The organism is Roseateles sp. (assembly GCF_019237615.1).
Classification (GTDB): domain Bacteria; phylum Pseudomonadota; class Gammaproteobacteria; order Burkholderiales; family Burkholderiaceae_C; genus Pelomonas.
Genome location: NZ_JAFAGT010000103.1, coordinates 1 through 41,532, shown reverse-complemented (window position 1 = coordinate 41,532; position 41,532 = coordinate 1). Strand labels below are relative to the sequence as shown.

44 protein-coding genes, 1 tRNA gene and 2 pseudogenes are annotated in these 41,532 nt (G+C 67.5%); 13 read left to right on the top strand and 34 right to left on the bottom strand.

Annotation, left to right across the window (positions count from 1 at the left end; all coding sequences use genetic code 11):
* Positions 1 to 276 precede the first annotated feature (276 nt).
* From JOY88_RS22255 to cysS, 9 genes are all read right to left on the bottom strand, one after another.
* Entirely contained in the window at positions 277 to 501 is a 225-nt protein-coding gene (locus tag JOY88_RS22255; protein ID WP_293504835.1) for a hypothetical protein, read from the bottom strand.
* 94 nt (positions 502 to 595) lie between these two features.
* Complete coding sequence (locus JOY88_RS22250) at positions 596 to 781, bottom strand: helix-turn-helix transcriptional regulator (RefSeq protein ID WP_293504834.1); 186 nt, start codon at positions 779 to 781, stop codon at positions 596 to 598.
* A gap of 38 nt (positions 782 to 819) precedes the next feature.
* Positions 820 to 1,275, bottom strand: coding sequence for a hypothetical protein (locus JOY88_RS22245; RefSeq protein ID WP_293504833.1), 456 nt, complete (start codon positions 1,273 to 1,275; stop codon positions 820 to 822).
* Positions 1,276 to 1,421: 146 nt separating this feature from the next.
* Positions 1,422 to 1,514, bottom strand: a tRNA-Ser gene (locus tag JOY88_RS22240).
* 50 nt (positions 1,515 to 1,564) lie between these two features.
* A complete protein-coding gene (locus tag JOY88_RS22235) occupies positions 1,565 to 2,839 on the bottom strand; it encodes an aspartate kinase (protein ID WP_293504832.1) in 1,275 nt (424 codons plus the stop codon).
* 59 nt (positions 2,840 to 2,898) lie between these two features.
* Positions 2,899 to 4,224: a tRNA lysidine(34) synthetase TilS gene (tilS, locus tag JOY88_RS22230; RefSeq protein ID WP_293504831.1), complete on the bottom strand. Its 1,326-nt coding sequence runs from the start codon at positions 4,222 to 4,224 to the stop codon at positions 2,899 to 2,901.
* Positions 4,193 to 5,164: an acetyl-CoA carboxylase carboxyltransferase subunit alpha gene (locus JOY88_RS22225; protein WP_293504830.1), complete on the bottom strand. Its 972-nt coding sequence runs from the start codon at positions 5,162 to 5,164 to the stop codon at positions 4,193 to 4,195. The genes tilS and JOY88_RS22225 overlap by 32 nt, the downstream gene beginning before the upstream one ends.
* A complete protein-coding gene (locus tag JOY88_RS22220; RefSeq protein WP_293504829.1) occupies positions 5,164 to 5,817 on the bottom strand; it encodes a DNA-3-methyladenine glycosylase family protein in 654 nt (217 codons plus the stop codon). Before JOY88_RS22220 ends, JOY88_RS22225 begins: the two co-directional genes overlap by 1 nt.
* A complete protein-coding gene (gene cysS / locus JOY88_RS22215) occupies positions 5,817 to 7,187 on the bottom strand; it encodes a cysteine--tRNA ligase (protein WP_293504828.1) in 1,371 nt (456 codons plus the stop codon). Before cysS ends, JOY88_RS22220 begins: the two co-directional genes overlap by 1 nt.
* A 123-nt stretch (positions 7,188 to 7,310) precedes the next feature.
* Between cysS and JOY88_RS22210 the strand changes: the two genes are divergently transcribed.
* Genes JOY88_RS22210 through JOY88_RS22190 form a run of 5 tightly spaced genes read left to right on the top strand, consistent with a single transcriptional unit; the run spans position 7,311 to position 10,409 of the window.
* Entirely contained in the window at positions 7,311 to 7,829 is a 519-nt protein-coding gene (locus JOY88_RS22210) for a tetratricopeptide repeat protein (RefSeq protein ID WP_293504827.1), read from the top strand.
* Positions 7,830 to 7,835: 6 nt separating this feature from the next.
* Positions 7,836 to 8,396, top strand: a complete 561-nt coding sequence (locus JOY88_RS22205) for a peptidylprolyl isomerase (RefSeq protein WP_293504826.1) — start codon at positions 7,836 to 7,838, stop codon at positions 8,394 to 8,396.
* Positions 8,393 to 8,890, top strand: a complete 498-nt coding sequence (locus JOY88_RS22200; protein ID WP_293504825.1) for a peptidylprolyl isomerase — start codon at positions 8,393 to 8,395, stop codon at positions 8,888 to 8,890. Before JOY88_RS22205 ends, JOY88_RS22200 begins: the two co-directional genes overlap by 4 nt.
* The gene (locus tag JOY88_RS22195) at positions 8,887 to 9,633 is read left to right on the top strand and encodes a UDP-2,3-diacylglucosamine diphosphatase (RefSeq protein ID WP_293504824.1); all 747 of its coding nucleotides are present in this window, start codon (positions 8,887 to 8,889) and stop codon (positions 9,631 to 9,633) included. The genes JOY88_RS22200 and JOY88_RS22195 overlap by 4 nt, the downstream gene beginning before the upstream one ends.
* A complete protein-coding gene (locus JOY88_RS22190; RefSeq protein WP_524539249.1) occupies positions 9,633 to 10,409 on the top strand; it encodes a M90 family metallopeptidase in 777 nt (258 codons plus the stop codon). The genes JOY88_RS22195 and JOY88_RS22190 overlap by 1 nt, the downstream gene beginning before the upstream one ends.
* Positions 10,410 to 10,458: 49 nt before the next feature.
* On the opposite strand, the gene clpA is transcribed toward JOY88_RS22190, so the two are convergent.
* Complete coding sequence (gene clpA / locus JOY88_RS22185) at positions 10,459 to 12,783, bottom strand: ATP-dependent Clp protease ATP-binding subunit ClpA (RefSeq protein WP_293504822.1); 2,325 nt, start codon at positions 12,781 to 12,783, stop codon at positions 10,459 to 10,461.
* A complete protein-coding gene (gene clpS / locus JOY88_RS22180) occupies positions 12,780 to 13,160 on the bottom strand; it encodes an ATP-dependent Clp protease adapter ClpS (RefSeq protein WP_293504821.1) in 381 nt (126 codons plus the stop codon). The genes clpA and clpS overlap by 4 nt, the downstream gene beginning before the upstream one ends.
* A 184-nt stretch (positions 13,161 to 13,344) precedes the next feature.
* On the opposite strand from clpS, the gene JOY88_RS22175 reads away from it, so the two are divergent.
* From JOY88_RS22175 to JOY88_RS22165, 3 genes and pseudogenes are all read left to right on the top strand, one after another.
* Positions 13,345 to 13,587, top strand: a complete 243-nt coding sequence (locus tag JOY88_RS22175) for a cold shock domain-containing protein (RefSeq protein WP_293504820.1) — start codon at positions 13,345 to 13,347, stop codon at positions 13,585 to 13,587.
* A gap of 197 nt (positions 13,588 to 13,784) precedes the next feature.
* The gene (locus JOY88_RS22170) at positions 13,785 to 16,022 is read left to right on the top strand and encodes an NADP-dependent isocitrate dehydrogenase (RefSeq protein WP_293504819.1); all 2,238 of its coding nucleotides are present in this window, start codon (positions 13,785 to 13,787) and stop codon (positions 16,020 to 16,022) included.
* Positions 16,023 to 16,168: 146 nt separating this feature from the next.
* Positions 16,169 to 17,005, top strand: a pseudogene (locus JOY88_RS22165) (APH(3') family aminoglycoside O-phosphotransferase); the annotation flags it as partial.
* A 27-nt stretch (positions 17,006 to 17,032) separates the two neighbouring features.
* Here the strand turns inward: JOY88_RS22165 and icd are convergent.
* From icd to hemN, 3 genes are read right to left on the bottom strand one after another with little or no spacing between them, the layout of a single operon-like run.
* Entirely contained in the window at positions 17,033 to 18,286 is a 1,254-nt protein-coding gene (gene icd, locus JOY88_RS22160) for an NADP-dependent isocitrate dehydrogenase (RefSeq protein ID WP_293504818.1), read from the bottom strand.
* A gap of 56 nt (positions 18,287 to 18,342) precedes the next feature.
* Complete coding sequence (locus tag JOY88_RS22155) at positions 18,343 to 18,963, bottom strand: urease accessory protein UreH domain-containing protein (protein ID WP_293504817.1); 621 nt, start codon at positions 18,961 to 18,963, stop codon at positions 18,343 to 18,345.
* A gap of 11 nt (positions 18,964 to 18,974) precedes the next feature.
* Positions 18,975 to 20,357 carry an oxygen-independent coproporphyrinogen III oxidase gene (gene hemN / locus JOY88_RS22150; RefSeq protein WP_293504816.1) on the bottom strand — a complete coding sequence of 461 codons (1,383 nt, stop codon included), beginning with the start codon at positions 20,355 to 20,357 and terminating at the stop codon, positions 18,975 to 18,977.
* A 107-nt stretch (positions 20,358 to 20,464) separates the two neighbouring features.
* Here hemN and JOY88_RS22145 point away from each other — a divergent pair, with 107 nt between their 5' ends.
* Positions 20,465 to 21,226, top strand: a complete 762-nt coding sequence (locus JOY88_RS22145; RefSeq protein WP_293504839.1) for a fumarate/nitrate reduction transcriptional regulator Fnr — start codon at positions 20,465 to 20,467, stop codon at positions 21,224 to 21,226.
* Positions 21,227 to 21,500: 274 nt separating this feature from the next.
* On the opposite strand, the gene JOY88_RS22140 is transcribed toward JOY88_RS22145, so the two are convergent.
* From JOY88_RS22140 to JOY88_RS22120, 5 genes are all read right to left on the bottom strand, one after another.
* Positions 21,501 to 21,902 (bottom strand): DUF6088 family protein, encoded by a 402-nt coding sequence (locus JOY88_RS22140; protein WP_293504815.1) that lies wholly within the window; start codon positions 21,900 to 21,902, stop codon positions 21,501 to 21,503.
* A 302-nt stretch (positions 21,903 to 22,204) separates the two neighbouring features.
* Positions 22,205 to 22,534: a BON domain-containing protein gene (locus tag JOY88_RS22135; protein WP_293504814.1), complete on the bottom strand. Its 330-nt coding sequence runs from the start codon at positions 22,532 to 22,534 to the stop codon at positions 22,205 to 22,207.
* A gap of 199 nt (positions 22,535 to 22,733) precedes the next feature.
* The gene (locus tag JOY88_RS22130) at positions 22,734 to 24,140 is read right to left on the bottom strand and encodes a sigma 54-interacting transcriptional regulator (RefSeq protein ID WP_293504813.1); all 1,407 of its coding nucleotides are present in this window, start codon (positions 24,138 to 24,140) and stop codon (positions 22,734 to 22,736) included.
* A gap of 10 nt (positions 24,141 to 24,150) precedes the next feature.
* Positions 24,151 to 24,603, bottom strand: coding sequence for a hypothetical protein (locus JOY88_RS22125; protein ID WP_293504812.1), 453 nt, complete (start codon positions 24,601 to 24,603; stop codon positions 24,151 to 24,153).
* Positions 24,593 to 26,113: a sensor histidine kinase gene (locus JOY88_RS22120; RefSeq protein WP_293504811.1), complete on the bottom strand. Its 1,521-nt coding sequence runs from the start codon at positions 26,111 to 26,113 to the stop codon at positions 24,593 to 24,595. The genes JOY88_RS22125 and JOY88_RS22120 overlap by 11 nt, the downstream gene beginning before the upstream one ends.
* A gap of 154 nt (positions 26,114 to 26,267) precedes the next feature.
* On the opposite strand from JOY88_RS22120, the gene JOY88_RS22115 reads away from it, so the two are divergent.
* The gene (locus JOY88_RS22115) at positions 26,268 to 27,599 is read left to right on the top strand and encodes an NAD(P)/FAD-dependent oxidoreductase (RefSeq protein WP_293504810.1); all 1,332 of its coding nucleotides are present in this window, start codon (positions 26,268 to 26,270) and stop codon (positions 27,597 to 27,599) included.
* On the opposite strand, the gene JOY88_RS22110 is transcribed toward JOY88_RS22115, so the two are convergent.
* The 10 genes from JOY88_RS22110 to JOY88_RS22065 all read right to left on the bottom strand — a co-directional run bounded on the left by JOY88_RS22110 (position 27,562) and on the right by JOY88_RS22065 (position 35,532).
* On the bottom strand, positions 27,562 to 27,855 hold the full coding sequence (locus JOY88_RS22110; protein WP_293504809.1) for a hypothetical protein: 294 nt from the start codon (positions 27,853 to 27,855) through the stop codon (positions 27,562 to 27,564). The genes JOY88_RS22115 and JOY88_RS22110 overlap by 38 nt on opposite strands.
* Positions 27,852 to 28,118 carry a hypothetical protein gene (locus JOY88_RS22105; RefSeq protein ID WP_293504808.1) on the bottom strand — a complete coding sequence of 89 codons (267 nt, stop codon included), beginning with the start codon at positions 28,116 to 28,118 and terminating at the stop codon, positions 27,852 to 27,854. Before JOY88_RS22105 ends, JOY88_RS22110 begins: the two co-directional genes overlap by 4 nt.
* Positions 28,119 to 28,134: 16 nt before the next feature.
* Positions 28,135 to 29,571 (bottom strand): cytochrome c oxidase accessory protein CcoG, encoded by a 1,437-nt coding sequence (gene ccoG, locus JOY88_RS22100; protein WP_293504807.1) that lies wholly within the window; start codon positions 29,569 to 29,571, stop codon positions 28,135 to 28,137.
* Between the two features lie 5 nt (positions 29,572 to 29,576).
* Positions 29,577 to 30,494, bottom strand: a complete 918-nt coding sequence (ccoP, locus tag JOY88_RS22095) for a cytochrome-c oxidase, cbb3-type subunit III (protein WP_293504806.1) — start codon at positions 30,492 to 30,494, stop codon at positions 29,577 to 29,579.
* Positions 30,491 to 30,622, bottom strand: coding sequence for a cbb3-type cytochrome oxidase subunit 3 (locus JOY88_RS22090; protein WP_293504805.1), 132 nt, complete (start codon positions 30,620 to 30,622; stop codon positions 30,491 to 30,493). Before JOY88_RS22090 ends, ccoP begins: the two co-directional genes overlap by 4 nt.
* Before the next feature lie 12 nt (positions 30,623 to 30,634).
* Complete coding sequence (gene ccoO, locus JOY88_RS22085; RefSeq protein ID WP_293504804.1) at positions 30,635 to 31,258, bottom strand: cytochrome-c oxidase, cbb3-type subunit II; 624 nt, start codon at positions 31,256 to 31,258, stop codon at positions 30,635 to 30,637.
* 10 nt (positions 31,259 to 31,268) lie between these two features.
* Positions 31,269 to 32,714 carry a cytochrome-c oxidase, cbb3-type subunit I gene (ccoN, locus tag JOY88_RS22080; protein ID WP_293504803.1) on the bottom strand — a complete coding sequence of 482 codons (1,446 nt, stop codon included), beginning with the start codon at positions 32,712 to 32,714 and terminating at the stop codon, positions 31,269 to 31,271.
* Between the two features lie 46 nt (positions 32,715 to 32,760).
* Positions 32,761 to 32,910, bottom strand: coding sequence for a cbb3-type cytochrome oxidase assembly protein CcoS (gene ccoS / locus JOY88_RS22075; protein ID WP_293504802.1), 150 nt, complete (start codon positions 32,908 to 32,910; stop codon positions 32,761 to 32,763).
* Positions 32,910 to 35,120, bottom strand: coding sequence for a heavy metal translocating P-type ATPase (locus JOY88_RS22070; protein ID WP_293504801.1), 2,211 nt, complete (start codon positions 35,118 to 35,120; stop codon positions 32,910 to 32,912). The genes ccoS and JOY88_RS22070 overlap by 1 nt, the downstream gene beginning before the upstream one ends.
* A 181-nt stretch (positions 35,121 to 35,301) precedes the next feature.
* A complete protein-coding gene (locus JOY88_RS22065; protein ID WP_367269830.1) occupies positions 35,302 to 35,532 on the bottom strand; it encodes a type II toxin-antitoxin system VapC family toxin in 231 nt (76 codons plus the stop codon).
* Positions 35,533 to 36,080: 548 nt separating this feature from the next.
* Between JOY88_RS22065 and JOY88_RS22060 the strand changes: the two genes are divergently transcribed.
* The 3 genes from JOY88_RS22060 to JOY88_RS22050 all read left to right on the top strand — a co-directional run bounded on the left by JOY88_RS22060 (position 36,081) and on the right by JOY88_RS22050 (position 37,595).
* Positions 36,081 to 37,010, top strand: a complete 930-nt coding sequence (locus JOY88_RS22060) for a type IV toxin-antitoxin system AbiEi family antitoxin domain-containing protein (RefSeq protein WP_293504800.1) — start codon at positions 36,081 to 36,083, stop codon at positions 37,008 to 37,010.
* Positions 37,007 to 37,402 (top strand): nucleotidyl transferase AbiEii/AbiGii toxin family protein, encoded by a 396-nt coding sequence (locus tag JOY88_RS22055; protein ID WP_293504799.1) that lies wholly within the window; start codon positions 37,007 to 37,009, stop codon positions 37,400 to 37,402. The genes JOY88_RS22060 and JOY88_RS22055 overlap by 4 nt, the downstream gene beginning before the upstream one ends.
* Before the next feature lie 61 nt (positions 37,403 to 37,463).
* A complete protein-coding gene (locus JOY88_RS22050; protein ID WP_293504798.1) occupies positions 37,464 to 37,595 on the top strand; it encodes a hypothetical protein in 132 nt (43 codons plus the stop codon).
* 387 nt (positions 37,596 to 37,982) lie between these two features.
* Here the strand turns inward: JOY88_RS22050 and JOY88_RS22045 are convergent, their stop codons facing one another.
* The 5 genes and pseudogenes from JOY88_RS22045 to JOY88_RS22020 all read right to left on the bottom strand — a co-directional run bounded on the left by JOY88_RS22045 (position 37,983) and on the right by JOY88_RS22020 (position 41,385).
* On the bottom strand, positions 37,983 to 38,546 hold the full coding sequence (locus JOY88_RS22045) for a plasmid pRiA4b ORF-3 family protein (protein ID WP_293504797.1): 564 nt from the start codon (positions 38,544 to 38,546) through the stop codon (positions 37,983 to 37,985).
* A gap of 34 nt (positions 38,547 to 38,580) precedes the next feature.
* Positions 38,581 to 40,181 (bottom strand): annotated as a pseudogene (tnpC, locus tag JOY88_RS22040) (IS66 family transposase).
* A gap of 83 nt (positions 40,182 to 40,264) precedes the next feature.
* Positions 40,265 to 40,612 carry an IS66 family insertion sequence element accessory protein TnpB gene (tnpB, locus tag JOY88_RS22030; RefSeq protein ID WP_293504795.1) on the bottom strand — a complete coding sequence of 116 codons (348 nt, stop codon included), beginning with the start codon at positions 40,610 to 40,612 and terminating at the stop codon, positions 40,265 to 40,267.
* Positions 40,609 to 40,995, bottom strand: coding sequence for an IS66-like element accessory protein TnpA (gene tnpA / locus JOY88_RS22025; RefSeq protein ID WP_293504794.1), 387 nt, complete (start codon positions 40,993 to 40,995; stop codon positions 40,609 to 40,611). Before tnpA ends, tnpB begins: the two co-directional genes overlap by 4 nt.
* Before the next feature lie 78 nt (positions 40,996 to 41,073).
* Entirely contained in the window at positions 41,074 to 41,385 is a 312-nt protein-coding gene (locus JOY88_RS22020) for a nucleotidyl transferase AbiEii/AbiGii toxin family protein (RefSeq protein ID WP_293504836.1), read from the bottom strand.
* Between the last annotated feature and the right edge of the window lie 147 nt (positions 41,386 to 41,532).

Genomic DNA, 41,532 nt, shown 5'->3' with positions numbered 1-41,532 from the left:
TCCCTCGGCTTCAGAGGGGGCGCAAAGTAACGTCCTGCCGGGTCAGCCCGGCGCCGCGTGCGGCGACCTCAGCTCGTCATCGCGACGGCGCCGGGGTGGGGGAATTTGGGGTGGCCATCAGTGGGGGAGTTTGGGTGGCCGCCGGGGGCCAATCAAGTGCCTGCCCGCTTAGAAACTCGTCTAAGTGCTGCTTGCCGCAGTGAAATCCAATGAGCAAGTCTTCGCCCGTAACCTCGTCAATCGGCAGCAGGCCGTAGCCGTCGGCCGCGAGAGGCATCAGCCTACGAGACGGTATTGCTGGAGAAAAGGCGCGGCCTTGGCGGCCCGGACGCGGTCAACCAAGCGACTAGCTTGCTCCCGTGTCTCCTCAGTCGGCGCCGTAGCCTTAACCTGAGCCAAGAATACAGCTCGCTTTGCCTTCGCGGCGCGAGCCCGCTTGGCGGCAACCTTCTGCAGGCGCTGCTGAGCTGGCTTCTCAAGCAATGGCGGCTTCTTGAACATGAGTGCAATTTTAGCAACAGCTAAAGCCGATGCATCAAGCCGCATCACGCCATCTCGCGGTTCTTTGCTTCGCCCAGCCATTTTTCGTTGTTCTCTACGCCGAGTCCAACGCCGCAGTTCTCCGAGAGCGTCGCTTCGCCGCTGGTTGACTCTGGACTGCCATCCACGCTTCGACTTCCTCACGCCGCCAAGCCGTCACTGCAGCCGAGAGCTTCACCGGCGCTGGGAACTCGCCTGCCTTGACCTTCCGCCAGAGCGTGGCAGCCGAGAACGGCAGCATGGCCGGGATCAGGTCCGACTGACGGAGGAATTCTGAATCTACGGCCGCACGTCGGCCCTTTTTCTGACCGCTGGCACGGGGGAACTCTGCCGGCAATGGCAGGCCGATGCGATGCGCCCAGTCAGTGAACTCTCCCAGAGCGACCAAGCTGCGACCCGGGCTATCTGCGTCCGGACCACTGCCACGGCTGCGCGCTCCAAGCTGCTCAGCAGCGCCACCCGGTTCTGAAACAGCCTGACCGCGGATCGCGGCCGCACCTGCTTGGCCAGCGCCGCCTCAAGCGGGATGGTGGACGGGTCCAGGAACGTCATCAAAGCCAGCCATTGCCACAGCTCAGCGACGGGCACTTGGTGCCACGCCTTGAACGTCTCCGGACCGTCGAAGCGAACACCAAGGCTGTCCGCGCCAGTGGGGCCGCCTCGGCGGTGGCTCAGGTCTCCAGGGGCCGGTGCGGCGAACACGCCGGCGGCAAGTTGGTCGAAATCGGCAAGCATCGCTGTCGTCTCGGCGGCCGGCGCGTGAGACAACCGGCTTGCGTTGCCTGTCTCACAGAGAGTCACCCAGTTTCAAACGGATTGATGGGCGGAATGATGGGTGAAAAGCAAAAACGGGCCGCTAGGGCCCGTATTTACTAGTGCTTTGGCGGAGTCGGAGGGATTCGAACCCTCGATGCAGGTTTTGCCCACATACTCCCTTAGCAGGGGAGCACCTTCGGCCACTCGGTCACGACTCCAGCACAGCCATGCATTCTATACCAGGAATACACGGGCTTCCGCGAGAAAGTCAGGCGACTTGCTGTTCCTGGTCCAGGTCGAAGGCCTTGTGCAGCGCGCGCACGGCCAGTTCCATGTACTTCTCGTCGATGACGACGCTGGTCTTGATCTCGCTGGTGGAGATCATCTGGATGTTGATGCCCTCCTCGCTCAGCGCGCGGAACATCTTGCTGGCCACGCCCACATGCGAGCGCATGCCGATACCGACGATAGAGACCTTGCAGATCTTGGGGTCGCCGACGACCTTGGCCGCGTTGGTGGCCGGACCCACCGTGTTCTGCAGCAGGTCCATCGTGCGCGCGTAGTCGTTGCGGTGCACGGTGAAGGAGAAGTCGGTCTTGCCGTCCTGCGAGACGTTCTGGATGATGACGTCGATGTCGATATTGGCCTCGGCGACCGGCCCCAGGATCTGAAAGGCGATGCCGGGCTTGTCGGGCACGCCCAGCAGCGTCACCTTGGCCTCGTCACGGTTGAAGGCAATGCCCGAAACGACGGCTTGTTCCATTTTTTCGTCCTCTTCAAAACTGATCAGGGTGCCGGACTTGGCTTCCTCGTTGATGTCGATGTCCCAAGGCGTGAAGCTGGACAGCACGCGCAGCGGCACCTTGTACTTGCCGGCGAACTCCACAGAGCGGATCTGCAGGATCTTGGAGCCCAGCGAGGCCATCTCCAGCATCTCTTCAAAGCTGATGGTGTGCAGGCGGCGCGCCTCGGGGACGATGCGCGGGTCCGTCGTGTAGACGCCGTCCACGTCGGTGTAGATCAGGCATTCGTCGGCCTGCATCGCGGCGGCGATGGCCACGGCCGAGGTGTCGGAGCCCCCGCGACCCAGCGTCGTGATGTTGTTGTCGGCGTCTATGCCCTGGAAACCGGCGATGACGACGACTTTGCCGGCCGCGAGGTCCTCGCGCACGCGCTTGTCGTCGATGCTCTCGATGCGGGCCTTGGTGTAGGACGAGTCGGTCGCCACCGGCACCTGCCAGCCCGTGTAGCTGACCGAAGCCACGCCTTCGGCCTGCAGTGCGATGGCCAACAGGCCCACCGAGACCTGCTCGCCGGTGGCGGCGATCATGTCCAGCTCTCGGTTGACTTCCGCGCTCATGCTGGCCGGCGACAACTCCTTGGCCAGGCCCAGCAGGCGGTTGGTTTCACCACTCATCGCAGACGGCACGACCACCATCTGGTGGCCGGCACGCGCCCATTTGGCGACGCGTTTGGCCACGTTGCGGATGCGATCGGTGGACCCCATCGAGGTGCCGCCGTACTTGTGGACGATCAGAGCCATGTGTTTGAGCGAAGGCTTAAGTTGAGCCGCCGGGACGGCATGCTCGCAAACCCCCGATTTTATGCGGCCGCCCCGCCCTCGCCTTCGCTCTGTGGCAAGGCTGAGTCCTCCAGCCAGCGCAAAGCAAGCCTGGGCTCCTCTTGATCGGCGAAGGCACGAGCGTCCATGCCAAGTCCGGCGACGGCGACCAGGCACTGCCGGGCATCGAACAACAGCGGCCCGCCGCGCCGCCAGGGCGGCAGCCCGGCCTCCTGGCAGGCTTTCTTCAGGCTGCGCGGGACGGAAGCCGGCGCACGCTGGAACTGCTCGGCGCCGCCCCGGCCGCGCTGGGTCAGGTGGGCGAGGCGAGCGGCGGCAACGCCCTGCCCCGCCGACTCGACGAGCCAGGTGCCGCCCCAGGCGGGCTGCGGATAGCGCCCGGGGCGGCTGAGGTCGAGCTGGGCCGTGGCGGCCGGCGCGGGGGACTGCGGCGCCCAGAACAGCCCGTCGCGCCAGGCATGCAGCTCGCCACCGGGTGCGGGCCAGGACATCGTGCCCCCCGGCCGCCATTCGGCCGGCAGGCGCTTGACCAGGCTGGCCGGCGCAGCCGTGTGCGCCGACAGCCAGGCTCGCAGCGCATTGCTGGCCCGCGCGGGCGACAGGGTCGACAGGGCTGCCAGGTCCAGGCGTTCCGCCGTCGCCAGCAGCGCCAGGTCTTGCGTCGCGACCTCGGCGGCCAACGCGTCGGCCTGCTGCGCCCAGCGGGCGGCCTGCGCCAGCCCCGCCTCCGCCGACGCGAAGTCCGGCCAGAGCAGCCGGCGCAGCCGGTTGCGGGCGTAGCGCGTGTCGTCGTTGCTGGGATCCTCGATCCAGTTCAGGCCATGCTGTTCGGCATAGGCCTGGATGGCCTCGCGCGGCCGGTCCAGCCAGGGCCGCGCCCAGCACACGCCGTCGCGCCATTGCGTCCTGGGCATGGCCGCAAGGCCGGCGCTGCCGGCGCCGCGCATGGCCTGCAGCAGAAAGGTCTCGGCCTGGTCGCGTCGGTGCTGGGCCAGCAGCAGGAGGTCCGCGCCGGCCGCGACGGCCATGTCATGCAGGGCGCGATGCCGGCCCGCGCGGGCCCAGGCCTCGACGCTGTCGCCCGCCGCGGGGCTGCCGCCCAGGCGGGTGCATGAGAACTCGGCACCCAGCTCTCTGGCTGTGCGCTCGCAATGCACGGCCCAGTCGTCGGCCTGGGCCTGCAGGCCATGGTGGACGTGAAGGGCCACGACCCGCTGCCCTGCAATCCTGCAGGCGACGCGGGTCGCGGCATGCAGCAGCGCCGTGGAATCCAGGCCACCGCTGAAGGCGACCGCTACGGCATCACCGGTGGGATCAACGGTTCTTGGTGTCGCCGAATCGGCCATAGGCCTGCAGGCGCTCGTAGCGACGGTCCAGCAGCTCGCCGGTCTTCAGGTCGCTGACCTGACGCAGCGCGTCGGACAGCGCGCGCTTCAGGTTGGAGGCCATCTGCTTGGCATCGCGGTGGGCGCCGCCCACCGGCTCGCTGACGATCTTGTCGATCAGACCCAGAGCCTTCAGCCGATGCGCCGTGATGCCCAACGCCTCGGCGGCGTCTGAGGCCCGCTCGCTGCTCTTCCACAGGATGGAGGCGCAGCCCTCGGGCGAAATGACGGAATAGGCCGCGAACTGCAGCATCAGCACCTGGTCGGCCACGCCGATGGCCAGCGCGCCGCCGGAGCCGCCCTCGCCGATGACGGTGGCGATGATGGGCACTTCGAGTTGTGCCATCTCAAGGATGTTGCGGCCGATGGCTTCGCTCTGGCTGCGCTCCTCGGCACCGATGCCTGGGTAGGCGCCCATGGTGTCGATGAAGGTGAAGACGGGCAGGCCAAACTTCTCGGCCAGCTTCATCAGGCGCAAGGCCTTGCGGTAGCCTTCCGGGCGCGGCATGCCGAAGTTGCGCAGCGTGCGCTCCTTGGCGTCGCTGCCGCGCTGGTGGCCGATGACCATGCAGGCCTGGCCGTTGAAGCGCGCGATGCCGCCGACGATGGCGGCGTCGTCCGCAAAGTGGCGGTCGCCGTGCAGTTCCTGGAACTCGGTGAAGACCTCCGAGCAGTAGTCCAGCGTCTGCGGCCGCTGCGGATGGCGGGCGATCTGGTAGACCTGCCAGGGCGCGACGTTGGAGTAGACCTCCTTGGTCAGCTGCTGGCTCTTCTTCGAGAGGCGGTCGATCTCCTCGGAGATGTCGACGGCCGACTCGCTCTGCACGTAGCGCAGCTCTTCGATCTTGGTCTCGAGTTCCGCGATGGGTTGCTCGAATTCGAGAAAATGTTTCTTGCTCATCAGTAATCCACCGGTAGGGGATCCAGGCTACGCCAAATGTACCAAACCGCTACCGAACGGTAAGGCGCCCAGGCGTCGCCGACTTCGCGGGCCTCGGCGCGTGACACGGGCTCGCCGGAAAAATAGTTCAGGCTGATGCCCTTCAACAGGCCGACGTCGTCCAGCGGCATCACGTTGGGGCGCATCAGGTGAAAGATCAGGAACATCTCGGCCGTCCAGCGGCCGATGCCGCGGATCGCGACCAGCTCCTCGATGATGGCTTCGTCGTCCATCTGCGCCCACTGGGACACATGGACCTGGCCCGAGTCGAAATGTTCGGCCAGGTCGCGCAGGTACTCGACCTTGCGCGCCGACAGGCCGGCGGAGCGCTGCTCCTCCACGCCCATGGCCAGCACGGCGGCCGGCTGGAACTTCGGCGCCAGCGCGGCCCAGCGGTTCCAGACCGACTGCGCCGCCTTGACCGAGATCTGCTGGCCGACGATGGAGCGAGCCAGCGTCGCGAAGGCATCGCCGCGGCTTTGCAGGCGGGCTTCGCCGAACTGCGGGATGAGCTTCCTCAGGACCCGGTCGCGCTTGACCAGATGCTTGCAGGCCTCGTCCCAATAGGGCGGGACCACCTCGGGCACGACCTCGGCGGGGGTCTTGGATGCCATCAGCTCTTCACCCAGGTCGTGCCGCCGGCGCCATCCTTCAGCGTGACGCCCTTGGCCGACAGTTCGGCGCGGATCGCGTCGGCACCGGCGAAGTCCCGGGCCGCCTTGGCCGCGGCGCGCGCGGCGATGCGCTCCTCGATCCAGGCGGCATCGCCGCCCGAGCCGCCCTGCAGATAGGCACGCGGCTCCTGCTGCAGGATGCCCAGCACGCCGGCAAGGGCCTTCAGCAGGCCGGCCTTCTGCGGCGAGCGGTCGCGGTTGACCTCGTTGACGAGGTCGAACAGCACGGCGACGGCGCCGGGCGTGCCGAAGTCCTCGTCCATGGCCGCCTTGAATGTGGCGGCGCTGGGCTCAGCCCAGTCGATCGCGACGTCGGCCGGCGGCACCGCGTCCAGCGCCGTGTAGAGCCGCGTCAGCGCGGTGCGAGCGTCTTCCAGGTGGGCATCGCTGAAGTTGAACGGCCGGCGGTAATGCGTGCGCAGCATGAAGAAGCGCAGCGTTTCGCCGTCGAACTTGCGCAGCACGTCGCGGATGGTGAAGAAGTTGCCCAGGCTCTTGGACATCTTCTCGCCGTCGACGTTGAGGAAGCCGTTGTGCAGCCAGTAGCGCGCGAAGTCGTAGCCGGCGCCCTCGCTCTGCGCGATCTCGTTCTCGTGGTGGGGGAACTGCAGGTCACTTCCGCCGCCGTGGATGTCGAAGCTCTCGCCCAGCAGCGCGCAGCTCATCGCCGAGCACTCGATATGCCAGCCCGGGCGACCTTCGCCGAAGGGGGCAGCCCATTTCGCGTCCGCCGGCTCCTCGGCCTTGGCGGCCTTCCACAGCACGAAGTCCAGCGGGTCCAGCTTGCCGTCGTCCACCGCCACGCGCTCGCCGGCGCGCAGGTCGTCCAAGCTCTTGCCGCTGAGCTTGCCGTAGCCGGCGAACTTGCGCACCGAGTAGTTCACGTCGCCGCCCTCGGCGCGGTAGGCCAGGCCGCGATCTTCCAGGCGCTCGATCAGCGACAGCATCTGCGGCACGTACTCGGTCGCACGTGGCTCGTGGTCGGGACGCAAGAGCCCCACGGCGGCGAAATCCTCGTGCATCGCGGCCGTCATCTCTTCAGTCAACTGGCGGATGGTGGTGCCACGCTCGACGGCGCGCCTGATGATCTTGTCGTCGATGTCGGTGATGTTGCGAACATAGGTGACGGCATAGCCGCTGGCACGCAGCCAGCGGTAGATGACGTCGAACGCCATGTTCATGCGCAGATGCCCCATGTGGCACAGGTCGTAGACCGTGATGCCGCACACATACATGCGCACCTGGCCCGGCACGAGCGGCTGAAAGTCTTCGAGGGTGCGGCTGAGGGAGTTGTGGACGCGCAGGGTCATGAGACGGAAACCAGGGGCAAGAGCCACCAACAAGAAGCCCCGCACCGGGGCCGGCCAGGCGGGGCTCATAGAATGAAATCAGTATAGCGGCCGCCCCTGACGCCGCCCCCAGCCCCAACCCCCATGCGCCTGCCACTCCCCACCCTTGCGCTGCTTGCAGCGCTGGCCGCCGTGCCGGCCCGCGCCGAAGACCTGGCCGGTGCCCAGCGCCTGTGGCTGGCCGGCCAGAAGACCCAGGCCGTCGAGCAGGTCGAGCAGGCCCTGGCCCGCACGCCGGACGACCTGCAGCTGCGCTTCGCGCTGGGCGTCATGCGCATGGAACTGGGCGAGCGCGCCAAGGCGATGGCCATCTTCAAGCGGCTGACCCAGGACTTCCCCGACCTGGCAGACCCCTACAACAACCTCGCCGTGCTGCACGCCGCCGCCGGCGAGCTGGACGAGGCCAAGGCCGCGCTGGAGCAGGCCCTGCGCCTACAGCCCGAGCATGCCCAGGCCCAGGAAAACCTCGGCGACGTGCTGACCCGCCTGGCCCTGCGCGCCTACCAGCGCGCGCAGAAGGCCGCGCTGGCGCCCAGCGACGCCCTCGCCGGCAAGATCAGCCGCACGCTGGCGCTGACCAACGAACTCAACAAGCCCCGCTAAGCCCGCATGACCAAGACCGCCCTCCTGCTCGCCGCCCTGCTGGCCGCCACGGCCGCTTCGGCGCAGACCGTGAAGCTCCAGACCTCCGAAGGCGACATCCGCATCGAGCTCAACGCCGAGAAGGCGCCCAAGTCGGTGGCCAACTTCATCCAGTACGTGAAGGCCGGCCACTACAACGGCGTCATCTTCCACCGCGTGATCCCGAACTTCATGGTGCAGACCGGCGGCTTCGACGCCAAGCTGAACCAGCGTCCGACCAAACCGCCCATCCCACTGGAGTCCGGCAACGGCCTGTCCAACCTGCGCGGCACGGTCGCGATGGCGCGCACCAACGACCCCAACTCGGCGACGTCGCAGTTCTTCATCAACGTCGTCGACAACATCTTCCTCGACGCCGACGTCGGTCGCATCGGCACCGGCTACGCCGTCTTTGGCCAGGTCGTCGAGGGCATGGACGTCGTCGACAAGATTCGCGCGGCCGAGACGGCGTCGCGGGGCATGCACCAGAACCTGCCCGTCAAACCCATCTTCATCACCAAGGCTCTCGTCGAGCCCGTCAAAAAATGAGCCAAGTCAAGTTCACCACCAACCACGGCGACATCCTCATCGAGCTGGACGCCGCCAAGGCCCCGCTGTCCGTCGCCAACTTCCTCAACTACGTCCGCAACGGCCACTACGACGGCACGATCTTCCACCGCGTCATCAAGGGCTTCATGATCCAGGGCGGCGGCTTCGACGCCGGCATGAGCCAGAAGCCCACCGACGCCGCGATCCAGAACGAGGCCGGCAACGGCCTGAAGAACGCCAAGTACACGCTGGCCATGGCGCGCACCAACGCGCCGCACTCGGCCACCGCCCAGTTCTTCATCAACACGGTCGACAACGGCTTCCTGGACTTCAAGTCCGAGTCGCCCTCGGGCTGGGGCTATGCCGTGTTCGGCAAGGTCATCGAGGGCCAGGACATCGTCGACAAAATCGAGAAGGTCCGCACCGGCCGCGCGGGTGGCCATGCCGACGTGCCGGTCGAAGCCGTCGTGATCGAGAAGGCCGCCGAAGTTTGATCCCACGCTTCGCGGCGCCGGCGCACTGGCAGCAGATCGACCTGCTGTCCGACCTCCACCTCGGGCCGGACACGCCGGGTACGCTGGCCCGCCTTGAGAAGCACCTCGCCGAGACGCCCGCCGACGCGGTGCTGCTGCTCGGCGACATCTTCGAGGTCTGGGTGGGCGACGACGTGCGCCACGAGCCCTTCGAGGCCGGCATCACGGCGATGCTGCGCGCCGCGGGCGCGCGGCTGGACCTTTTCTTCATGCCCGGCAACCGCGACTTCCTCGTCGGTGCCGACATGCGGACCGCCAGCAGCATGACCGCCCTGCCCGACCCCACCGCGCTGGAGGCTTTCGGCCGGCGCTGGCTGCTGGTGCACGGCGACGCCCAATGCCTGGCCGACACCGCCTATCAGGCCTTCCGTCGCCAGGTGCGCTCGCCCGAATGGCAGGCCCAAGTACTGGCGCAGCCGCTGGCGGCCCGCCAGGCGCTGGGCCGCCAGATGCGCGCAGGCAGCCGTGCCGCGCAGGCCGAGCAGCTGATGGCTACCGACCTCGATGCCGAGGCCTGCCGCGCGCTGCTGCGCGAGGCAGGCGCGACGATCATGATCCACGGCCACACGCACCGCCCCGCCGAGCATGACCTGGGCGACGGGCTGACGCGCGTCGTGCTGTCGGACTGGGACTTCGACACGACGCCGGCGCGCGGCGACGTGATCCGCCTGTCGGCGGCGGGCCTCCAACGCCTGTCACCGTGATCCTGAAAGCCCTGAGCCGATGGCGCGAGCAGCGCGCCGTCGAGCGCCACGCCATCCCCGACCAACTGTGGCAGCTCACGCTGCTGCGCTACCCCTTCCTGTCCGCACGCGGCGAGGACGACCTCGCCGAGCTGCGCCGCCTGTGCAGCCTGTTCCTGTCGACCAAGGAATTCCATGGCGTCGACGGCTTTGAGGTGACCGACGAGGTCGCCGTCGCCGTTGCCGCCCAGGCCTGCCTGCCGGTGCTGAGGCTGGGCCTGTCCTGGTATGACGGCTTCGTGGGCATCGTCATGCACGCCGGCGAGGTGCTCGCACAGCGTCGCTTCGAGGACGAGAACGGCGTCGTCCACGAGTACGACGAGGAACTGGCCGGCGAGGCGATGGAGGGCGGCCCGCTGATGCTGGCATGGAACGCCATCGCCGTCAGCAACGACCCGGCGCAGTTCGGTGTCGACGAGGTCTTCAACGTCGTCATCCACGAGTTCGCCCACGTCATCGACATGCGCGACGGCCTGGCCGACGGTGTGCCGCCACTGGGCGGTGCGGATGAGCGGGAACGCTGGATCGCGGTGATCGACGCCGAATGGACGCGCTTCTGCGAACGCGTCGACGCTGGCGAGGCCACGCTGATCGACCCCTATGGCGCCGAGGCCGTCGAGGAGTTCTTCGCGGTCGCCGTCGAGGCCTTCTTCGTCGCCCCGGCCGCGATGCGCGCCGAGGAGCCGGCGATGTACGAGCTGCTGGCCGGGTTCTTCAAGCAGAACCCGGCGGGCTGAACGAAGACGGGACGCCGAAGCGTCCCTTTCGTCGCCAGAGCCCGAAGGCTCAGGCCGTCGCCGGCTCGGCCTTGGGCTTGCCGTCCTTGCTCGCCTTGGGCAGCGGCTGGATGTCCAGCACCGTCTCACCCTTGTCGTCCACGTCCACGCTGAGGCGGCCGCCGTCGACCAGGCGACCGAACAGCAGCTCGTCGGCCAGCGCACGACGGATGGTGTCCTGGATGAGGCGCTGCATGGGGCGCGCGCCCATCAGCGGGTCGAAGCCCTTCTTGGCGAGCTGCTTGCGCAGCGCGTCGGAGAAGCTGACCTCCACCTTCTTCTCCTGCAGCTGGCTTTCGAGCTGCAGCAGGAACTTGTCGACCACGCGCAGGATGATCTCCTCGTCCAGCGGGCGGAAGGACACGATGGCGTCCAGGCGGTTGCGGAACTCCGGCGTGAACAGGCGCTTGATGTCCGCCATCTCGTCGCCCTGCTGGCGCTGCGTCGTGAAGCCTATGGTGGACTTGTTCAGCGCCTCGGCACCCGCGTTGGTCGTCATGATGATGATGACGTTGCGGAAGTCGGCCTTGCGCCCGTTGTTGTCGGTCAGCGTGCCGTGGTCCATGACCTGCAGCAGCACGTTGAAGACATCCGGGTGGGCCTTCTCGATCTCGTCCAGCAGCAGCACCGCGTGCGGCTTCTTCGTGACGGCCTCGGTCAGCAGGCCGCCCTGGTCGAAGCCCACATAGCCGGGAGGCGCGCCGATCAGGCGGCTGACGGCGTGGCGCTCCATGTACTCCGACATGTCGAAGCGGATCAGCTCGATGCCCAGGATGTAGGCGAGCTGCTTGGCCACCTCGGTCTTGCCGACGCCCGTGGGGCCACTGAACAGGAAGCTGCCCACCGGCTTGTCGGGCCGCCCCAGGCCCGAGCGCGCCATCTTGATGGCGGCGGCCAGGGCATCGACGGCCGGGTCCTGGCCGAAGACGACGCTCTTGAGGTCTCGGTCCAGCGTCTTGAGCTTGCTGCGGTCGTCGCTGTTGACCGAGGCGGGCGGGATGCGCGCGATCTTGGCGACGATATCCTCCACCTCGGCCCGCGTGATGGTCTTCTTCTGCCGGCTCTTGGGCAGGATGCGCTGCGCGGCGCCCGCCTCGTCGATGACGTCGATGGCCTTGTCCGGCAGGTGGCGGTCGTTGATGTACTTGGCCGACAGCTCGGCCGCGGCCTGCAGCGCGCCCAGCGCGTACTTGACCGAATGGTGCTCCTCGAATCGGCTCTTCAGCCCCTTCAGGATCTCGATGGTCTGCTCGACTGAGGGCTCGGCCACGTCCACCTTCTGGAAGCGGCGGCTCAGCGCCGCGTCCTTCTCGAAGATGCCGCGGTACTCGGTGAAGGTGGTCGCGCCGATGCACTTCATCGCACCGCTGGACAGCGCTGGCTTGAGCAGGTTGCTCGCGTCCAGCGTGCCGCCCGATGCAGCGCCGGCGCCGATCAGCGTGTGGATCTCGTCGATGAAGAGGATGGCGTTGGGCTGGTCCTTCAGCGCCTTCAGCACCGCCTTCAGCCGCTGCTCGAAATCGCCGCGGTACTTGGTGCCCGCCAGCAGCGCGCCCATGTCCAGCGAGTAGACGATCGCGTCGGCCAGCACCTCGGGCACCTCGCCCTCGGTGATGCGCCAGGCCAGACCCTCGGCGATGGCCGTCTTGCCCACGCCGGCCTCGCCCACCAGCAGCGGGTTGTTCTTGCGGCGACGGCACAGCACCTGCACGACGCGCTCGACTTCGGCCTCGCGGCCGATCAGCGGGTCGATCTTGCCGTCCTTGGCCTGCTGGTTGAGGTTCTGCGTGAACTGCTCCAGCGGCGAGGCCTTGGCGGCGCCGCCCTCGCCTTCCTCGCGCTCGCCCTCCTGCCCACCGGGCCCCTGGCCCTCGGGGTTCTTGGGCGGCTCGGGGTCGGTCTTCTTGATGCCGTGGGCGATGAAGTTGACGACGTCCAGGCGCGTGACGCCCTGCTGGTGCAGGTAGTAGACGGCGTGCGAATCCTTCTCGCCGAAGATGGCGACCAGCACGTTGGCGCCGGTCACTTCCTTCTTGCCGCTGCCGGTGCTCTGCACATGCATGATGGCGCGCTGGATGACGCGCTGGAAGCCCAGCGTCGGCTGGGTGTCCACCTCGTCGTTGCCGCCCACCATGGGCGTGTTTTCCTTGATGAACTGCGTCAGACTCTTGCGCAGATCGTCCAGGTTGGCGGCACAGGCGCGCAGCACCTCGGCAGCACTGGGGTTGTCGAGCAGGGCGAGCAGCAGGTGCTCGACGGTGATGAATTCGTGCCGCTGCTGGCGTGCCTCGACGAACGCCATGTGCAAACTGACTTCAAGCTCTTGCGCAATCATGCGGCCTCCATAATGCACTGCAGGGGGTGGCCAGCTCGCCGGGAGGCGGCCGAAACCAACTCCACCTTGGTCGCGGCGACGTCCTTGGTGAAGACACCGCAGACCCCGCGACCCTCGTGGTGGATTTTGAGCATGATCTGCGTCGCCGTATCGAGGTCATGCCGGAAAAATTCCTGCAGAACCATGACTACAAACTCCATTGGCGTGAAATCGTCGTTCAGCAGCAGAACCTGATAGAGCCGTGGGGGCTCGGTCTTCTGCGTCTGGCGCTCGACGACGACCGCCCCTTCGCCTTCGTCCCGGCCCGGCTTCAGGGGAGGCGCGGGAGGGGGCGGAGTCGACTGGTTTCGCGGTGAAAAAACGGGCAGCACAGGCATGGGTTGATTCTATCGACGGGGGTCATTTCCCCGCCGACTGCGGGCAGTTGGCGGCGGCGGCCGGATTTGCAAGCCGTCCCAGGGAGAACCCGGGCGGGAAGGTCCCGAATTGACGCTGATTTTTGCGCTACCAGAATCCATGTCCGCCTCCGCTGGGAGGTGCCACAACAATGGAGACAAAACAATGGCACTGGGCAAAGTCAAGTGGTTCAACGATGCCAAGGGCTTTGGATTCATCGAACCGGAAGCCGGCGGCGACGATGTCTTCGCCCATTTCTCGGCGATCCAGATGGAAGGCTTCCGGACGTTGAAGCAGGGCAGTCAGGTGCAGTTCGAGCTGGTTCAAGGCCCCAAGGGGCAACTGGCCCAGAACATCACGCCCATGGAGGCTGCCGCCCTCGCCGCCGAGCAGCCGCTGGTGTCCTGAATCGCAGGCGCAGGCGCGCCCCGAGCCCCGTGTGCCGGCAGGCCACGGGGCTTTGTCTTGCCCGTCCCGACCAGCGCCTGGCGGCTCCGGCGAGGCCCCGTCAGCCAACTGCGTGGGCGGCTTGCTAGAGTTCATGCCCTGCGTGCCGCGCCCCGCCGCTTTGCGCCGCACGGATTGCACACTTACCGGAAGACTTCATGACCGCCGACAAGACCCAGATTGTTTACACCCTGACCGATGAAGCGCCCCGCCTGGCCACGGCCTCGCTGCTGCCGGTCGTCAAGGCCTTTGCGGCACAGGCTGGGATCGACGTCGTCACCAGCGACATCTCGGTGGCCGGCCGCATCCTGGGCCAGTTCCCCGAGCTGCTGACCGAGGCGCAGCGCGTGCCCGACAACCTCGCCGCGCTGGGCAAGCTGACGCTCAAGCCCGAGGCCAACATCATCAAGCTGCCCAACATCAGCGCCTCGGTAGCCCAGTTGAAGGCCGCCATCAAGGAACTGCAGGACAAGGGCTACAAGATCCCGGACTTCCCCGAGAAGCCCGAAACCGACGAGCAGAAGGACGTCCGCGCCCGCTACAACAAGTGCATCGGCTCGGCCGTGAACCCGGTGCTGCGCGAAGGCAATTCGGATCGCCGCGCGCCCAAGGCCGTCAAGGAATACGCCCGCAAGAACCCGCACCGCATGGACGAGTGGAGCCAGGCCTCGCGCTCGCACGTCTCGCACATGCACGACGGCGACTTCTATCATGGCGAGAAGTCCATGACGCTGGACCGCGCCCGCGACGTGAAGATGGAGCTCATCACCAAGAGCGGCAAGACCATCACGCTGAAGTCCAAGGTCTCGCTGCTGGACCGCGAGGTCATCGACTCCATGTTCATGAGCAAGAAGGCCTTGCTGGCCTTCTACGAGCGTGAGATCGAGGATGCGCGCAAGACCGGCGTGATGTTCTCGCTACACGTCAAGGCCACCATGATGAAGGTGTCCCACCCCATCGTGTTCGGCCACTGCGTGCGCATCTTCTACCGCGAGGCCTTCGAGAAGCACGGCAAGCTGTTCGACGAACTGGGCGTCAACGTCAACAACGGCATGGTGGACCTGTACACCAAGATCGGCAGCCTGCCGGCCAGCAAGCAGGAGGAGATCAAGCGCGACCTGCACGCCTGCCACGAGCACCGCCCCGAGCTGGCCATGGTGGACTCGGCCAAGGGCATCACCAACTTCCACTCGCCCAACGACATCATCGTGGACGCCTCCATGCCCGCGATGATCCGTGCCGGCGGCAAGATGTACGGCGCCGACGGCCGCCTGAAGGACGTGAAGGCCGTGATGCCCGAGTCGACCTTCGCCCGCATCTACCAGGAGATGATCAACTTCTGCAAGTGGCACGGCGCCTTCGACCCGCGCACCATGGGCACCGTGCCCAACGTGGGCCTGATGGCCCAGCAGGCCGAGGAATACGGCTCGCACGACAAGACCTTCGAGATCCCCGAGGACGGTGTCGCCAACATCACGGACCTGGCTACCGGCGAGGTGCTGATGAGCCAGAACGTCGAGCAGGGCGACATCTGGCGCATGTGCCAGTGCAAGGACGCCGCCATCCGCGACTGGGTCAAGCTCGCCGTCAACCGTGCGCGCAACTCCGGCATGCCGGTGGTGTTCTGGCTGGACGCCTACCGCCCGCACGAGGCCCAGCTGATCACCAAGGTCAAGATGTACCTGCACGAGCACGACACGACTGGCCTGGACATCCAGATCATGAGCCAGGTGCGCGCGATGCGCTACACGCTGGAGCGCGTCGTCCGTGGCCTGGACACCATCAGCGCCACCGGCAACATCTTGCGCGACTACTTGACCGACCTGTTCCCCATCATGGAACTGGGCACCTCGGCCAAGATGCTGTCCATCGTGCCGCTGATGGCCGGTGGTGGCATGTACGAGACCGGCGCCGGCGGCTCGGCGCCCAAGCACGTGCAGCAGCTGGTGGAGGAGAACCACCTGCGCTGGGATTCGCTGGGCGAGTTCCTCGCGCTGGCCGTGAGCCTGGAGGAGCTGGGCATCAAGACCGGCAACGCCAAGGCCAAGGTGCTCGCCAAGGCCCTGGACGCCGCCACCGGCAAGCTGCTGGACAACGGCAAGGGCCCCAGCCCCAAGACCGGCGAGATCGACAACCGCGGCAGCCACTTCTACCTGACGCTGTACTGGGCCCAGGAGCTGGCCGCGCAGACGGAGGACGCCGAGCTGGCCGCCCGCTTCAAGCCCGCGGCCGAGGCGCTGACCGCCAACGAGGCCAAGATCGCCAACGAGCTTAAGGCCGTGCAAGGCAAGCCCACCGACATCGGCGGCTACTTCCTGCCGGACACGGTCAAGCTGGACCAGGTGATGCGCCCGAGCGCGACGTTCAACGCGGCGCTGGCTTCGCTCGCCGGCTGATCGCCGACCTCCAAGGACACGGGGCGCCATGGCGCCCCATTTTTTTGGCCGCAGCGGCCCTCTCGGCCCGCTCGCACGACAGGCGTTGCCCCCATCTGCGACGCCGTCCCACCCTGGCAGCGAGCCCGCCGCGCAAGACCCACCCGATGACGCGACATCCCCCTGCCCTGCCCGTGACGCCAGGCCGCGAAAAGGCCGCACGACCGCCCGCCCTGCCCCCAGGCCTGGCCGCCCGGCTCGACGGCGTCCGCTGGCGCCGCAACCTCGTCGGCGAGGCCGGGGCGGCGGTCTACCGGCTGCAGCGCCCTGGCGAGCCGGACCTGTACCTCAAACAGGGCCGTGCCCAGACGGCGCAGGCGCTGGCCGACGAGATGGCCCGGCTGCGCTGGTTGGCCGGCCGGATGCCCGCAGCCCCGCTGGTGCATTTCGAATGCACCGGGCACCAGGCCTGGCTGCTCACGCAGGCCGTCCCCGGCCTCACCGCCCATGAATGGCTGCAACGACGTCCGGACCGGGCGCCGCAGATCGTGGCGGAGTTGGCCCGGGGCCTGGCCCGCCTGCATGCGTTGCCTGCGTTGCACTGCCCCTTCCAGTCGCCCCTGGAGCAACGCCTCGCGCTGGCGCGCCAGCGCCTGGACGCGGGGTTGATCGACGCCGACGATTTCGACGACGCCCGCCAGGGCTGGACGCCCGACGCAGTTTGGCGGTCCTTGCAAAGCCTGCTGCCGCTGGCAATCGATCCGGTCGTGACCCACGGCGACTACTCGCTCGACAACATCCTGCTCGACGAGGATTTCCGCATCACCGGCCTGATCGATCTGGGCCGGCTGGGCGTGGCCGACCGCTACCAGGACCTGGCCATCCTGTGGAACTGCCTGGCCGAGTTCGGGCGCGACGTCCAGGCGCAGCTGTGGCCCGCCTGCGGCATCGACACGCCAGACGCCCGCAAGCTGGACTTCTTCCTGTGCCTGGACGAGTGCTTCTTCATCTCGCCAGGCCGGCGAGGCCGATCACATCTGGTCGATCATCACCTGCCCGAACCCTGAGCACGACACCTGCGTCGCGCCGTCCATCAGTCGCGCGAAGTCGTAGGTCACCTTCTTGCTCAGCACCGCCTTTTCCATCGCGCTGATGATGAGGTCGGCCGCCTCGATCCAGCCCATGTGCCGCAGCATCATCTCGGCGGACAGGATCAGCGAGCCGGGGTTCACATAGTCCTTGCCGGCGTACTTGGGCGCCGTGCCGTGCGTGGCCTCGAACATCGCGATGGAATCGCTCATGTTCGCGCCCGGCGCGATGCCGATGCCGCCCACCTGCGCGGCCAGCGCGTCCGAGATGTAGTCGCCGTTCAGGTTCAGCGTGGCGATGACGCTGTACTCGGCAGGGCGCAGGATGATCTGCTGCAGGAAGGCGTCGGCGATGACGTCCTTGATGGTGATGTCCTTGCCCGTCTTCGGATTCTTCACGCGGCACCAGGGACCGCCGTCTATCGGCTGGGCGCCGAACTCCTTCTGAGCCAGCGCATAGGCCCAGTCACGGAAGGCGCCTTCCGTGAACTTCATGATGTTGCCCTTGTGCACGATGGTCACGCTGGGCTTGTTGTTGTCGATGGCGTACTGGATGGCCTTGCGCACCAGCCGCTCCGTGCCCTCGCGCGACACCGGCTTGACGCCTATGCCCGAGGTCTCAGGGAAACGGATCTTGCTGACGCCCATCTCATCCCGCAGGAAGCGGATCAGCTTGGCTGCCTGGTCGCTGCCAGCCTCGTACTCGATGCCGGCGTAGATGTCCTCCGAGTTCTCGCGGAAGATGACCATGTCGACCCTGTGGGGCTCCTTCACTGGGCTGGGCACGCCGTCGAAGTAGCGCACGGGGCGCAGGCAGACGTAGAGGTCCAGTTCCTGGCGCAACGTCACGTTCAGCGAGCGGATGCCGCCACCCACCGGGGTGGTCAGCGGCCCCTTGATGGAGACGATGTACTCCTTGACGGCCTTCAGCGTCTCCTGCGGCAGCCAGATGTCGGGGCCGTAGACCCGCGTGCTCTTCTCGCCGGCGTAGATCTCCATCCAGTGGATCTTGCGGGCGCCGCCGTAGGCCTTGGCCACGGCCGCATCCACCACCCTCAGCATGACCGGCGTGACGTCGAGGCCGGTGCCGTCGCCCTCGATATAGGGAACGATGGGCTGGTCGGGCACGTTGAGCGAGAAGTCGGCATTGACCGTGATCTTCTGGCCGCCTTCGGGCACCGTGATGTGCTGGTACATGGCTGGGGGGCTTTCGCGAGAGACGAGAGAAAAACGAACGCGGCGATTTTGCCGCGTCAGCAGGCCAGCATGACCCGCTGCCAAACCCCATGTCCCAGGGCCCAGGCCGCGCCCAGCACCAGGGCCATGCCGGCCAGGCGCAGGGCCAGCATCTCCCCGCCTGCGCCGCGCTTGAGCAACCGCGCCCGCCACAAGGGCGCCACCACCAGGCCCGGCGTGCTGGCCAGCGCAAAGCCGGCCATGGCGGCGGCACCACCGGCCACCGAGCCGGACAGGCCCGCCAGCAGCAGCGCCGCATGCAGCAGCCCGCACGGCATGACAACCCAGGCCATCCCGGTGACGAAGGCACGGCTGGGCTTGGGGCGCCAGTTCAGCGCGCCCAGCCAGACCGGCATGCGCCCGCGGACCAGCAGCGTCAGGCCCAGCAGCAGCAGCGCCGCCTGCAGCAGCGCCCAGACCGGCTGCAGCAGCGCGGCCCCCTGCGAGGCGCGCGCCAGCGCGTCGGCCGACGCCGCCGCGAGGGCGCCGCCGGCCGTATAGCCCAGCACTCGCCCGGCCAGCAGCTTCACCGGCCGCTTGCCGCCCGCCAGCGCGCAAGGCGCGCTGCACATGGCCGCGCAATGCGGCATGCCGGCCAGGCCCATCAGCGTGGCGGAGATGATCAGCGCGGCATCCACCGGATGCCGCCTCAGAGGATCTTGGAGAAGCGCTCGCGGCTGGCGTCGCTCTGGCAGTAGCGGTCGAACACCATCGCGACGGCGCGCACGAAGTACCAGCCCAGCGGCGTGAGCTGGATGGCGCCCGGCTCCATGATGACGAGACCCTGCTCCGCCAGCGGGGCCAGCCGCGCCAGCTCGGCGGCGAAATAGCCGGGCACGTCGACGAGGTAGGACGCGGCGATGGACTCGAACTCCAGCCGCCCCTGGCACATCAGCGCCATGATGACGGCGCGGCGCAGCAGGTCGTCGCGCGTCAACGCCAGTCCGCGCTGTACAGGCAGCTGGCGCTGGCGCAGCGTGTCGTCGTACTCGACCAGCGTCTTGGCGTTCTGCGCATAGGTGGCGCCGATGCGGCTGATGGCCGACACGCCCAGGCCCACGAGGTCGCAGTCCGGCTGCGTCGAATACCCCTGGAAGTTGCGGTGCAGCAGGCCCTGTCGCTTGGCGACGGCCAGCGGGTCGTCGGGCAGCGCGAAATGGTCCATGCCGATGTAGGCGTAGCCCTCGCCCAGCAGCGCGCTGATGGCGCCGGACAGCATGGCCAGCTTGTCGCCGGCTGGCGGCAGCAGCTCGGCCACGATGCGGCGCTGCGGCTTGAAGCGCTGCGGCAGATGGGCATAGGCATACATCGCGATGCGGTCCGGACGCAGCTCGGCCACCTGCGCGATGGTGCGGGCGAAGGAGGACGGGGTCTGCAGCGGCAGGCCGTAGATCAGGTCCACGCTGATGGACGCGAAGCCCAGCTCGCGCGCGGCGCGCATCAGCGCCGCGACGGACGCCAGCGGCTGCACCCGGTGCACGGCCTTCTGCACGGAGGGGTCGAAGTCCTGCACGCCGAAGGACAGGCGGTTGAAGCCCAGCGCGCGCAGATGCGCCAGCCGCGAGGCATCCACCGTGCGCGGGTCCACCTCGATGGACAGCTCGGCACCCGGCAGCAGCTTGAAGCGCTGCCTAAGCGCATCCATCAGCCCCGTCAGCTCGGTGTCCGAGAGAAAGGTCGGCGAGCCGCCCCCCAGGTGCAGCTGCGACACCGGCGCCGGGCCGCCCAGCGCTTCGGCAACGAGGTCCATCTCCACCTCCAGGGCCGCCAGATAGGGCTGGGCGCGCTCATGGTGCTTGGTGATGATCTTGTTGCAGGCGCAGTAGTAGCAGAGCTGCTCGCAGAAAGGGATGTGAACATAGACCGACAGCGGCTGCAGCGTGCCGCGCTGGCGCAGCGCCTGCAGATGCTGGGGCGCCTGGTGGGCCTCGACGAAGCGGTCGGCCGTGGGATAGGACGTGTAGCGCGGGCCGGCGACGTCGTGGCGGCGCAGCAGGTCGGCGTCGATGGGGCGGTCTGTGACAGCAGGCATGCTGCCACTGTGCCGGCGCCCACCGGGCCGGGCGTTGATCCAGGTCAAGGCCATGGCGGGTGCCGCCGCAAACAATGCCTTTCATGCTGACCACACCGCCTCGTCCGATGAGCGTGCCGACCTCCGCCGAGAGGCCGGCACGGCCCTGCTCCGCCACGCTGGAGCCGCTGCGGGTGGCCTGCGCCAGCTGCAACCTGCGCGAACTCTGCCTGCCCGTGGGCCTGAACCCGGCCGAGCTGCAGAGACTCGACGGCTTGGTGGAGAAGCGCCGCAGCGTGCCGCGCGGCGACCACCTGTTCCGCAACGGCGACCGCTTCGAGGCGCTGTACGCTGTGCGCACCGGCTTCTTCAAAACCCGCATCGGCAGCGAGGACGGCCGTGACCAGGTCACCGGCTTCCAGATGGCCGGCGAGCTGCTGGGGCTGGACGGTATCAGCAGCGACCACCACCACTGCGACGCTGTCGCGTTGGAGGACTCCTCCGTCTGCGTGATCCAGTACCGTGACCTGGAGGAGCTGTCGCGCGAGTTCACTGTGCTGCAGCATCAGTTCCACAAGATCATGAGCCGCGAGATCGTGCGCGACCATGGCGTCATGCTTCTGCTGGGCAACATGCGCGCCGAGGAGCGCCTCGCGGCTTTCCTGCTGAACCTGACGCAACGCCTGCAGGCGCGCGGTTTCTCGTCGTCCAGCCTGGTGCTGCGCATGACGCGCGAGGAGATCGGCAGCTACCTGGGGCTCAAGCTGGAGACCGTCAGCCGCACCTTCTCCAAGTTCCAGGAGGATGGGCTGATGGAGGTCAAGCAGCGCCAGTTGCGCATCCTCGATCAGGCGGGGCTGCAGGCGCTGGTAAACAACAGCGCTTGTTGAGGCGGGCCTTCGCCCGGTCTGCCCCGAGGGCGACGGCGACGCTCGCAGCATTGCGCCGCATATCGGCCAGCCAGTAGCCGACTTGCAACCTCTTGGAATGAAGCGAAGGCCTCATCGAAATGCGGCTCTGCGCATCCGAAGTGCCAGGCAAATACAGCACGGAGAGCGTCCGTCAGGTGTTCGTCCTTCTCAAGCAGCGACATGGTGATGCCGCCGAGGTCCTATTCGGCAACCAGCGCTTCGATCAGCTCGACGCGATCGTTCGCAAGCACCCTCATGCCCGCTCGTATTGAACCAGCCTGCCGTTAAAGCCCAACTTGCGCTGGATGCGGCGTTTGCCTGTGTTGATGACGACGCCAGAGGGAATCTGGGTGCTGATGCCCGCGTTGTAATCGCGAGTCTGACGCGACTGGCACGTCTGGACACCGAGCTTTTTCAGGATCTCTGGCGCCAAGACCTCGAGCGGCTTCACCGGAATCGGCTTGCCGGAAAGCACGCTTGGCTTGGCTTTGGCGTACACACCGACCCCAAGCTTGACCAGCACACCCTTGTTCCGAAGCTCAGCGAGCGCTCGATTGACTTGCGCAGTACTCCCGAAGGAGTCGAACTCTGCGCGCAGGAAGACATCGGCGTTGCGATTCGCCAGGGAGCGCCTGAGGCGGTTCACGATGTACATGGCTGCAGATTCCGCTTGTCGACCTAAGTATGACACGACCCATAAACCATTGATTAATAACAATTTAATCGCGTAACAAGCGCTCACCGACCTAGCAAGACAGCGAACGACCGCCCCCAGCCAAAGCCGCGACGAACACAGCCCGCTGCACAAAGCCCTGAGCCGCGACACAAAATATCCAATGACCAATTGATTTACAGGATGTTTTCTGCATCCTTGTGCACCAGCCAGATACTGCCAGCCCCAAAGCGAAAAGGCCCTGCGGGGGCTCGCAGGGCCAGGGCATCGAAGGGCGGCGGGGGTCAGCCGACCTTGATCTCGTTGCGCACTTCCTTCACGCCCGGCACGGCCTGCGCGAGCTTGATGGCCTTCTGCGCCAGTTCGGCGCTGGGCGCTGCGCCCTTCACGACGATGACGCCGCCGCCTGCGCTGCTGACGGTCAGCGGCAGGGCCTGCAGATCCTTGTCCTGCTGCAGCGCCGCAGCGGCCTGGGCGGCGACGGCCGCGTCGTCGCTGGCCGGCGCGGCCTGCTGGGCTGGCGCGGCAACGGGCTCGGCGGCGAACGACACGGTGGCGACCGTCGCCATCAGGACGGCGGACAGCAGGCGGGCGATGGTGGATGCTTGTTGCATGGCAGATCTCCTGAAGATGCTTGAAACGGAAGCGATGCCGGATGGCACCACGGACCAGTTCTACGCAACAGCCGTGCCAGCTACGGAAATCCGTTGCACATCAATCACTTGAGGTCGCGTCGCGCGCCCGGTGCGCAGCTGGGCCGGTGGCGCGGAGCGTTTTTGTCGCCGGGTGGCGACAGCCCGGCGGCACAGCCTGCTAAGTGCTTGATTCGCCTGACAGTTTTCTGTCGCCGGAATCCGACGCCGCCCCCGGCGCATCGCCGCGGAACAGCTGCGGATCGAGCCCGTGCTTCTGCATCAGCCGGTAGAACTCGGTGCGGTTGCGATCGGCCAGCCGCGCCGCCTCGGCGACATGGCCGGACGTGAGCATGAGCAGCTGGTTCAGGTAGTCGCGCTCGAAGCGCTGCTTGGCATGCTGGTAGTTCAGCACCTCGGCCGCCGGCATCTGCAGCGCGCGCTGCACCTGGGCCAGCGACACCAGCGCCGCCGTGGCCAGCACGCAGACCTGCTCGACGACGTTGTAGAGCTGGCGCACGTTGCCTGGCCAGGGCGCCGTCACCAGCGCCTCCAGTGCCTCGGGCGCGAAGCCCTTGACCGGCTTGCGGTGTCGCTGGGCCAACGCCAGAAGGAAGTGCTGGGCCAGCAGCGCTATGTCCTCGCGCCGCTCGGCCAGCGGCGGCAGCCCGAGCTTGACGACGTTGAGCCGGTAGAAGAGGTCCGGGCGGAACTGCCCCTCGGCCATCGCCAGATCGAGGTCCCGATGGGTGGCTGAAAGCACGCGCACGTCCACCACCACCGCCTCGTTGCTGCCCACGGGCCTCACCACACGCTCCTGCAGCACCCGCAGCAGCTTGACCTGCAGCGCCAGCGGCATGTCGCCGATCTCGTCGAGGAAGACTGTGCCGCCCTGCGCGGCCGGGATCAGACCCTGGCGGTGGCCCTGCGCGCCGGTGAAGGCGCCCTTCACGTGGCCGAACAGCTCGGACTCCAGCAACGCCTCGGGAATTGCCGCGCAGTTCACGGCGACGAAGGGCCGCGCCGCGCGCGGGCTGGCATTGTGGATGGCTCGGGCCAGCAACTCCTTGCCGGTGCCGCTGTCCCCGGCGATCAGCACGCTGGCGTCGGTGGCCGCCACCAGCCGCGCCTCGGCCAGCACCTCCGCCATGCGCGGGCTGCGGCTGATGATCTCGCGGCGCCAGGCGCCGTCGCCATCGAAGGCCGCGGGGCCCGGTGCGTTGAGCAGCAGCGCGCGGTTGATCTTGGCCATCAGCTCCTGGCCATCGAAGGGCTTGGTCAGGTAGGCATGGGCGCCGCGCGTCGTCGCCTCCACCGCGTCGGGAATGCTGCCATGGGCCGTGAGCAGGATGACCGGCAGCGACGGGTGGCGGGCGCGCACCTCGTCGAACAGCGCCAGGCCGTCCATGCCCGGCAGGCGGACGTCGGTGATGACGAGCGACGGCAGCCGAACGGCGAGTTGCGCCAGCGCAGCCTCGGCGCTGGAGACGGCCTGAACCACGTGGCCGGCGGCGCTGAGCCGCATCGTCATCAGGCGCAGCAGGTCGGCGTCGTCGTCGACCAGCAGCAGGGTGGCTTGGGTCGTCATGTGGGACTCTTCAGCGCTTGACGGGGAGGGTCTGCTCGATGGCTTTCAATGCCTCAAGCTTTTCATTGAGCTGCTCGTTGCGGCGCTGGCTGTCGCGCAGTTGCTGGGTCAGCTTGTCGACGTTGTCCTGCAACCGGCGCTGCTCGGCCAGGCGCGCCGCCAGCAGCGTGGCCAGCGGCTTCAGCGGCTCGATCTGCGGCTCGGTCGCGCTGGCGGCGAGCTCCAGCTGCGCCGTGGCCTGGGCCAGTTCGGCGCCGCCGCGGCCCTGGCTGAAGGCCAGGGCCTTGTGCAAGTCCTGCGCATAGGCCAGCAAGGCCTGCAAGTCCCCAGCTTCGGGCGCCGGCGGCGGCGCGGGGCAGACCGGCAGGGGTGGCGGCGGTGCCGGCTCCGGCAGCGGGGCCGGGGTCTGGCAGGCCGCGAGCAGCAGCAGGGCCAGGATGGGCAGTCGTCGCTCAGGTCGCATGGGGAATCTCGATCCGGAAATGGGCGCCGCGCTCAGCGGGCAGCAGGCGGCAGCTGCCGCCATGCGCCTGCACGATCTCGCGCACGATGGACAGGCCGAGGCCGCTGCCGCGGCGCGCGCCGGGCGCCTGGTTGCGGCCTTGGTAGAAGGGATCGAAGACGCGGCCGGAATCCTCGGGAGCCACGCCGGGGCCGGCGTCCGCGCAATCGATGCGGACCTTGCCGTCGCCCTGCTCCAGCGCCAGCGTGATGCGCCCGCCCGGCGGGCTGAAGCGCACCGCGTTGGCGAGCAGGTTGGCCAGCACCATGCCCAGCTTCTCGCCGTCGACGAGGGCCGTGCAGGGCCGGGACTCGACGCGCACGTCCAGCCCGCGCGCCTGCCACAGCAGCCGCTGGTCGTCGACGACGCGGGCCAGCAGCGCCGGCAGGTCGGTGGCACAGCGCTGCAACTGTTGCGAGTCCGAGGCCAGCGTCTGGTAGCTCAGCAGGTCCTCGATCTGGCGCTGCAAGGCCATGCTGTTGTCGCCGAGTATGCGCACGATCTCGGACTGGTCCGGCGTCAGCGGCCCGGCCACGCCGTCGCGCAGCAGCGCTGCACCCTCGCGGATGGAGGCCATGGGCGTCTTCAGTTCGTGCGAGATGTGGCGCACGAAGCGCGTCTTGTCGGACTCCAGCGTCACCAGCCGCTGGCGCAGCCAGTCCAGTTGGCGGCCGAGCCGGCGCAGGTCGGCCGGACCGCCGATGGCGATGGGCTCGTCGAGACGGTTGTCGCCCATGCGACCTATGGCGGCCTCCACATGGGCCAGCGGCCGCAGCAGCCAATGACCGAAGCCCAGGGCCAGCAGGCCGGCCAGCGCGATGGCGCCCAGCACCAGGCCGCTGATGAGGCGCCGCTGCTGCTCCAGCTCCGCCAGTACGGCGTCACCGCGCCGGTCCATGGCCAGTTGGCTGTGCTCGGCCAGCAGCTCGTTGAGGCGATGCAGGCGGACGAACAGCGGCGTCAGCTGCTTCAGCGCGGCGCCACGGGCAAGCGCCGGGCCGGTGCCCTGCAGCACCTCCCAGGCCGCCTCGGCCTGGCTCATCCATTCGGCCAGCAAGGGCTGCGCGGCCGCATCGCCCATCAGCTGGACCAGCGCCGCCTGCGTGGCGCGGGCGTCGGCCCAGGCGGCCTGATAGCGGTCGCGCAGGCTGATGTCGTCCAGCACCAGGAACTGGCGTGCACTGCGCTCCATGGCCACGGTACGCTCGGCCAGGCGCTGCACCTGGGCGCTCAGTCCGGCGGCGTCCTGCGAGGCCTGCCGGCCCTGCAGCGCGACGTGCTCCAGGGCGAACATCGCCTGCGCCGCCGCGCCACCGAGCACCGCCGTGATGAGCAGGAAGGCCGCCAGCAGGCATTGGTGGAAGGACAGGCCACGCAGCCGGCCGGCGCGCGGGCGGGCCGGATCCGGCGAAGACTGGGACGCGGTCGCAGCGATCGACGAGGAGGCGGTGGCGAGGTGGGGCTGGGGCATCGAGGAAGGCGCGCGCGGACGCGCCGCATCCTAGGAGGACGGCCGCGCTGACCGCGTAGGAGCAGGCCGTCTTTGCAGCGCCAGGCAACCGGGCTCCGCCCAGGGGCAATACGCCGATGCTGCGGCGCAGCATTCCAAGGCGTAGGATGGTCCCATGCGTCCCCAAGTCCTCATCATCGGCTGCGGCTTCGGCGGCCTGGAGGCGGCGCGCGCGCTGCGTGCCGCCGACGTCGACATCACCGTCGTCGACAAGACCAACCACCACCTTTTCCAGCCCCTGCTCTACCAGGTGGCCACGGCGGGGCTGTCGGCGCCGTCCATCGCGGCGCCCATCCGCCACCTGTTCCGGCACCAGCCCAACGTGACGACGCTGCTGGGCGAGGTCGTCGCCCTCGACGCCCGGGCCCGCACGGCCACGCTGGAGGACGGCTCGCAGCTTCGCTGGGACCACCTTATCGTCGCCGCTGGCGCCACCCACAGCTATTTCGGCCGCGACGACTGGGCTGCGTTCGCGCCGGGCCTGAAGACGCTGCAGGACGCCTTCGAGATCCGCCGCCGCGTGCTGCTGGCCTTCGAGGCCGCAGAGCGCGAGGATGACCCGGCGATGCGGGCGGCGCTGCTGCAGTTCGTCGTCGTCGGCGGCGGACCCACCGGCGTCGAGCTGGCCGGCACCTTCGCCGAGATCGCACGGCACACGCTGCCCGGCGAGTTCCGCCGCATCGACCCGCGCCAGGCGCGCGTGCTGCTCGTGGAGGGCAGTCCACGCGTGCTGCAGGCCATGCCCGAGGCCTTGAGCGAGCGCGCCCGCGAGCAGCTGGCGGCGCTGGGCGTGGAGGTACGCCTGGGTGCCCGCGTGACCGGCATCGATGCTCACGGGCTGGACATCACGACAGCCGCCGGTGCAGAGCGCCTGCACAGCCGCTGCATCGTCTGGGCCGCCGGAGTGGCCGCCTCGAAGCTGGGCCAAGCGCTGGCCGAGGCCACCGGCTGCTCGCTGGACCGCGCCGGCCGTGTCGTCGTCGAGCCTGACCTGAGCGTGCCGGGCTTCCCCGCCATCCAGGTCATCGGCGACCTCGCCGCCGCGCACAGCCATGTGCCGGGCCGGGAACCCAAGGCGGTACCCGGCGTCTCACCCGGCGCCAAGCAGATGGGCCGCCACGCCGCGGCCAACATCGTGCGCCGGCTGCGCGACCAGGCCGCCCTGCCCTTCCGCTACCGCGACTACGGCAACCTCGCCACCATAGGGCGCAACAGCGCCGTCGTCGACCTCGGCACGCCGGCCGGTCCGCTGCGCTTCTCAGGCTATCCGGCCTGGCTGTTCTGGCTGTTCGCCCACGTGTACTTCCTGATCGGCTTCCGCAACCGCTTCGTCGTGCTGCTGGACTGGGCCTGGGCCTACTGGACCCATGACCGGCATGCGCGCGTCGTGGCGGACAGCGCAGCAGATCCTAGCGAGGCCAGCCCGGCGCGCGAGCTGCAGGCCTGACCTCGTCCGCCGGCAGGCTGGCGAGCAGCAGTGCCAGGCTGGCGCCCAGCGCGCTCACGCCCCAGAAGATCAGGAAGCCGACCGTGTAGACAGCCTGCACCGACAGCGCCACCGGCGTGGCGCCGAACCAGCGCAGCTCGCCGGGGTCGACCACAGCGAACACCAGCAGCTCCAGCACGCCAGCCGCGAGAAAGGACGACCAGGCCGCCGCCATCGCGAAGCGCGCGATGCGCGAAGGGCCGGGCCCGCCGTTCACCGCTTGGCTCCGGCGGCAGTGCCGGTCGTGGCGTGATTGCGGCCCAGCATTGCCGGCATGTCGCCGGACTGCGCACGCACGTCGGCCGGCTCGGCGTCGTCCGCTGCGCGCTGCGCCGTGGGATGCAGGTCCAGCGGCGGGTCGGGATGCTTGATCGCCAGCGCCAGCGTCAGGAAGCTGGCGACGACGACGGCGGCCGGGCCTCCGGCCACCAGCCACACCATGGGCTCGCGCCAGGCGGATTCGGGTTTCACTGCGGACATGGGCTTCTCCTCGCCGTCAGCGCGGCAGCACGAAGGTGGATTTCTCGACGACGCTCTCGCCGGCACCCGCACCGATGCGGCTGACGCGCCATTGCATGGGGTGGGCACCGGGCTTGAGCCGGCCGGCACTTTCCGGGGGCATGCGCAGTGCCACCGCGACCCAGCGTGCCTCGGCCGGGCCCAGGTCCACGGTCGTGGCCCGGGTCAGCACCAGGCCGGGCAGGCCGTCGGCCTCGATGCGGTACTGCTGCGGCGCTTCGGTCGCGTTCATGACCTGCAGCCGGTAGACGTTCTCCACCCAGCCGTCCTCGACCAGGCGGGCCAGAGCGGCGCGGTCGCGCACCACGTCGACGCGAAAACCATGTCGAGACGCCAGGCTCCAAAGCAGCGCCGTGCAAATGAGCAGCAGCACGCCGGTGTAGATCAGCACGCGCGGCCGCAGCACGCGCCGCCAGCGCTGGGCGCGGCTCAGGCGCTGCTCCAGGCCGTTCTCGGTGTCGAAGCGGATCAGGCCGCGCGGCGTGGCCATCTTGTCCATGACGCCGTTGCAGACGTCGACGCAGGCGGCGCAGCTGATGCATTCGTACTGCAGGCCGTCGCGAATGTCGATGCCGGTGGGGCAGACCTGCACGCACAGGCCGCAGTCTATGCAGTCGCCCAGCGGGGTGGCGCGCGCCTCGCCCTTCCTGCCACGCTTGGCGTTGTTGCCGCGCGGCTCGCCGCGCACCGGGTCGTAGCTGACGATCAGCGTGTCGCGGTCGAACATCGCGCTCTGGAAGCGCGCGTAGGGACACATGTACTTGCAGACCTGCTCGCGCATGTAGCCTGCGTTGCCGTAGGTGGCGAAGCCGTAGAACAGCACCCAGAAGCTCTCCCACGGCCCCAGGCCGAAGGCGAGCACCTCGCGGGCCAGCACGTGGATGGGCGTGAAGTAGCCGACGAAGGTGAAGCCGGTCCACAGGCCCAACGCGATCCAGACCAGCTGCTTGCCGGTCTTGCGCCAGAGCTTGTCCAGGGACCAGGGCGCCTTGGTCAGCCGCAGCCGCGCATTGCGGTCACCCTCGAACCAGTGCTCCACCCACATGAAGATCTCGGTGTAGACGGTCTGCGGGCAGGCAAAGCCGCACCACAGCCGTCCGGCGACGGCGGTGAACAGGAACAGGCCGAAGGCCGAGATCATCAGCAGGGCCGTGAGGTACACGAAGTCCTGCGGGTAGAGCACTAGGCCGAAGATGTAGAAGCGCCGGGCCTCCAGGTCGAAAAGCACGGCCTGCCGGTCGCCCCAGGCCAGCCACGGCAGGCCGTAGAACACCGCCTGTGTCAGCGCGACGAAGGCCCAGCGCCAGCGGGCGTAGAAGCCGTCCACCGCTCGCGGATGGATCTTGTCCTCCGACCGGTAGAGACGGATGACCTGGGTGGCGTCACCCGGGCCGGTCGCGGTTGAATCGGGCATCGGGATCAACGGGCGGCAGCAACGCTCTGTGGTTGCGACAGGCCCCAGACATAGGCCGCCAGCACGCGGATCTGCTCGGGCGTCAGGCGCTCGCCATGGGCCGGCATCACGTTGTGCTTGCCGTTGTTGATCATGGCCATGACAGCCTCCTCGCCCCAGCCGTGCAGCCAGATCTTGTCGCTGAGGTTAGGCGCCCCCAGGGCCTGGTTGCCCTGGCCGCCCGGGCCGTGGCAGGCCGCGCAGACGACGAACTTGGGCTTGCCGAGCTGCGCGTAGAGCGGGTTGTGCGGGCTTCCAGACAGCGACAGCACATAGTGGGCGACGTTGCGCACGTCCTCGCTGCTACCGACCGCCGCCGCCATGGGCGGCATATTGCCTTCGCGGCCCTTGGTGATGGTCTCCGTGATGGCCTCGGGCGTGCCGCCCCACAGCCAGTCGTTGTCAGTCAGGTTGGGGAAGCCCTTGGAGCCCTTGGCGTCGGCGCCATGGCATTGCGCGCAGTTGTTGGCGAACAGCCGCTCGCCGATGGCATGGGCCTTGGGGTCCCTGGCCAGCTGCTCGGGCGTCATCCCATCGAAAGCGGCGTAGATCGGCGCCATCGCGGCGCGCGCCTTGGCGGTGTCGGCCGCATGCTCGCCGAGGCTGGTCCAGCCCAGCTTGCCGGCCTCGCTGCCCAGGCCCGGGTAGAGGGCCAGGTAGACGCCCGAGAAGACGATGGTGAGCACGAACAGCCCCATCCACCAGGCCGGCAGCGGGTTGTTCAGCTCGCGCAGGTCCTCGTCCCAGACATGGCCCGTCGTGTTGTCTGCGGCCATGACCTGGCGGCGGCTCGCGACGATGAGAAGGATGCCGCACAGAACCAGGCCGCCGATGGTGGCGATGGCGACGAAGAGGGACCAGCCGCTGCTGAAGAAGTCGCTCATTGCTCGTCTCCTTCAAACGGCAGGCGCGCAGCATCGTCGAAGCGGCCGCGCCAGGCCCAGGCGATGATGCCGACGAAGACGGCCAGCGACACCAGGGTCACGGCCACACGGAGTTCGTTGATGCCCATGGTCCGGGCTCCTTACTTGTTCGCGGTGCCGAGCACCTGCAGATAGGCCACCAGCGCGTCGAGCTCGGTCTTGCCCGCCACGTCCTGGGCCGAGGACTTGATCTCGTCCTCGGTGTAGGGCACGCCCAGCGTGCGCATCGCGGCCAGGCGCACCGGCATGCCGGCTGCGTCCACGGGCGACTTCTCAAGCCAAGAGTAGGCGGGCATGTTGGACTCGGGAACCACGTCGCGCGGGTTGTTCAGGTGGATGCGGTGCCAGTCGTCGCTGTACTTGCCGCCCACGCGGTGCAGGTCGGGACCGGTGCGCTTGCTGCCCCACTGAAAGGGGTGGTCGTAGACGAACTCGCCCGCGGTGGAGTACTTGCCATAGCGCAGCGTCTCGGCGGCGAGCGGGCGGATCATCTGCGAGTGGCAGTTGTAGCACCCCTCGCGCAGGTAGATGTCTCGCCCGGCAAGTTGCAGCGCCGTGTAGGGCTTGAGACCGGGCGCAGCCTGCGTGGTGGAGCGCTGGAAGAACAGCGGCAAGATCTCCACGACGCCGCCGACCAGCACGGTCAGCAGCACCAGCACGATCATCAGCAGGTTGCTGGTCTCGATGCGCTGGTGGCCGGAGACGGCTTGGGTGTTGTTGCTCATGAAATCTCCTTCAGGCGTGGGCCAGCGCGGCGGTCGGGATGCGCGCAGGCTGCACGTGGCCGGCCTGCACCGTCTTGATGACGTTCCAGCTCATGACGCCCATGCCGGCGAGGTAGAGCAGGCCGCCGCCCAGGCGGATCACGTAGAAGGGCCAGGTCGCCTTGACACTCTCGACGAAGGTGTAGACCAGCGTGCCGTCGGGGTTGACCGCGCGCCACATCAGGCCCTGCATGACACCGGCGATCCACATCGCGGCGATGTAGAGCACGATGCCGAGCGTCGCGATCCAAAAGTGCAGCTCGATGGCACGCTTGGAGTACATCTCGGTGCGGCCATACATGCGCGGGATCAGGTGGTACAGCGAGCCCATGGAGATCAGGCCCACCCAGCCCAGCGCGCCGCTGTGCACATGGCCCACCGTCCAGTCGGTGTAGTGCGACAGCGCGTTGACCGTCTTGATCGACATCATCGGACCCTCGAAGGTCGACATGCCGTAGAACGACAGTGCGACGATGAGGAACTTCAGGATGGGGTCGTCACGCAGCTTGTGCCAGGCGCCCGACAGCGTCATGACGCCGTTGATCATGCCGCCCCAGCTGGGCGCCAGCAGCACCAGGCTGAAGATCATGCCCACGCTCTGCGCCCAGTCCGGCAGCGCCGTGTAGTGCAGGTGGTGCGGACCCGCCCACATGTAGGTGAAGATCAGCGCCCAGAAGTGGACGATGGACAGGCGGTAGCTGTAGACGGGCCGCTCGGCCTGCTTGGGGATGTAGTAATACATCATCCCGAGGAAGCCGGCAGTCAGGAAGAAGCCCACCGCGTTATGGCCGTACCACCACTGCACCATCGCGTCCTGCACGCCGGCGTAGGCGGAATAACTCTTCCAGAAGCTGACCGGCAGCACCGCGCCGTTGACCAGGTGCAGCAGCGCGACGGCGATGATGAAGGCGCCGAAGAACCAGTTGGCCACGTAGATGTGGCGGATCTTGCGGCGCCCCACGGTGCCGAAGAAGACGATGGCGTAGGCCACCCAGGCGATGGTGATCAGCACGGCTATGGGCCACTCCAGTTCGGCGTATTCCTTGCCGCGCGTGATGCCCAGCGGCAGCGTGATGGCCGCGGCCACGACAACCAGCTGCCAGCACCAGAAGTGGAACCACGCCAGGCCCGGCGCGAACAGCCGCGTCTGGCCGGTGCGCTGCACCACGTGGTAGCTGGTCGCGAACAGCGCGCAGCCGCCGAAGGCGAAGATGACGGCATTCGTGTGCAGCGGGCGCAGCCGCCCGTAGCTCAGCCAGGGAATGCCCAGATTGAGGTCAGGCCATGCCAGCTGGGCGGCAATGACGACTCCCACCAGCATGCCCACCACACCCCACAGCACGGCGGCCAGCGCAAAAGCGCGTACCGGTCCGTCCTCGTATGCCGCCCCGGTGGCCAGGGCTTTTTCGTTCGCCATCGCGACTCCTTCAGTCTGATGCGAACCATTCTTCGTGCCCTCGGGCCTACGTGCCTTGATCCTCGTCAAGCAGGATGCGTTCACCCTCGCGCGCGAGGTCTTCGAGTTGCCCAGAGTTCACGGCCCAGCCGAACACGGCCACGATGAGCAGCACGAGGACCACCGAGAACGGGATGAGCAGGTAGAGGATGTCCATCAGCGATTCAGTCTCTGGGCGTTGAGCACGACGAACAGCGAGCTGCTGGCCATGCCTAGGCCGGCCGCCAGCGGCGGCAGCCAGCCCGCGAGTGCCAGCGGTACGCAGGCCAGGTTGTAGAGCGCGGCCCAGGCCAGGTTCTGGCGCAGCACGCGGCGGGTCTTCTGTGCCAGCGCAAGCGCCTGCGGCAGCGCCATCAGCCGGTTGGACACCAGCAACGCATCGGCGGCGCTGCGCGCCAGCATGGCGCCCTGCCCCATCGCGACGCGCACGTCGGCCGCGGCCAGCACCGGCGCGTCGTTGATGCCGTCGCCCACCATCAGCACCCGCTCACCGCGGGACTGCCAGTCGCGCAGCGCGGCCAGCTTGGACTCGGGCGTCGCACCGCCGCGCCAGTCGTCAATACCCAGCTGCGCGGCCATGCGCGCGACGGCCGCGGGCTGGTCGCCCGACAGCAGGCGCACGCGCCGGCCCTGGCCGTACAACGCCGCCACCGCCTCGGCGGCATCGGCCCGCGGCGCCTCGGCCAGGTCCAGCCACAACACGCAGTCGCCACTGCCGAAGGCGAGCCGCGCTTGCACGTCGGGCCGCTCGCCAACCCAGGCCGGCGCGCCCAGGCGCCACAGCCGCCCGTCCGCGTCGCGGGCCTCGACGCCGCGCCCCGCCACCTCGCGCACCGCGGTCCAGGCGCCAGCCCCGCTGCCGTCGGCCAGCGCCTGCGCATGCGGGTGGCGCGACAGCCCTGCCAGGCTGCGCGCGGCGGCCAGCAGCCCGTCGGCGTCAGCGCCTTCCGCGCCCTGCACCCAATGCCGGCGCAACCGCAGGCGGTCCTCGCTGAGCGTGCCGGTCTTGTCGAAGACGACGGTATCCACCGTGCACAGGCGCTCCAGCGCCGACAGGTCGGCCAGCAGCAGGCCGCGCCGCGCCAGCGCGCCGCTGGCCGTCAGCCAGGCGGCGGGCGCGGCCAGCGTCAGGGCGCAGGGGCAGGTCACGATGAGCACGGCGACGGCCACGGCGACGGCGCGCGACGGCTCCATCCACCACCAGGCCAGGCCCGCCGCCAGCGCCAGCAGCAGCACGCTGGCCGTGAAGCCCGCGGCCACGCGGTCCAGCATGCCGCCGGCCAGCGGCCGCTGGCTCTGCGCCTGCTGCATCAGCCGCACGATGCCCTGGGCCGTCGTGTCGGCGCCCACGCGCTGCACGGTCACGACCAGTACGCCGTCGAGGTTGAGGCTGCCGGCCACGACCTCGTCGCCCGCGGCCTTGGCCACCGGCGCAGACTCCCCCGTCAGCAACGCCTCGTTGACCCAGCCCTGGCCCTCGACGATGCGGCCGTCCGCGGCGAAGGCCTCGCCCGCCGCCACACGGATGCGCTCACCCGGGCGCAGCGCCTCGGGCGGCACGCGCTCGCTGCTGCCGTCGTCATGCAGCCGCTCGGCCGCCGCCGGCAGCGCGCCAGCCACCGCCTCCAGCGCCTCGGCGGCGCGGTGCCGCGCCCCCAGCTCGAACCAGCGCGCCAGCAGCAGCAGCGCGATGAACATCGTCAGCGAGTCGAAGTAGACCTCGTGGCCCAGCGGGCCGGCCGGGTCGAACAGCGCCCCGGTGCTGGCAACGAAGGTGACGGCAATGCCTATGGCCACCGGCACGTCCATGCCCAGCCTCCGGGCACGCAGCTGGCGCCAGGCACCGCTGAAGAACGGCCCTGCCGAGAACGCCATCACGGGCAGCGTCATGACCCAGCTGCCCAAACGAAGCAGCTGGTCCAGGTCGGGCGACAGCTCGCCCGGCGCGGCCACATAGGCCGGCGTAGCCAGCATCATGACCTGCATCATCAGGAAGCCCGCGACGAACAGCCGCCACAGCGCCTGCCGGCTCTCCAGGCGGCGCATCTCGCGCGCGGGCGCGGCGACATCGGGCGTGGCACGGTAGCCGACGGCCTGCAGCGCGGCCAGCAGGTCGGCCAGCGCGACGCGCGACGGCTGCCAGCGCAGTGCCAGCCGGGCGGACGCAGCGTTGACGCTGGCCGCCTCGACGCCCGGCAGCTTCAGCAGCGCGGCCTCGATGATGCCGGAGCAGGCAGCGCAATGCATGCCGGCCACCTGGAATTGCGACAACGCCGCCCCGGCCGGGCCGTCGGGCCAGGCCGTGAAGGGGGCAAGAAGCCTGGCGTCGGCATCGGCCGCGCGCAGGCTGGGGGGCGTAGCGCTCACGCCGCCAATCTAGCCGGCACGCGGCCGGCGGCGCATGACATGAATCAAGTCAGGCGCAAATCCCGCGACGCCGAGATGGGTCTTGCTGCGCTGGTGCCCCAAGGTCTGCAGCGGCGGTCGAGGAGACAAGTCGGCGCTCGCGTCTCGGGCGCTCGCCAAGCGGCGATTCCTGCGCCGGTCCTTAGACCAGGAGAACGACGTCGCTGTACTTGGCCAGCACCTCGTCGACCGTCACGAGCTTGAGTGGCTCCACCAGCGCTTGAGCGACCAGCAGGCGGTCGAATGGGTCGCTGTGATGAAGTTCGAGCATGGCCACCTCTGCGGCATGAGCTGCGCTCACGGGAAGCTCCAGAAACCCGCTTGCGTCGATTGCGGCAGCCAGCTCACGTGGGTCCGCGTCAATCTTGCCCAAGCGGGCCTTGATGACAGTATAGGAAGGCTCTCAACATATGCCGTGGCGCGACAAACGCCCCGAAATTGCTCCACGTTTTTGAGCTCCACAGGCCAACAAGGCGCCAATCCACTGTCTCAAGCCCCTGTCAGGGCGTTGATGGGCATCGGCGCTGCACCGTATGCAGCCTTGCCGCTCCGGCCGCTTGGCCTCAAGGCGGGGCTCTCATCTGCCCCATTAGATGCAGCCCGTTATTGACTACAGTACAATACGTCCTAAGGACGTATTGTACTGTAGTCAATGAACAGTTTCTACGTTCATTCATGAAGCGGCTGGGCACCCAACAAATGCCAGCTTGTCGTTTGCAACGATTTTTGCTATGCTGCGTCCTAAGGACGCAGCATAGCAGAGAACACAACAACTTTGAATTCCTGGATGCATCCGCAACGGCTCAACACGGTCAATCACCGATTGACAGCGGTCATCAGGCGCACTAGGCTTCGTCCTGAGGACGAAGCCTAGTGCGCCGTGTGGCAACTCATTACGCCTGCACTTAGTGAAATCCTGCCATGGTCAAAGAAGAACATAAACGCATCACGATTCCCGCCGCCTTAGGGCAAGTTCTGGGTGAACGTGGTCGCCCTACTGTTTCGGTCTACGAACTTGCTCTCGCAGCTTGGGAGCTGTGCAAGCACACCGAGCTTCACGGCGTGCCTCTACGGTCACACAAAACTCAGTTGGATTGGGGTTCATTCCGACGCTTCCAGCAACTGATGTTGGACAACGGCGTGCTGCGCCCTATTCCGGGCATCACGGGCGCATCCGTCTATCTGCTCATCGGCGCAAGCGTGAGTGATGCGAAGGTGCTGGCCTGTGCAGCCGATCCCTTCTGCTACATCTCCCACCTAAGCGCGATGGAGTTTCACGGGCTAACGGACCGCATGCCGGAGCAGTTGTATGTCTCAGCTCCCGCTCAAGGGCCTTGGAAGCAGTTCGCCACAGAGCAAATGCGCAAGGACCTGGGGGAGGAGCATTCAGACTACGTCGCTGCGGGGCTGCCGCCACTCCAACGCTCCAAGCCAGAGAAACTTTTGGGCAAGTCTGTCCATCAATTCACCAGTCTTCACCTAGGCGCTTATCGCAGCTTCAAGGATCAGCACATTCGAGTTGCTACGCGCGGGCGCACCTTCCTGGACATGCTGCGCGACCCTCAGCTATGCGGCGGCATCAGCCACGTATTGCAGACCTACAAGGAGCATGCACAGCAGTCGCTGCGCCTCATTCTTGACGAACTCGATCAGCATGGCAAACCCATCGACAAGGTCCGCGCAGGATGGATTCTTGAGTCAATCTGCAACCTCAGCGATCCCAGAATCGACGCTTGGACAGCGTTCGCCCAGCGCGGCGGGTCTCGGAAGTTGGACGCAACGGTCGAATATAGCCCCGAGTTCTCAGAGCGCTGGGCCCTGTCAATCAACGTTCCGGTTCTCGCCGAATGAGCAAACTTGACCTACAAGCCTGGGTGGACGCAGAGACGGAACCTGGCCGCCGCGAATTCCGTCAGGCTGTGCACCTGATTCTTCGGGCCATTGCCCACTCGGAGAAGCTCGCGCCGATCATGGTCATGAAGGGCGGCATCCTCTTGGCAATCCGCTATCAAAGTTCACGCTTCACCAAGGACGTGGACTTCTCGACGCAGCAGAAGCTCCAGGACGTAGACATTCCGACCTTCATTACCCAGGTGAAACAGGCACTTGAACTCGTCAGCATCGACAACGATTACGGTCTGGCAATAGCGCTGCAATCGCATGCCCTGAACCCCAAGAAGCAGGACAGCCTCTTTGCGACTCTGCAAATGAAGATCGGCTACGCGAACCGAGCAATAGCCTGAAGTTCCTCGAGCCTCCGGCCGAGTTTCCCTGTTGATTCAAGCACTTGGCGGGAAGCCTCCCGTGCGCATCACTACGCTGGAGGCGCCGAAGCGGCGCATCAAGTTTGGCCTGCTCAAAGGAAAATTGACCGTTCCCACGGACCTTGACGCACCGCTGCCTGATGAGGTGGTCGCCGGTTTCGAAGGCTTCTGAAAAATCGTTGTGAATCAATGGCTTGATGCGAAATCGTTTCCGCAGGGCGCGTCGATTTTGGCGTTCCAACCCCTTGATTTTTCTAGCGCGCTAGGGGGAGATGCGGAAGCGATTTTGGAACCGGCTTTTGGCATCGGCCGATGCAATCATCAGGTGTCCTTGCGGGGCCAAGGCAAGCTCTCATAAAACGCTTGCACCCGGCCGTAGGCGTCGTTGAAGGGTGGGGGTTCCGAGGCAATGAGCGCCACCACCTGCGGGTATTCACGCTGCGACAACTCTCGCAACTGTTCGCTTCGCATAGCCGCAGGGTCCATTGGCACCTGGCGGTCCTCTGAGGCTGCCATCAGCTTGCTGGTAATAGTCCGGTGACGGCCGTTGTTGACGCGCTCACTCGCGGGCGTTGATCTCGTCGACGTCGAAGGCGCGAGGATCGAAGGGGCGGCCAATCCATTTCTTCAGGGCTTCGTGCTCCGGGTGAGCCGGATCGGCCAGCGCTTCGAGGAACTCCTCGTAGCCCCCCACGCCGCCGACGTCCTGGGGTGGGCATGCGTTCTGGCCAGCGATGCACTGCGCGCGGTCAATCGGCGAATCCAGCCTGACGATCCGCTCGACCTTGACCTTGTGCCACCAGGCATCGCCGAAGTCGTAGAGGTACTGGAAGCTTTTGCGCCGGCCCAGCGCCTCGCTCAGCGTCACATCCTCTTCAGGCATCAGGTCGTCGGGGAACTCCCGCCCTGGCTCCGTCGCCCCGTAGTGGTCGTGGCCGAAGATGAACTCGTGCACATGGCCGCCATCCCACCCGGCGCCCCACAGCAGCATGACGTGCAGGCGTGACAGGTCCACCGTCAATGGCACCAGCAAGCGGCGCCACACCTTCGGATGCACGTCTTCGAGTTCGACGTACAGCTGCCAGGCGTGGAGGTTTTCTTCGGCGGGGGATGTCGTGCTCATGGCGGCACTTTAGTGGCCACCAGGTGCTGTAGGTTCAGGCCGCCTCGGCCAGTGGTGTCGACTGCCACGCCGCTCGCAGCTGAGGAGCAACCACCCACGGCATCAAGTCATCGATGCGGTTGATCGGGTGCTCTGCGATGCGCTCCAGCACATGGGCCAGGTAGCGCTGCGGATCGATGCCGTTGAGCTTGGCCGAACCGATGAGCGTGTAGATCACCGCGGCGCTGTCGCCACCGATGTCGGAGCCCAGGTGCAGGTAATTCTTCCTGCCAAGAGCCACGCCGCGCAGGGCTCGCTCGGCCGCGTTGTTGTGCGCCTCGATACGGCCATCGTCGACGAAGCGCGTCAGCGCCGTCCAGTTGCTCAGTGAGTACCCGATGGCCAGCGCCATCGGCGACTTGGCCGAGACCTGGGCCAGCGTCGCATCCATCCATTCCCGCAGTTCCTTGAGCAAGGGGGCAGTCTTGAGTCGTCGCACTCGTCTTCGCGCATCGGGCGCTCGACCCTGGATCTCGGCCTCGATCTTGTACAGCTCGCCGATGCGCTGCAGTCCCTGATGCGCCAGGGTGCCGGGCAACTTGTGCTGTCGCACGTGGATGTCCCACAGCTTGCGGCGCGCGTGACTCCAGCATCCGGCTTCGATGATGCGGCCGCCTTCGCGGTCGTCGGCATAGAGGGCGTTGTAGCCCGCGAACGCGTCGGCTTGCAGCACGCCGCTGAACTTCCTCAAGTGTTTGGCCGGGTGCTCACCCTTGCGGTCGGGCGAGTACTGGAACCACACGGCCGCAGGCGCCTCGTCGCCGCTCGGGCGGTCATCGCGAACATAGACCCACAGTCGGCCGGTGTGAACTTTGCCGCCCTTGCCGCCAAGTGCCCGGATCGGCGTGTCATCGCCATGGACCTTGCCGGCGCTCAGCACGTAGCGGCCGATGGCCTCGGCCAGCGGCTTCAACAGATGCGCGGCCTGCGCCACCCAGTCGGTCAGCGTCGAGCGGTGCAGGTCCAGGCCGGCGCGGGCGTAGATCTGCGCCTGGCGGTACAGCGGCGTGTGATCGCAATACTTGCTGACGAGCACGTGGCTCAGCATGCCGGCACCGGCCATCACGCGATCGATGGGTCGGCCAGGTGCTGCGGCCTGCTTGATGTCCTGGCAGCCCCGGCAGGCCAGCTTCGGGCGCACGTGGCGCACGACATGGAAGCTGCCGGGCTCGTAGTCCAGCACTTCGCTGACGTCCTGGCCAATCTCGCGCAGCGCCAGGCGCAGGCCGGGCAGCCGCAGTTCGCTTGGTGGCCAGCCGGCAGGTGCACGACAGTGCGGCGCGGCAGATGCTCCGGCAAGCCTCGGCCGCTCGGCGGCGTGCGACGCGCGCGTTTGCGGCGCTGTTCATCGAGCGAGCTGACGTTGTTCGTGCCGGGTGGCTCCGGCGTCACGGCCGGCGCCATCTCGCCGCCCCGCAGATCGAGCTGCGCGTGTTCGAGCCTCTCGCTGGAGCTGCCGTACTTCATACGCCGCAGGTAGGCGATCTCGACCTTGAGCTTCTCGATGGTCAGTTGCGCGAGCTTGAGGTCCTGCTCGAAGCGCTGCACCTGGACGCCGAGTTCGGCGTTGCGATGCAGGGCTTCATCCAAGTTCATGGGTGCCACTGTGCATCGCGGGCCGTGTCCCTCACAACGGGACATGCCCCGTCAACCGATTCGACTCGGTTTGCAGTGACGCCTTACGCCGCCGTGCGCGGCTGCCAGGTGCGCTCGGGCTTGCGCCAATCGATGCCCTCCAGCAGCATCGACAACTGCGCCACGCTCAACGACACGCTGCCACTGGTGGCCTGTGGCCAGACGAAGCGGCCGCGCTCCAGGCGCTTGGTCAGCAGGCACATGCCGTCGCCGTCGTTCCACAACAGCTTGACCAGGTCGCCCCGGCGGCCACGGAAGGCGAATACGTGGCCCGCGTAGGGATCCTCGGCCAGCACGGTCTGAACCTTGGCCGCCAGCGAGTCGATGCCGCAGCGCATGTCCGTGATGCCGGCGGCCAGCCAGACGCGGGTGCCGGCACGCGGGCCGATCATCGCGTTTGGCGCAGCGCGCGCAGGACGCTGCACAGGCTGGCCTCGTCCACCGCGCCACGCAGTCGAAGCAGCACGTCGGCGATCTCCATCTCAATGACGCCGCACGGCGCTGGCGTTGTAGGCTCGATCGGCGCGGGCACGGTGACGACTTCAGATGGCGGCACCACCGCCACCGGCAACAGCACGGTGGACGCGGCGGGCACATGGTCGGTTTGAACGAGCTCCCTGCGCCACTTGAACAGCATGTTGGCGTTGATGCCGTGACGTAGCGCGATCGCCGAGACGGACGCCCCGGGCTCCAAACTCTGCCGCACGAGGTCTTCCTTGAACGTCCGATCGTGCTGCCGCCGGCTCCGCTTCCCAGCGGCCTCCTCACTCTTCATGGTGTGCACCATCTCCTCATCGCGCACACCTCCAAGCGGGTCTGCGGTTCGGGTCAGATGCTTCCCGCTGTCAGCGGGTCAGGCAAGGACGGCCTTCGTCGGACTATTACGCTTGCTGAGCACGAGGGACCTGTCCTCGTCGTTGAAGTCGATGCAGTCCAAGAGCAGGCATAGGTCATAGATGTCCTGAAATCGGGCGCGATTGCGGATCGGCTGCTGAAGTACGGATCGAAGCTTTTCGGCGATGAGGTCATGGTAGGCATACATCGCCAACACGCCTCCGTCGACATCGCCCTCTTCGACATCTGACGCCCATTCATTGAAGCTGCAGTCGATCTGGATTGCCTTGGCAGACTGCCCCGCATTGAGCCTCTTGAACTCGTTGGCTATTCTGAAGTTCCCCGCACCCCAAGCCCGCCAAGCGGCCTGTTCTCTCTATGAGGCAGGCCGCTTTTGCTTGGGCAGATGACTAGGTATTTGTACCCATGTAATTCGCTTGAATTTGCGATGTCAATGAACTATCTACGTAGTCATGCA

What these genes read in the sequence shown, in the direction of transcription:
- JOY88_RS22210 (WP_293504827.1), top strand. Translation starts at nt 7,311, where the DNA reads ATGCGCCTGCCACTCCCCACCCTTGCGCTGCTTGCAGCGCTGGCCGCC.
- JOY88_RS22055 (WP_293504799.1), top strand. Translation starts at nt 37,007, where the DNA reads ATGAGCAAACTTGACCTACAAGCCTGGGTGGACGCAGAGACGGAACCT.
- ccoO (WP_293504804.1), bottom strand. Translation starts at nt 31,258, where the DNA reads ATGAGCAACAACACCCAAGCCGTCTCCGGCCACCAGCGCATCGAGACC.
- ccoG (WP_293504807.1), bottom strand. Translation starts at nt 29,571, where the DNA reads ATGCCCGATTCAACCGCGACCGGCCCGGGTGACGCCACCCAGGTCATC.
- tnpA (WP_293504794.1), bottom strand. Translation starts at nt 40,995, where the DNA reads ATGAAGAGTGAGGAGGCCGCTGGGAAGCGGAGCCGGCGGCAGCACGAT.
- JOY88_RS22200 (WP_293504825.1), top strand. Translation starts at nt 8,393, where the DNA reads ATGAGCCAAGTCAAGTTCACCACCAACCACGGCGACATCCTCATCGAG.
- hemN (WP_293504816.1), bottom strand. Translation starts at nt 20,357, where the DNA reads ATGCCTGCTGTCACAGACCGCCCCATCGACGCCGACCTGCTGCGCCGC.
- JOY88_RS22115 (WP_293504810.1), top strand. Translation starts at nt 26,268, where the DNA reads ATGCGTCCCCAAGTCCTCATCATCGGCTGCGGCTTCGGCGGCCTGGAG.
- ccoN (WP_293504803.1), bottom strand. Translation starts at nt 32,714, where the DNA reads ATGGCGAACGAAAAAGCCCTGGCCACCGGGGCGGCATACGAGGACGGA.
- JOY88_RS22245 (WP_293504833.1), bottom strand. Translation starts at nt 1,275, where the DNA reads ATGCTTGCCGATTTCGACCAACTTGCCGCCGGCGTGTTCGCCGCACCG.
- JOY88_RS22250 (WP_293504834.1), bottom strand. Translation starts at nt 781, where the DNA reads ATGCTGCCGTTCTCGGCTGCCACGCTCTGGCGGAAGGTCAAGGCAGGC.
- JOY88_RS22235 (WP_293504832.1), bottom strand. Translation starts at nt 2,839, where the DNA reads ATGGCTCTGATCGTCCACAAGTACGGCGGCACCTCGATGGGGTCCACC.
- JOY88_RS22060 (WP_293504800.1), top strand. Translation starts at nt 36,081, where the DNA reads ATGGTCAAAGAAGAACATAAACGCATCACGATTCCCGCCGCCTTAGGG.
- tilS (WP_293504831.1), bottom strand. Translation starts at nt 4,224, where the DNA reads ATGGCCGATTCGGCGACACCAAGAACCGTTGATCCCACCGGTGATGCC.
- JOY88_RS22090 (WP_293504805.1), bottom strand. Translation starts at nt 30,622, where the DNA reads ATGGGCATCAACGAACTCCGTGTGGCCGTGACCCTGGTGTCGCTGGCC.
- JOY88_RS22045 (WP_293504797.1), bottom strand. Translation starts at nt 38,546, where the DNA reads ATGAGCACGACATCCCCCGCCGAAGAAAACCTCCACGCCTGGCAGCTG.
- clpA (WP_293504822.1), bottom strand. Translation starts at nt 12,783, where the DNA reads ATGATTGCGCAAGAGCTTGAAGTCAGTTTGCACATGGCGTTCGTCGAG.
- ccoS (WP_293504802.1), bottom strand. Translation starts at nt 32,910, where the DNA reads ATGGACATCCTCTACCTGCTCATCCCGTTCTCGGTGGTCCTCGTGCTG.
- JOY88_RS22130 (WP_293504813.1), bottom strand. Translation starts at nt 24,140, where the DNA reads ATGACGACCCAAGCCACCCTGCTGCTGGTCGACGACGACGCCGACCTG.
- tnpB (WP_293504795.1), bottom strand. Translation starts at nt 40,612, where the DNA reads ATGATCGGCCCGCGTGCCGGCACCCGCGTCTGGCTGGCCGCCGGCATC.
- JOY88_RS22105 (WP_293504808.1), bottom strand. Translation starts at nt 28,118, where the DNA reads ATGTCCGCAGTGAAACCCGAATCCGCCTGGCGCGAGCCCATGGTGTGG.
- JOY88_RS22135 (WP_293504814.1), bottom strand. Translation starts at nt 22,534, where the DNA reads ATGCAACAAGCATCCACCATCGCCCGCCTGCTGTCCGCCGTCCTGATG.
- JOY88_RS22170 (WP_293504819.1), top strand. Translation starts at nt 13,785, where the DNA reads ATGACCGCCGACAAGACCCAGATTGTTTACACCCTGACCGATGAAGCG.
- clpS (WP_293504821.1), bottom strand. Translation starts at nt 13,160, where the DNA reads ATGCCTGTGCTGCCCGTTTTTTCACCGCGAAACCAGTCGACTCCGCCC.
- JOY88_RS22205 (WP_293504826.1), top strand. Translation starts at nt 7,836, where the DNA reads ATGACCAAGACCGCCCTCCTGCTCGCCGCCCTGCTGGCCGCCACGGCC.
- cysS (WP_293504828.1), bottom strand. Translation starts at nt 7,187, where the DNA reads ATGACCCTGCGCGTCCACAACTCCCTCAGCCGCACCCTCGAAGACTTT.
- ccoP (WP_293504806.1), bottom strand. Translation starts at nt 30,494, where the DNA reads ATGAGCGACTTCTTCAGCAGCGGCTGGTCCCTCTTCGTCGCCATCGCC.
- JOY88_RS22120 (WP_293504811.1), bottom strand. Translation starts at nt 26,113, where the DNA reads ATGCCCCAGCCCCACCTCGCCACCGCCTCCTCGTCGATCGCTGCGACC.
- JOY88_RS22140 (WP_293504815.1), bottom strand. Translation starts at nt 21,902, where the DNA reads ATGTACATCGTGAACCGCCTCAGGCGCTCCCTGGCGAATCGCAACGCC.
- JOY88_RS22175 (WP_293504820.1), top strand. Translation starts at nt 13,345, where the DNA reads ATGGCACTGGGCAAAGTCAAGTGGTTCAACGATGCCAAGGGCTTTGGA.
- JOY88_RS22255 (WP_293504835.1), bottom strand. Translation starts at nt 501, where the DNA reads ATGTTCAAGAAGCCGCCATTGCTTGAGAAGCCAGCTCAGCAGCGCCTG.
- JOY88_RS22125 (WP_293504812.1), bottom strand. Translation starts at nt 24,603, where the DNA reads ATGCGACCTGAGCGACGACTGCCCATCCTGGCCCTGCTGCTGCTCGCG.
- JOY88_RS22220 (WP_293504829.1), bottom strand. Translation starts at nt 5,817, where the DNA reads ATGGCATCCAAGACCCCCGCCGAGGTCGTGCCCGAGGTGGTCCCGCCC.
- JOY88_RS22225 (WP_293504830.1), bottom strand. Translation starts at nt 5,164, where the DNA reads ATGAGCAAGAAACATTTTCTCGAATTCGAGCAACCCATCGCGGAACTC.
- icd (WP_293504818.1), bottom strand. Translation starts at nt 18,286, where the DNA reads ATGTACCAGCACATCACGGTGCCCGAAGGCGGCCAGAAGATCACGGTC.
- JOY88_RS22145 (WP_293504839.1), top strand. Translation starts at nt 20,465, where the DNA reads ATGAGCGTGCCGACCTCCGCCGAGAGGCCGGCACGGCCCTGCTCCGCC.